Here is a 57,671-nt window from a genome sequence, read left to right on the forward strand (position 1 = left end):
ACAATTTCTCCGATGGCACCATCAGTATACCCGGCCAACTTAATAGCTTCAACATCCGAATTACTTACCCTTCCACCTTTTTGTACCAAGGACTTGGCAAAGATCAGTGCAGCCTCTACTTTAGGATCGTTATTTTTACCTTCCCTAGCCAGCTGCAAAGAATCGGTATCTATATTGGCCAATTTCTCACCAATAAAGGAGTGGGCAGATAAACAGTAGTTACAGGCATTGTCCTCAGCCACGGCCAAAGCGATCAGCTCGCCCAATTTTCCGCCCAAAGTTCCTTTGCCCAATGCATCGCCAAGATTTAAATATCCTTCCAGTACAGCGGAAGAATTGCCCATAGTTCTCATCATATTGGGAACCATTCCCAATTTGGCCTGTATGCCATCAAATAATTCTTTGGATCTTCCAGTTGCATCTTGGGGATCAAGTGCTTTTAAACGTGTCATAATTTTTAATTTGAGGTTATACGTCGCTATCGACATTACAAAGTTGCCATGATGGGACGGGTTATAAAATGGATGATGCACGCCAGTTGATGGATATTTTTCCCTACGCCCCCAAAAAAAAGGCTTCCAATCGCCAAATATATGTGTGCTTGTACAAAAGGGATGGACAATAAAAGAATAGGGGGCCGAACACCTAGGCATCTGACCCCCAACAACACTAACCAATTTCCCCATCTTGTAATAGCTATTGAGATCCCTTACAAGTTCATTGGTCGTATAGACCTTGCTCGGCACCATTTTATAATTGGTCTAGTCGCTTGCTTTCCGTACAAACCTGGTAATTTGGCCGATCCTGTGGCATGGCTAACCACTACAACCTTAAATTAAGCTTCGAAAAGATCCCTTATAGGTGAATCGAAAAAGTCCTTACCGAACAAAACTCATAAAGGAGCTCGGCAGCTTAAAATTTAAAAAAGAAGTTACCGTATTCATGGGGTTTGTTTCTATCGGTACACCATGGACAAGCTTGGTCAGACGCATAATCTATTTTCAATTATACTATAAGGTGGGGGCAATTTATACTACTTCACTAATCTGAACTTCTGGTTTTACACTAGTAAAGTTTGGAAGGTCGCCCAATATCGTTTCAGCATTGGCGCCGAATGATTGTTGAAAAGACTCCATTGATTCAAAAACCAAATTGGCAATTACTACATACGGTGAGGCTTCCTCTGGACTAATCCCAGCGAGACCGAAATTCACATCGGATGAAACAATCGCTTCACCTAATAAATCTTTTAATAATTGACCGTGCTTATTTACATAATAGTCTTTGTCGAATTTTAAATCTGAACTATTAGGGTACATTACTGTTAACTTGATCATCTTTATAGATTATTTAAAGTGACGGATTAGATTTGATATTCTTGTTTTTAACAAATATCTACCTCACGTATTATTTTAAATTTCGGATAAAATTTGGCGAATCATTTGATTTGTAAAACCCCATTCGTTATCATACCACGTCATCACCTTAAGTAAATCTCCATCTACCACTCTAGTCATGCCCAGGTCTACAGTTGATGCATGGGAATTTTTAATAATATCTGAAGACACCAATGGCTCATCTGTAGTGGACAAAATATTCTTATATCTCTTGGTATCTGCTTCCTCCTTAAAAATAGCATTAACTTCCTCGACTGTTACCTTGCGCTCCATAACAAAAGTTAAATCGGACATTGATCCAACCGGTATAGGAACTCGTAGAGCAACACCATCAAACTTATCTGTATACTCCGGTAGTGCCTTAGTAGTGGCAATCGCAGCACCTGTAGTAGTGGGAACAATGTTCTCTGCGCCTGCACGGCCCATTCTAAGGTTTTTTGCCGATGGGGCGTCGACTATACCCTGAGAGGCCGTATAGGCATGCACTGTAGTCATTATGGCTTTCTTGATACCAATTCTACGACCTAAAACCTCTACTATGGGACTAATGTTATTGGTTGTACAGCTGGCACAGGAAAATATATTTGTGGCACCATCCCCGGAATTAACGCCATGTACAACAGTTGGTAAATCCTCACTTTTCGTAGGGGCAGAAATTATAACAGATTTAGCTCCTGCCTTAATATGCTTTTTTGCATCATCACTTTTTGTGAAAAAACCGGTACTTTCAATAACTACATCAATCTTTTCCTTTGCCCATGGCAACTCTTCCGGGTTACGAAGTGAGTTGTATTTTATTTTTTTACCGTCTATTATAAGATTGGATTCATCATGTGAAACTTCCTTTTCATATATACCGTAAACTGAATCATACTTCAGTAAATAGGCTATATTCTCTATAGGGACGATATCATTGACCGCTATAAGTTCTAATTCCGGGGTATCAAGAATTACTTTTAAAGAAGCGCGACCAATACGCCCCATTCCGTTTATTGCTATTTTTTTCATTTTGTTTTTTTTAATCGTTAAATTTTAAAACGTCGCATAGTTTTATGCTTTTCGTCAATATTTATTCTAAACAGCCATTAGGCTATCTACTGCAAAACCTTGGAAAGTCTTTTTATTTATTTCCACTACTCAAGTGGAAGTATACGCGAATCATCCGCTTATAAGGAATACACAATAATTTTTGATTGCTGTGTAACAGTATTTTTTTGTTCCAATTTTTATTTTAGAATTCTTATTACTTGAGCTCAAATAAACTTGTCCCATTCCGTTTGGTACACAAAACCAACTCTCCTATGTACTGATATTGTTAAAGTACTTTTATATGGAACTTTTGCGATTTCATTTCTTTGCCTTAAGTAATCTTTAATCAGTAAACCTTCCTGAAAATCGGAAGGTTTACAACTAAGAAGCAGTAATTTTTGTGTCTATTATGAAACCACTTTTTCTTTGGACCATGCAAACTTTTTAAACGCTCCATCAACTGGTGTGTTTGCGATATGGTTAGTATAGTTGCTGATTACTTTTTGAGATAATCCCAAAATGATTTCCAACACCTGTGCCTCACCATAGCCGGCCGCATAAAATTTATCCAAATCTTCTTGAGTAACATGACCACGATTACGAACAATGGTCAATGTCAAAGTTCTTAACGCTTCTAATTTTTCATCAGCAAGTGGAGTTTCGTTACGTAATGCCTCGGTAATAGCCTCATCTACTTTCATCATTTTTGCAATACCAGTATGTGCAGGCACACAGTAGTGACAGGAGTGTTCTACATTTATAGTTTGCCAAACAACTGTTAATTCCTCTTCGTTGAACGATGAGTCCATAAATAATTGATGTAAGGTTTGATAGGCATCTAAAATTTTAGGAGCTGCAGCTAGAACACCATGTAGACCAGGTATCATACCGTATGCCTTTTGTGAATTTTCCAATAATTGCCTGCTACCTTCCGGAGCTGATTCAATGTTGTGAACTTTTAATTTAGTCATTATGTATATTATCAAAGTTAATTATATCTAAGCAAACGCTTAGTTTAAGTAAAAAAAAATATCCTTGTTTCTAAAATGTAGTATCCTATATTTTAGAAGATGTCTATAACAAAATTCAAAGGACGTTCAAAATTCAAAAATAATTTTCACTAAAAAATTGGCCAATTTCTTAATTTCTTATTCTCTATATAAGACGCCATTTTTTAGAATCCTTACAAACAAATCACTCTGTGTATTAAAAAAACATCCCCGAAACTGCAAGAATGAACGGATATAGTTATTAAATCTGCCACTCTATTGCGTTGCGCATAGGTGTGTTCGGACCGCAATATGGCATAAGGGAAGAATATTACATTTTTGGACCCAACAACCTCCACTAGTAGCTAGATGCCTCCTTAGTTCAATCAAAAAATATTACACTGCATGCTAAAAGAACATTGTCCCAAAGGGCGTAGATGTTTTGGAAATAGGTCACAGGATAAGCTTTATAAATAGCTGATCTTTAGCAGATTTATAGAAAATCCGACTGAAGATTCTCCTTGCCGGTTAAAATCAAACAACTAAAAGTAGGTAATTCAAGACTATGGGAAAAATTGCTAAGTACTCAGGAAATTCTCACTAACACCTTCTTTGTTCAATTCTCCAAATTTGCAGCGTAATATATCAACAAAAATACGCAAGTAAATATGACCACAATCAATACTCTTACAATAGGGCCGTTAATAACAGAAGAAAAAATGTCTTAGTATGAACTGGAATATCTCAATAGCGATTATCCCGGGTATTGGGATGTTTGTTTCGTCAACTGCCTTCCAAATGATGCGCATTAGTGCTGAAATAAAAATTCTGCTTAAGGAAAATAAAAATAATTTTCTGCAACATATTGCCTATTTAAAAATAATGCAACCTAACCCCCAACTAGAGTATCCACCTTGTTTTACTTAGTTTCAACTTTACTTGTATTGTCTGGTATTGGGAAGGGCATTTATGAAATGAATGAAAGTGGTGAGTGGATAATTTTCACAGCTGTAACATGTACCATTACAGCTTTGGGCATTTTAATAGAGTACAACTATAACACTGAAAAAATCAAAAGAAAATAACACTATTACAAACAAATTAACCACAATACGGGAATAAATAAAAACAATAAAAAACAATACTATTATGAATAATGAAATAACCCTTTACGGCGCAGATTGGTGTCCAGATTGTAGAAGAGCAAAAACTTTCTTAAAAGAAAATCATATTGATTACACATCTATTGATGTAGATTTGGATGAATCTGCAAGCCAAAAAGTGGAAGAAATAAATAATGGCAAAAGAATTATTCCTACGCTTATTATAAACGATAAGTCATTTACCAATCCTGATAATGCTATTCTTGCTTCAGAGTTAGGAGTAAATGATGAGGGGCGCGTACAATTATTTGGAGCGGATTGGTGCCCAGATTGTTTAAGAGCCAAACGATTCTTGCGGGACAATAGTATAAATTATCAGTATATAGATGTGGATGACCATGATTGGGCTACCAAAAAAGTAGAAAAAATTAATAATGGAAAGAGAATAATACCTACCCTACTGATTGATAATACACCATTCACCAATCCTGATAATGCTCAACTAAAGGAGACGCTAAAAATAAATGCAATCAAAGAAAATAAAGTATTCGATGTAATAATCATAGGAGGTGGTGCTGCTGGTTTAACCACTTCAATCTATGCTCAACGCGACAAGTTTGATACTTTAATCCTAGAAAAGAAGACTATAGGGGGTAATGCATTTTTAACCGAAAAAATTGAAAATTATCCCGGGTTTACCTCTATATCGGGTCCCGCTCTCGTCGATAAGATGGAAGAACAAGCCAAAACCTATGGAGCAACAATTAAAACCGGTCAAGAAGTAAGCGATATAATCAAGGAAAATGAACACTTCAAAGTTATTACTAAAACAGACATTTTTTTTGGTAAGTCAATTGTTTTATCAACGGGTTCAACCTACAAGCGGCTAGATATCCCGGGAGAGGAAGAACTCATTGGCAGCGGAGTTCATTTTTGTGCTACTTGCGATGGAGCTTTTTATCGGGATAAAGAGGTAATCGTTATTGGCGGAGGTAATTCAGCTGTTGAAGAAAGTATATTTCTTTCAGGTTTCGCTAAAAAAGTAAAAATTATAAATAGAAAAGAACAATTCTCGGCTTCGCAAACTGCCATAGAAAAGCTAAGTGATATTGATAACATTGAACAACACCACAACATAGAATCCGTTGAATTTTTACTCAATAAGAAAGGAAGGTTCAATGGACTAAAAGTAATAGACACATTAACTGGAGGGCAAAATGTTCTTAAGGCCGATGGAGTATTTATATTCATAGGACTTATTCCCAACAATCAATCTTTTAAGGGCTTGGTAGATTTAAATGACAAAGGCTATATCAAGTCGAGTGGGCTGGGAAATACTTCAGTACCCGGTATTTTTGCTGCCGGAGATAACCGGGAAGGAGCCATTGCCCAAGTTGCGGCTGCTACTGGAGAAGGTGTATTGGCTAGTTACGGAGTTCGTGAATTTTTAATGAAATAATAACCTTAACTCACTTTACTTTTCAAAAAGGACGACTTTTTAAGCCATGCGTTTTGTACTTTATGAGGAGTGGTATTTTGCCCATAAAAGAATATTGTTTGGTCACTACAAAGCCTACTAAAATGGACAAAGCCAAGTTCGCCACAACTGACAATTTTATAAAGGATAAGCCATGGTTTACATTTAATGGTGCACTGAAAAAAAACTATTTACTGTTTTCCAAACAATTACAGACTACAGTTGATTTATTTAAAAACCGCTTAATTTAAGCATATGAAGACAATAAGCATAGAAATTAGAAACAGAAAAAATCAATTTCTGGCAACAAAAATTGACTTTCCAAACAATCGGCGACCCCAAAAATTTGCCATATTTGCTCATTGTTTTACCTGTACAAGCCAACTTAACGCGGTTAGGAACATTAGTACAGCTCTAAGCGATAGAGGTATCGCAGTAGCCAGGTTTGATTTTACTGGCCTGGGCAAAAGTGAAGGAGAATTTGCCAACAGTCATTTTGAAGCCAATGTAGAAGATTTATTGGATGTCAATGCTTTTTTAAGTGACCATTTTCAAGCCCCTGAACTCATCGTTGGGCATTCACTTGGAGGCAGTGCTGCAATTGTAGCTGCAGCCAAATTAAAAAATATAAATGCCGTTGCAACTATTGGTGCACCTGCCGATGTGCAACATACCCTAAAGCACTTTTCCAGCCAGGTAAAAGACCTGAAAATGGGCGATAGTTCTGAGGTTGTCATAAGTGGTAGGAAATTTACCATTAGTTGGGATTTTGTGGAAGGGTTTAAAAGACACAAATTATCTGATACTATAAAATCATTGCGAAAGCCAATTTTGATACTACATTCCCCATTTGATGAAATAGTAGGTATTGAGAATGCCCATGAAATATATCATAATGCCATACACCCCAAGAGCTTTGTTTCATTAGACAATGCCAATCACCTTTTAACTAATAAGAAGGACAGTTTATATGCGGGGCAAGTAATAGCCTCTTGGGCAGACAGATATATTAATTTGACAACCTCGGATAACACCAGCCAACCAAAATATAAATTGATTCATAATTAAACCTTGGACCGAATATTTTGAGTTCCAGCATCTACACGATCAATAAAGCTATTATAAATACAAAATACACGGTTACAAATTTGTTCAAATTTAAACTTGTGATCCACACGATAGATCATATCAACAGTGCTTATTATTTTCCTTGGGATAGTTGAAATGCTAGAAGATAAAAACTTAATATGACAAAAAAATATACGGTCTAAACATTTTATAATCTAGCAGACGTCCATTATAAATATGGAATGAAAACGGAAAGTAAACCAGTTGAATGCCTAATACAAATAGTTGTTCAAAAATTATAGAACAATAGTTGTAAACGTTAGGGGAAAATTGCCAACAGTCGATGAATTATTGCCTAACCTATTTTAACCACCTTTATAGACCTTTGTATAATAAAACAATAATAATTTTAATATGAGAACTATTCAGAACATTAAGGAGTTTAACACATTAATCGAAAGCAATAAGCCAATTTTATTAGACTTTTACGCAGATTGGTGTGGCCCTTGTCAAGCGCTTTTACCCACCATTGAAAACCTCGCTAATGAGTATTCCGAAAAAGTGGAAATTGCCAAAATAAATGTTGACCAAAATCAAGAAATAGCGGCACATTTTAAAGTAAAAAGCATTCCGACCCTATACTTTTTAAAGGATAAGCAAGTGATAAATAAAATGCAAGGCTTACAATCAAAAAAAACATTATCCGATTACTTGGATAAATTAAGTTAATATGAACCTAAAAAATTGTGATTGCACTGGTCAATACCCAATATTTTTATATAAAAAATTAATTATTAGCACTCTGCTTTACCTTTACAGGTAAATTGGCCTATATAGATTTTATATAAATTATCTTGCAAAAAAAACAGAATGAAATTGTAGTGTCCAATTTTACTGCCTATTGGTCATTGTCTCCACTGGTTAGCCTAAGAGTTTGAAACACATTTTGCGTTCTAATAAAGCATGCATAAAACATCTAATTTGTACGGTGCGTAATTCGGTGAGTAATCGCGTTTTTTCAATTCATAAAACACTAATAATCAACATAATAAATCAAGGGTTTCAGTTCCTCTTTCTCCGCAAAAGGAAACCCATAACGAAAGTTATGGGTTTTTTGTTTCCTGCAGCCTCCGAAGTTTTCTTCGAAGAGGCGGAAGGAAACAAAAAACCTAACACGCGGAGCGGGTTATGGTTTCTATGCTTGCCCGGGATTACCTTTTTGGGGTGCACGAGTGGCAACGAGTGAATCCTGGTGAGGTACGAGCGTGACGCTCGCGCCAGCGGGGTTTACCTCAAAGTGGCGGAAGAACTGCTTGTTAATTTTATCCATTGATTGGACTATTTTAAGCAGGAATTACATTCAACTGGCAAATAGATCCCGTATTTCCAAATTCAATTGTTGGAAGCTAGTTTGCTTCCTCCAATTTTTAAACTTTTCTTTTGATTCCCACTTGATTCCTTATCCGCTACGATTGCTCCTGCCCCTATTGGCATTATGTTCCTCATGGTAACTTCGGATATCTTCTTTTTGATACCCCTTGATCCTCTCGTACTTGGTACGTCTTAGGTCCAAATGGCTATATCTAGGTGGTAAAACCTTGCGCCGTACCCAAACATTCCCTTCCAAATAGATATAAGTGCGGGCCGAAAGGTCATAGTAAAAACTATAGTTTGGAAAATAGACGTAGCGAACTACCTCTAACCGGTTTGGATAGAACCAAGGCGGGGGCGGTGGGTTTGTTCCCGCGGTGAAGACCATTGGGCCACAGCTGGTGACGGCCATGAATATTGATAATAAGGGAATTAATACCCTTGCTCTAAACAGTATTTTTGTTTTCATGTCTATAAGAACTTTGAAAACAAAATAAAGTCATATTTACTAGTCAAGAAATGATCTACATCATGCTGATATTAATTCTAAAAATAAAATTGAATAACCTTAAATAGCTAAGGCCCTTATACATTGGGAAGGCATCATAAAGCAATCGTAAATTTAAATAGGATAGGTTCACTATGACCAAAATCATTTCAAGACCTATTCACAAGAGATATCTTTGGATTTGGGTATTGATTGTTACCTAAGACGAATATGTTGGGTTTTAGGCAAATGAAACAGTTTATAAGTAATACTGGCAATGGAGAAACCAAGGAAAAAAAATCCAGACCCCGATTCGTCGGGAGATAATAGTCCAAAATCACCTTTAGGTGGATCTGGATACGTCCTGTTTTATCTTGTGTTATTGGGCCTGTTCTTGGTAATTACCTTTTTTTCCAATCCAGTGACCAATACCCAGGTTATAACATGGTCGTTTTTTCAAGATACCCTATTGGTCGAGAAACAGGTTTCTAAAATCCTTGTTGTTAACAAGGAAATCGCTGAAATATATATCAAGAAAAAACAATTGGACGGACAACAACAAGATCCGATTTCCAATCTTTTCGGAAGTGTTGAATCTCCAAATTATTATATGAATATAGGTACGGTAGATATTTTTGAACATAAATTAGAAAAGGCCCAAGAAGATTTTCCGTCCGCAGATAAAGTTGAAGTGCAGTATGAGACACGTACCGGCTGGGGAAGCATACTTTCATGGCTACTGCCGTTTGGACTGGTAATTTTGTTCTGGTTGTATATTTTGAGACGAATGGGAGGTGGAGGCCGTAGCGGAGGTGTTGGGAGTTCCCTATTTAATTTTGGAAAATCCAATGCACGACTTATGGAAAAAGGTAGCACAAGTTCGGCTACATTTTCGGATATCGCAGGTCTTAAAGAGGCCAAGACCGAAATTATGGAAGTGGTAGATTTTTTAAAGAACCCAGAGACCTATACCCAATTGGGAGCTAAAATCCCAAAGGGTGTTATGCTGGTGGGGCCTCCGGGAACAGGAAAGACGTTAATGGCCAAGGCTGTGGCAGGTGAAGCCGGAGTACCTTTCTTCTCGATGTCGGGGTCGGAATTCGTGGAAATGTTTGTAGGGGTCGGTGCCTCGCGTGTCCGAGATCTGTTCAAGAAGGCCAAGGAAAGGGCTCCTAGTATAATTTTTATTGATGAAATTGATGCCGTTGGACGTTCCAGGGGGAAAATAAATGCCTTTCAAGCCAATGATGAACGGGAAAGTACACTAAACCAATTGCTCACTGAACTGGATGGTTTTGGCCCTAATACAGGGGTAATAGTACTTGCGGCAACCAACCGTCCCGATGTGCTGGACAAGGCTCTCCTTAGGCCGGGAAGGTTTGATCGCCATATTTATCTGGAACTGCCTACCAAGGAGGAACGTATAGAGATTTTTGGAGTACATCTGCGACCTCTAAAACTTTCCAAAAGTGTTGATGTTGAGCTCCTAGCGAAATTAAGTCCAGGATTTTCAGGTGCCGACATTGCCAATATCTGTAATGAGGCCGCATTGATTGCTGCCCGTAAAAAAAAGAAGGAAGTGGAACAATCCGATTTTATGGAAGCCCGTGATCGTATCATTGGAGGTATTGAGCGGAAGAGCAAGATCATCTCGCCCAAGGAAAAGGAGATTGTTGCCTATCATGAAGCTGGCCACGCCGTAGTAAGCTGGTATCTAAAAAATGTAGACGCCTTGGTAAAGGTTTCCATTATTCCAAGGGGGAAATCTTTGGGAGCAGCCTGGTATTTGCCCCAAGAACGGCAAATTGTGACCAAAGCCCAATTTTTGGATCAGATATGTGCCTCTCTTGGAGGGCGGGCCGCGGAACAAATAATTTTTGACGAAGTCTCCTCTGGTGCGCTTGACGATTTGGAAAAAGTAACCAAACAGGCCTATACTATGGTCGCCTATTACGGATTGGATGAAGAAATAGGTCCTATCAGCTTCTATGATTCCACTGGGCAGAACGAGCGTATGTTTGGCAAACCATACAGTGAGAATATGGCCCAAAAAATAGATGTGGAAGTACAGGATCTGATAATGACAGCCTACGAGAGAACAATAGAGCTGCTGAACAACCATAAATCGGAATTGGAAAAATTGGCCCAGCTTCTATTGAAACAGGAGGTTGTGGACAAGAAAGACCTTGAAAGTATTCTTGGCAAACGGGACATGGAAAAATTGTTGAAAGACAATTAGGCACTCCGCCCATAAACTTGTTTCCAACGAACTAAAACAGGGGCACTTGTTGTTCCAAATCACTATTATTTTGAACTGTTAAATTAAACATTCAATATTGGCCGGATATTTTTTCCAACATCTATTTTAAAAAAGTAGTCTTTTCTTGAATTTTTCTGTTAATGACATATTTGGTTTCTCAGAACAATACTTTTCAGGAGTTGAAAATTTCTATGGAAATCATTACCCTGATGCACCCTTTTAGTTTTCTGGTTTAATACTCTGTCCTTGGTTGGGTTCCTTAAAAGAGACCAGGATTTATTCTTGGGGTTAATGCCATTTATTTTTGTTAAAATTATAGGACGCTGATCCACATCATTTTAGAAAGCAATTCCCATAGATATCTTTGGCAAATCATAATTAATTGGTTAACTAAAAAAGAAAATATCATGAAAACAGATGCAGAAATTAAGGACAATGTCTTGGATGAATTGGCGTGGCAACCTGATATAGATGAGACCGAGATTGGTGTTATCGTTGAAAATGGAGTGGTAACACTAAATGGAGTTGTTGACAGTCACTCAAAAAAATTGGCTGCTGAAAAAGCGGTAAAGGGCGTGTTTGGGGTAAAGGCCCTGGCAAGCGATATAGAGGTGAAGTTTGGTGATGACTACAAAAAAACGGATAAAGAGATTGCCAAGGCCATTGTAAATGCCTTTGAATGGAACGATTCGGTACCTGAAAATGACATTAAGGTGAAGGTAGAGAACGGATGGGTTTATTTATCCGGGGAAGTTAAGTGGGAGCACGAGAAAAATGCTGCTAAAAAGGCAATACAGAATTTGATCGGGATAGTCAGGGTGATTAACAGTATTGTAGTTAAGCAGGATGAAAAGCCTACCAAAATAGAGGAGATCAAGCCTTTTGAAGTAAGCGAAAAAATTAAAAAAGCGTTCGAGCGATCTGCGGAAATTGATGCCAAAAAAATTACCGTTTTAACAGAAGGCCATACGGTTACGCTCCAGGGCAAGGTGCATTCCATTAAGGAAAAGGAAGATGCAGAAGCCGCAGCTTATAAGGCACCAGGGGTATATGAGGTGAAAAACGACCTTAAGGTTCAGTATTACACTGAATATGCCTAAATTTTAAATTGCAATTCCTTGGTTTTACTGCCCATACCATATTGGAATTGAAAAACCCTGATTCTTTGGTTAGATCAGGGTTTTTATTCGTCGAAACTTTTATGGTTCATCCGTGTATTTAACGAACCTGAAGTTTCTTTGCATTTCAAACCCTCGGTTCCGTTTAGGGTATGGTCAATTAGGTTAAAATTAGATCCCACTTAGTGCTGGAAATACTTATAAAGAATGGCTTCCCGATAAGTTTCCGGCCTATTTTCAATTTAGCCATATATCAAGTTGTTTTCACATTGCCATGTAGGGTATTTAAAAAGAAGGCCGGACTAACCTTGACTCCATATAATCCAGCACACAATTCCTGTTAGTAAGTCTTCGATCCTATTTTGACGATTATAGAAGGGAACATAAAAGGAGCGATGTTAAAAAAGTTTAATACTGATGTATGTCATTTTGGAAAGTTAATTGACAACCTACTTTTAAGTAAGAAAGCCTAATTATTTACGAATTAAAATAAGCGACAATGAAAACAGACACAGAAATTAAAGAGGATGTATTGGACGAACTAGCTTGGCATCCTGATATAGATGAGACCGAAATAGGGGTCATTGTTGAAGATGGTATAGTAACCTTAACTGGTTTTGTTGATGAATATCCAAAAAAAATGGCAGCTGAAAAAGCAGCGAAAGAGGTGGCGGGTGTAAAAGCAGTAGCAAGTGATATTGAAGTCAAGTATGGCAATGAATACAAAAAAACTGATAAGGAAATCGCCAAAGCAGCCGTGAATGCCTTGGAGTGGAATGCCACAGTACCCCAAGAAAAAATATTGGTAAAAGTAGATAATGGCTTTGTTTTTCTATCCGGGGAGGTTACTTGGGGGTATCAGAAAGATGCCGCAAAGCGAACTATAGAAAACTTATTGGGAGTTAAGGGAGTCTTCAACAATATTGAAATTGTTCCAATAGTGGAACCTGGTAAGGTCACTGAAAAAATTCTTAAAGCCTTTGAACGATCAGCAGATATAGATGCGGAAAATGTAACCGTAATTGTGCATGGATCGGAGGTTACCCTTACGGGTACCGTAAGTTCTATAAAACAAAAAGAGGATGCCACCAACGCCGCGTTTCATGCCCCTGGAGTAAGCAAGGTAAAAAACCAGATAAAGGTGCAATACAATCCTACCCATGCATTTTGATCGAATCATGCAGCTGAGAAATTTTTCTTTGGTCGTAGGTTGATTTAGGGTATTTTAAGTACTATAATCTCTACAATGGACAATTCATTAGCAATGAAAGAATAGACGTTCAGTTAGCAGAAAAGGACGCTATATAGCTTGTAGGTTAGAGTATAATAGTTAATGCCGCGGTGGGTGGTGATGAGGTGCCGGCAGGCGACAAGATTTTGGTACAGGAAACCATTCGCCAAGACCTTATAATGGCTGGACGAGAGATTACTGTAAAGGAATATTTAGTAGATGATATTCCCGCCGCCAAGAGCAAGATGACCAATGTATTTTTTATCATTCATAGCCTCTCGAGCTTATTGATACTGTTGCTGATGAATCGGGCTTTCGGTAAGTTGTCCCTATAGGTTTCAAAGAAATTGGACCAGAATTTATGGTTAGTTACAGGCTATGGATTGATATATCTTTTTGGGATGACAATTATCCTTGTTATTGCCTTTTAGCTGATGATTGGTATCCCCATAGGCTGGTTCCTGTTATTGGTCTATGTGTTCGGTATTCTGTTAGGACATTTGGTGGCATCGCAATTGATAACACATTACTGGGATAAAAAAAAGGAATGGAAATTCTGGCAGATCGTTTTTATTGCGTTGGGAACAGTGGTTCTAATTCGCTTGGCGACCCTAATTCCATTTTTGGGAACTTTGGTCCCCTTGTGGATAATTGTCTTTGATTATGGCGCATTTCTATTGGTATTTTTAAAAAGGAAAAAGGAACATAAAACAATAATATGATGTATGTAAAAAAAAATGATAGATCGATTGACATACCACTTAAAAATGTGGTTTTAAAGGGAGATTTATCGGTGCCGCCCAATGCAACGGCCTTGGTATTGTTTTCCCACGGAAGTGGCAGTAGCCGTTTTAGTCCCAGGAATATGTACGTGGTAAATACGCTTAAGGAGGAAGGTCTGGGTACCCTATTGTTCGATCTCCTTACCTTAAAGGAAGACCTAGTGTACCAAACACGCTTTAATATAGATTTGTTAACACAAAGGTTGGTCGCAGTTACCAAATGGGTTAAGCGGCAACAACTTACTAAAGATATGGCGTTGGGCTATTTTGGGGCAAGTACTGGTGCGGCCGCTGCAATAAGGGCCGCGGCTCATTTTGGGAGTGATATTATGGCGGTAGTTTCCAGGGGAGGAAGACCGGACTTGGCCTATTCAGCACTGATGCGGTTAAAGGCCCCTACTCTACTAATTGTAGGTGGATGGGATCAGGAAGTGTTGGAACTTAACCAGAAGGCCTATGAAAAATTAAACTGTAAAAAGAAATTGGAGATTATTCCCCAAGCCTCCCATCTTTTTGGGGAAAAGGGTAAATTGGAGGACGTTGCGCGCTCATCCGCGAATTGGTTCAATAAATGGTTGGTGGTCAAAAAAGAAAAAAATGTTCAAGAATAGAACCGAGGCGGGTTTACAATTGGCTGAAAAATTATTGGACAATTATGACAGGGACCGGGTGTTGATTTTTGCCATACCCCGTGGCGGATTATCCTTGGGCACCATAATGGCAAAATCTTAGAATGCGCCATGGGAAGTGGCCCTGTCCAACAAAATTGGACATCCGAACCACAAGGGATATATAATGGGTGCAGTAAGTTTGGATGGGGCTGTTCTAATTAAGGTGGTGGGGGTTTCTAAAGAATATTTGGAGCAATAAAAAATCGTATTCGTGAAAAACTCAATAAAAGTTATGGGCAGTATTCCAAGGATCGCTCGCCTATAGGGTCAAGGGAGAAGGGCGAGTTTTACGAAGAATTTGAACAAGTTTCCGATGAAATGGCCATTGGATTATTGGAAGAAGTCCGAGAGCAAAAAAGGTCTATCCCTTGACTACTGCCATTGGTCTCAGTTTAGCCACCTTTTTGGCAATCCCGGAATCCTGAATGGTCTCCACCACTTCATTAACATCCTTATAGGCAATGGGAGCCTCTTCGGCTATACCCTTAAAGGAACCAGCCTGTACATATATGCCCATTTCCCTCAGTTTTTCTTTGAGTACCGGGGCATTCACTTGTTTTTTTGCAGCAGTTCTAGACAATTTTCTTCCGGCTCCATGACAACAGGATCCAAAGGAAATTTCTTCGCTTCTATTGGTACCGGCCAAGATATAGGAGCAGGTACCCATACTGCCAGGGATTATGACGGGTTGTCCAATGGATAAATACTCCTTGGGGAGGTCTTCAAACCCTGGTCCAAAGGCACGGGTAGCTCCTTTTCGGTGAACCAAAACCTTCAATTTTTCACCATCGACCTTATGTGTTTCAATTTTGGCAATATTGTGGGCCACGTCGTACATTAGTTTTAGCGGGGCTACATCGGCACCGAAAACATTTTTCCATGCCTTTCTCACCTCCCATGAGATAATCTCCCTGTTGCACCATGCAAAATTGGCCGCTGCACACATGGCTTTAAAATAATTCTCCCCTTCTTGGGAATTAAACGGCACACAGGCCAGTTCCCTGTCGGGCACCTTAATACCGTAATTGGGCATTGCGGCCATTATCCCACGAATATAATCTGTGGCCACTTGGTGCCCTAGTCCTCTGGAACCGGTGTGTATTAGTACCACAACCTGCCCTTTTGAAAGTCCATAAGCCTCGGCAGCTATGGGGTCGTAAATCTCCTCTACATAATCTACCTCTACAAAATGGTTCCCGGATCCAATGGTCCCCAACTGATCCGTGCCCCTTTTTTTAGCCATTTGCGAAACCATAGCAGGATCCGCATTATCCAACCTGCCATTACTTTCCATATAATTCAATTCCTTCTTATCCGCATAACCATTATCCACAGCCCATTCCGCGCCCTTGGTCAACACTTCGTCCATTTCTTTGGGATTAAGGTTTATTTGTCCGCCTTTACCCATCCCAGAAGGGATTTGTGCATACATTTCTTTGGATAATTCTTCCAATTTAGAATTTATTTCCTCTGCATTTTGTTGCGAAGTAAGTAGACGAACGCCACAATTTATATCATATCCGATGCCTCCTGGTGAAATGGCCCCATCGGGATATAATGTAGCTGCCACGCCACCAATGGGAAAGCCGTAACCCTCGTGTACATCGGGCATTACAAGTGAGGCACCTATTATACCGGGCAAGGAAGCCACATTGACCAATTGTACCAGTGATCTATCCACCATAATGGCATCTAATAAGGTCTCTGATGCAATAACCCTAGCAGGCACGCGCATTTGAGGCCTAAAGGTTTGAGGTATCTCCCATAGAAAATCCTCCTTCTTAATAATATCATGTTTGTTTATTTTCATGTTTTATATATCAAAAATTATGAAAGTTTCCCATGTATTTCGTCTGGTTTTAACTACTTCGGCCTCGTGATAGGTAACGGCTTTTATTTCTTCGTCAAAACCTATTGTTTTTTTTCCATAAATATCCGCAATGATATTCGTGGCCGTAAGTTTTATAAAGATCACTTTGCAATAAATCGACTTTTCCAAATAGGAGTAAGACAGCACTTCGGATAAGAAATCGATCAAAAGACAGGTCTGATCTGTGGCTTTTAGTACAATATTGGATTTTATTTCAAAAGAGTCCTCCGTATCACATATATCCTCTTTTAATATGTTGGCCATACCCAATACCCCGGCCACCATAATTTCCTTAAAACTACTGCCTTCCACTTTCATACGAATGTCGGCAGTATGGGGAAAATATTGGAACTTCACTTTTTGGTTGCCTTGACCACAACAAATGAACCTTCGCCAAAACCTGGTTTGGGTATTTGAACCTTGTTTATGGTATCCAAATCACCGAAAAGGGTCTGATTGTATTCTATATTGTTAAATCCAGTCTGGTTTAACAGTTTTGAGATATGATCAACCGAATAAAAATGGGCATCCTTATAAAAATGGCTTCGGTTCCTTTTCAGTTCGTATTCCTTGGCTACCGATCGCTCTTTATCCAAAAAGCCGATAATTACTGCACCATTGGGTTTTAGAACCCTGTGTGCCTCGCGAAAGGCTCTTTTCGGATCTTTTAAAAAACATATAGTAACGAACAGGACAAAATCGAAAGTCATATCCCCATAAGGTAATCGCTCGGCGGTACCATCCATAATCTCGATTCCTCTTTTTATAGCCAATTTAGCCATTTCCTTGGAAGGCTCAATACCTTCCTTAATGCCCAAGGGTTCCGCAAACCTTCCAGTACCAATACCTATTTCTATACCATGAAGATTTTGGGGTAATTTTTGAAATTGTTCCTTCAATGCCAAAATTTCGGATTCATATACTTCCGGATAGTCTTTATACCATTGCTCATATTCCGATACGTAGGTATCAAATGCTTCTATTGTTCCCATAAGATTACTTTTTTACTAAAGTTGGATAAAAAGAATAGCGTGCACAATGATCTAGGTCACTTGCATCTGGGTTTGGGGAAATCAATATCAAAACAAGGTAAACCATTAAAGGTTAAGGAACCATACAAGTGTATAAACTTTGGTATGGCTTCATTGCCGATTAGAATATAAGCCGCTTAATGATCCATTATGCCGTAGCAGGTCTTAGTGTTTGACGGGTTTGATAATTTAGATAGTCCTTAAAGGAAAAGTGCATGTCCTAATGTATAATCGGACTTATTTTTTTACTCGATAATCGAGATTTTAACCTGCCTACCTTAGGCAGGTACTCCGACGCTTGTTTGTCCGTTCCGTTCAGGCGGGCCTGCCCGAATCCATTCAGGCGGGCCTGCCCGTTCCATTCAGGCGGGCGTCGAAATGTTATTAGTAGTTTCCTTCTGATGCCTCAAGGGCTTGTCACTCCGTTCGTAAACTTTTCACAGGATTGGAATTTGCAGCTTTAATGGCCTGAAAACTAACTGTGATCACTGTTACGAACATTGCCCCGATGACGGCCATTGCAAAAACCCACCACTCCAATAGTACATGATATGGATAATCTTGCAACCAACCGTTCATAACATAATAGGCTATAGGCACTGCAATAAAACATGAAATAATGACCAATTTTAGGAAATCTTTCGAGAGCATCCTCCAAACACCAAAAACAGTAGCGCCCAACACCTTACGAACCCCTATTTCCTTAGTACGCTGTTCGGCCACAAATGAGGTTAGACCGAACAAACCAAGACAACTTATAAAAATGGCCAAAGCCGTGAATATTCCGGATAGTGTTCCAATTCTTTCTTCAGAAGCAAATTTTTCTCCGTATTCCGTATCCACAAAATCATACTCAAACGGAAGGTCTGGAAAATGCTCTTTAAATACGCTTTCTATGATAGTTAAATTCTGACTAGCACTTTGGTTTGGGTTCAATCTTAAATTATAGAAGCTGGAATTACCATGCTTGTCGAATACATACACCCCCTGTTTAACGGCTTCGTAAGGGGATTGGGTTATCATATCTTCGACCACCCCAATTATCTTCAATGGTGGATTAGGGTCCTCTTCGTCATCATCCTTTAAAAATTTTCCAACGGGATTCTTGATTCCCATATATTTTACGGCAGTCTGATTTAACAAAACGGCGTTTGAATCTGTAGCGAATTCCCTTGAAAAATCGCGCCCATCAACAATTTTCATACCCAAGGATTTGGCATATTCCGGAGTTACCTCAGTCCAAGCTAAATCTTCCTGGAATCCTTCCGGCTTGCCATCCCAATCAAAACCACTTCGGTTAGACCAAATTTGTGTGGTTGGGCTACTTGAGGCCGACATTTCGATAACGGCGTTCGAGTTTAAAAACTCGGTTCGCATTAAATCATATTTACCTTGGAAATCCTGGCTGAAGGTGGGTATCTGTACCAATCCTTCTTTATCATATCCAACTGGACGGTTTTTGGCATAGTTGATCTGCTGCATAACAATTACAGTACCTATAATGAAGGCTACCGAAACCGTAAATTGTAGAATTACCAATATTTTTCTGGGCAAACCAGCATATTTGCCAGCTTTAAATGATCCCTTTAAAACATCCACAGGTTTGAAAGAGGATAAATACAGAGCAGGATAGCTACCAGCCACCAAGGCTGTAAATAAAATAAATACCAGCGAGCTCAGCCAAAAGACACTATTGGTCCATGGAAAGGAGATTTCCTTTTTGGAGAGATCGTTAAATCCGTTTAAGCACAGCATTACAAATACTATGGCCACTACAAAAGCAAACAGGACCACTATAAAAGATTCACTTAAAAATTGATTTATCAACTGATTCCTTCGCGACCCGATTGATTTTCTGATTCCTACCTCTTTGGCTCTTTTTTCAGATCGCGCAGTACTAAGGTTCATAAAGTTAATACAGGCCAAAAGCAGTACAAAGGCCCCAATTATTCCAAAAAGCCATACATATTTTATCCTTCCGCCAGACTGCTTTCCGTTTTCAAAATTGCCACGCAAGTACCAATCTTTCATAGGGAAGAGAAATATTTGCGGATTGAATTCTGCCGTATCTTCGTTCAGGTTTTTCTTTACATTTAATATTGCCTCGGTAACCCTATCCATAGTGGTATTGTCCGCAATCTGGACGAACATTTGAAACGAGTTGTTTCCCCATTGATCCTCGGCATTTTTCATCCACTCCTGTGAGGCAATCATTTTGTCCCAGGACATTAAGAACTCGGTATCGTGAAAAGAATTGTTAAAAGGAATATCCTCATATACCGCGCTGACCATTACATCATACTGATTGTTCACTTTTAACGTTTTGCCTATTGGTTCTTCATTGCCAAAAAGTGCCTTGGCGACGGATGCTGAAAGCATAACGGAATTTAGCTCGCGCAGGCCGTCCTTCTCCCCCTTCAGTATCTTTAAATCCAACATTTCCGGAGCCTCCCGCTGCATGAAGTTACCTGTTTTGGAAAGGCTTTTGTCTTTGTATTTTAGATATCTTGAGATATTCCAGGAAGACATTACAAGATGTTCGAAGTTGTCATTATAACCATCCCTCAATGCCTTTTCCAAGGGTCTGGGTATGGCTGGACCCGTACCCGTATTCCCGTTAAAAGTTTGTGACTGAAATACCTGGGCTATCTTCTCCTTCTTGGAAAAATAATTGTTGTGGGACAGCTCGTCCTGTATCCAAAGTCCAATTATAAGGGTTACGGCCATACCCAATGCCAGTCCGCCAATATTAATGATGGAATACCCCTTGTTATTAGTTAGGTTTCTCCAGGCGATTTTTAGATAATTCTTAAACATGTTGTTCGATTATTGATTTGATTGATGATATAGTTTTTTATCCTTAGTTGTTGACTTTTAACCGCTCACTATTCATTATTAATTCAAATTGATTACTGCATACTGCCAACTGTTCACTGTCCACTGTATAATCTTTCACTCTGTTCGTAAACTTTTCACTGGATTCACTATGGCTGCTTTTATACTCTGATAACTTACAGTAAGTACTGCTATTGCTAGGGCCATTAGTGCTGCTAAGGCTAAAATCCACCAACCTATTTCAATGCGATACGTAAAATCTTGGAGCCATTTATTCATGATATACCAGCCCAAGGGCAAAGAAATAAGCACTGCTATACCCACTAGCTTTAGGAAATCAGTGGTCAAACGATACGTTATTTGACCCACGCTTGCACCTAGTACTTTTCTGATTCCAATCTCCTTGGTCCGTTTTTCGGCATTAAAGGCCGCTAGGCCAAATAGCCCAAGACAGGCAATCAAAATTGATAGTATGGTAAATACCACAAAAATGCGTCCCAATTTTTGCTCTGCTTGGTAAGTTGTATTGAAAGAATCTTCCATAAAACGATAGCTGAATAATTGGCCAGGCGCCACTTTGTTCCAGATAATTTCAATACGGGCTATCAAATTTGAAAAATCGCCAGCTTTTAACCTAATGGCCAAAGAACCTGTAGAATTTCCGAGAAATAAGCCCAAGGAGGCTATATCTTCCCGGAGAGATGCGTAATGAAAATTTTTAACCACCCCAATCACGGTATAGAATACTGGGCTTTCTACACCAAGATCACCAGAAACCCGTGTCCCCAAGACTTCTTCAGGCGTTAGCCCCAATTTGGCAACCGCAGACTCATTAATTATAGTAGCGGTGGAATCAGTTGGGAAGCGTTTATCAAAATTCCTTCCTGCAATAAGCTGCATGTCCATGGTCTTTAAATAGTCATGGTCTACCACCCAATTCTGCATTTGCAGGGCATTTTCCTGTTCTGTTGAACCTTCCTTGAAAAAGGAATTGTCACTGCGGAAAGAAGGTGTGGGCAAATAGCCGGTCAAGGTTGCAGTTGCCACTTCGCCCAATTGCATTACTTCCTCCTTAAAGGATTGTACCTGGTTACCCGCGGCATGGACATCCTCTATAAGCAAGACCTGATCTTTGGCAAAACCAAGGTCCTTGCTTTGAATGTATTTCAACTGCTGAAAGACCACTAGGGTGCTAATTATCAATAAAACGGAAATGGCAAATTGGAATACGACCAAGGAATTTCGGATCTTTCCCCCGCCAATGCTATTCTCCCCCCCGCCTTTGAGAACTTTGGCGGCCACAAACTTCGACATAAAAAATGCAGGGTAACTTCCGGAAAAAAGACCTAGAAAAGTTACGGCGACTATCAGGATTATCCAGAAAATAGGATTAACGAACGGTATCGAAATGGCCTTTCCAGAAAGGTCATTGAAAAAAGGAAGGGCAACCATGGCAATACCAATGGCCAATATCAATGAAATAAAGGAAATCAACCCTGCTTCGATCAAAAATTGCCGTACCAGTTCCGTCTTGTTGGAACCCAACGTTTTTCGGATGCCTACCTCCTTAGCCCTTTTTAGGGAATGGGCCGTTGACAAATTCATAAAATTGACACTGGCCAAGAGGATTAAGAACAAACCAATAAAGGAAAGAATATAGACATTTTGAATACTGCTGTTGGCACTTAGCTCTATCTCCCGGTTGGAATACAAATGGATATCGGTCAAAGCAATGGTACTATACTTCAAATAATTTCCGGATGCCTCAAAAGATTCCGCTGTGATACCCGGATAGAAATTCTGCACATATGGGAAGATATATGTTTCCAACATTGATTGTAAGGGAGCTTGAAAATCAGCAATATCCGCCCCCGGCAACAATTTTATAAAAGTGAAGTAGTTATGGCTAGTCCATAGCATTTGCTGTGCGTCATCGAACCCGGCCATGGCCATTAAAACATCATGGTCCCTAAACATAGAGTTTTTAGGGAAATCGGCGACAACTCCAGTTACGGTATAGGTGTCGGTGTTATTCAGCAACAGCTGTTGACCCAAGGCATTATTTACACCAAAGTGCTTTTCGGCCGCCGTTTTCGTTAGCACCAAGGTATTAGGTTCGGTCAAGGCAGAATTTACATCACCTACGAGCAGGTCAATGCCAAACATTTTAAAGAACGTGGAATCCGCAAAAGCAACATTGGATTCTTTGGTATTGGCTTCAGTACCTTGTTTTCTTAACAACAGACTCCCTCGATTCCTTATTCTTGTTACAGACTCTATTTGGGGAAAATCACTTTTGATGGCAGCGGCCATAGGGGCACCAACTTCAGCGGACCTCATCGTTTTGCCCCCGAACTTTATATCCGCATTTATCCTATAAATACGGTCGGCATCTTTGAACATGGTGTCAAAATTCATCTCATCGTAAATGTACAAGGAGATGAGCAGCCCTCCGGCCATACCTATGGCTAGGCCAAAAGTATTAAGGAAGGCGAAAAAAGGCTGTCTTTTTAGGCTCCTCCAAGCGATTTTGATGTGATTATTAAACATGATGCCCGATTTTTGATTTTGATGAATAAACTCTATACCTCTTATTAATCCGCAAGGTTTCCAAAACCTTGTAGGTTTCATTTCAAATCCTATGATAGGCTACATTTTGAATTCATAGCCCAGACCTACAAGGAGGTCCACCGAAATGGCGGACAACACCTTGCAGGTCTATCTCATGGCCCCCACTGCCCTATTATGGCTTTCGGTGGCAATTTGTCCATCAAATAGGTTTACCACTCTGTGTGCATAGTGCGAATCCCGATCTGAGTGGGTTACCATCACGATGGTAGTTCCTTCCTGATTTAATTCGGTCAATAAATTCATTACTTCGATTCCGTTTTTGGAATCCAGATTTCCAGTAGGCTCATCGGCTAAAATCAATTTTGGATTGGTAACAACGGCCCTTGAAATAGCGACACGCTGTTGTTGCCCCCCTGAAAGTTGCTGTGGAAAATGCTTTTCACGGTGGGCAATCTTCATCCGTTCCAATACCTCCATTACCTTTTGCTTGCGCTCGCTCTTGTTCATTTTAAGATAGATCAACGGTAATTCCACATTTTCATAGACCGTGAGTTCGTCTATCAGATTAAAACTTTGAAAGACAAAGCCCAAATTGCCCTTGCGCAATTGGGTACGCTGATTTTCCTTTAAATGTCCCACCTCATGGCCTGCAAATTGATAACTCCCGGACGTTGGGTTGTCCAGCATACCTATTATGTTCAACAAGGTAGATTTTCCGCAGCCAGAAGGCCCCATAATGGCAACAAATTCCCCATCTTGAACTTTGAGGTTAACGTTGTTCAGGGCTAAAGTTTCTACCTCTTCGGTCCTAAAGCTTTTTTTAAGATTCTGTATTTGTATCATTCTAAAAGGATTATGCGTTATATAATTGACGTCCTTAACTGCCTATTTGTGACAGTTTTGGTTAAATATTTTTTAATTTTATTTTAAAATTACATGATCGGCCTCTCCAAAAAGGTCATAATTGGAGGTAATTACTTTCTCACCATTTTCCAGTCCTTCCAATACTTCGTAGTATCTGGAGTTTTGTTTTCCTATCCTTATATTCCGCTTTAAGGCCTGATTGCCATCCGGATCCACTACAAAAATCCATTGTCCCCCGGTACTCTGAAAAAAGCTCCCCTTGGGCAGTAGTAAGGCATCACTGGATTCACCCAACTGTAACTTTATGTTATAGCTTTGACCAGCGCGAATATTTTCGGGCTTGTCCCCCGTAAAAACCAAATCTACCTTAAACTTACCATTACGCACTTCGGGATATACCTTCCGTAACCTCAGGGTATACTCTGTTCCATTCCGTTCAAAAGTGGCATTTAAGTCGCGCTTCACTCGATCTATATAATGCTCATCTATATCCGCCTCTACCTTAAAGTCCGTAAGGACATTGACCTGCCCAATACGTTCACCTTGGCCAATATTCTGCCCTATTTCGGCATCCAAAAAACCCAATTGTCCATCTGCAGGCGCCCTTACGTTTAAATGGTCCAGACGTTCGTATACCATGGTCAATGTCTTGCGCATACGTTCTAGATCCGTATCCAAGCCTGCCAAGGAGGTGCTGCGCATTTCGTCATCGTGTTCAGTCTGTAATTTGACTATGTCATATTGCTTCTTGGAAAGCTCAAAGTTTTCTTTTGAAATTAAATACGCTTCCCTCGATATTAATTCGTCATCGAACAATTCTTGGTTTTGTTCAAAATTTCGCTTCAGTTTGGTGAGTTCGTACTGCGCATTGGCCAATGACTTTCTTCCTTCCACCTGTCTGGAGTCGAAAGTTAGTTTCGTAGACCTAAGATCGTTCTGCTTTAAGGCTAAATTACTTTCACTATTCAAAATTTGCTCATAAAGGCCTATATTTTCCAACTTTAGAATGATATCCCCTTGTTTTACCATGGCTCCTTCCTCAATCAATTTTTCAGTAACCCTCCCGCCTTCGTAGGCATCCATATAAATAGTAGCAATAGGCGCCACCGTCCCATTAATGGTAATGTAATCATCGAATTTGCCCTGGATTACCTCCGAAATTGACAACTTGTCTTTTTCAGTCCTAAAGGTACTTCCCCCACTTCCGGTTATCATTTTCCAACCTACAAAGAGCAGTAATATCCCAAGAGCTATGTACCCATAGTGTTTTGGTCGAAGTCCTTTCTTTTTTTCTAATTGTATATCCATTTTAATTGATGCTTTTTATGTTAAAAATAGGCAGGCCTTGGTAAAATGACAGCGTATTATGGTTGATTTGAAGTAGTTGTTTTACCTGTAAATTTTTATTTTGTGAGGTAGCGAACATGGATTTGGCAAGGTTTAGTTCCATTATCGTGAACAAGCCTTTTTCATATTTTTTTTGCGCCACTCCAAAAGCCTGTTCTTGGGCCAGAATTTGTTTTTCGCTTTGGATGAGTTCAACCTGTAGCGCCTTCTCCTCCTGTACCAATTGTTGTATGGCCTTAAATATTTCCTGCTCTTGTATTTCCAAATTATTCTGCTCCCTTTTCAAAGCAATCTTTTGTTGTTTTATGTTGGATCGGGTAGACCAGGCGTTGAAAACGGGAACGCTAAGTGAAAAACCAACGAATCTGGAGGCGTTGTCCTTAATCTGGGTTTTGAACGGAATAGTAAGGCCAAGGGTGTCCCTTGTAGTTTCATAATATCCGGTACCGTAGCCCGTAGAAAAAGAGAGTGAAGGATAAAGCCTTCCCCTGGCAATGCCAACTTCCTTCTGGGCTGCCTCCATTCTATATCTTTGTGCTTTGAGCAGGGGGACAAAATCCTTTGCCTTTTGGTAGATACTATCAGTGTCATTTTTGGTTTCTATAATAGTATTGGTAGCTACTGGATTTAATTGAATGGTATTGGCGTTTACCAAATTCATTTCCTGTATCAGGCTAAGCTTGGCCGCCTGTAATTGGTTTTCGCTCTGGGTAACACCCAATTGATCCGAAAATAATATGGATTCTGCCTCATATAGATCCGCGCCGGCTTTCAGCCCCAGTTCAATTTGTTTCTTGGCCAATTTAAAGTTCGCTTCCGAGATGGACAATTGCTCCTTGGAGATTGCCAAGAGACCTTCGTAATACTGAATATCATGAAAAGCAGTCATGACTCTAAGTGCCAATAAAAAACGTTGTTGTTGTGCCGTTTCTTGGGTTGCCTTAAACACAAGCTTTCTTGCCTTGATCGTATTGATCTTTTGGAATCCTTGAAAAAGATCAATAGAGGCATTAAGGGCATAACCATTGGAGAAAAAATCGGTATCTACTATATCATTGGTATAGGGGTCCGTAGATCTACCATATCTAATATTATAATCGGCGAAACCGTTTACCCTTGGAAGCATATCCCTAATGGCCTGATTATAACTCTCCTTCCCAGAATTTTCTTGATATTGATAATCACGCAGTGTAAGATTATGCTCCAAAGCATAAGAGATGCAATTATCCAAGGTCCAGTTCTCTTGTGCTTGGAGATACATGCTGATTAACATCAATAGAAAAAATAATTTTCCTTTCTTAAAACCCATAATACAATTACATTTAAAGAAGTCAATCACAGGATACCTAAAAACCTTCTGACTCTTAGTTGTAGTCCAAGTTCGTGCCATTATTGTATCTTATTGATTTTCAGCTATATAAGAATTGTATGCTATATTTGAGGTATTTAAACGTAAAATATTTGTACAATAAGTGTCCAATATTTAGACACTTTGCATGTTTTAAAAAGTCTGTTTTGTAGTTTTAAATTTCCAATAATGATAGAATTATGGTAGATGCCAAGATCCTTGTAATAGACGACAATAAAAGTGTCCTGAGCGCTTTGGAAATACTTTTGCAATTTGAATATTCCAGCATTAGCACCATTTCCAATCCGAATCGGATATCGTCCTTTCCAGATTTGGATAAAATTGATGTTGTGCTCCTGGATATGAATTTTTCGGCAGGTGTTAATACGGGTAACGAGGGTTTGTTCTGGTTAAAGGAAATCAAAAAAAAAGCCCCAATGACCGCGGTTATAATGATGACTGCCTATGGCGCAGTGGAATTGGCAGTCCAGGCTTTAAAGGAAGGAGCATCGGACTTCATTTTAAAACCATGGAACAACGACAAGTTTTTGGCTACTGTAAAGGCGGCCTTTATGCTTCGCAATTCTCAAAAGGAAATAAATCAACTTAAAAAAAAGGAAAGTAATTTAAAACAGGTCATTAATCAGGACAAGAATTATATTATTGGTAATTCAAAGGCCTTGAGCACCGTTTTAAACCTCACGAATAAGGTCGCCAAAACCGATGTAAATGTGCTGATTACGGGAGAAAATGGCACTGGGAAGGAACTCATTGCCCGTCAGTTGCACAAAATGTCCCCTAGACAAAATGAGGTTTTTATTGCTGTAGATATGGGCTCAATTTCAGAAAATTTGTTTGAAAGCGAGTTGTTCGGCCACCTAAGAGGATCTTTTACCGATGCCAAGGAGGATAGAATTGGTAAATTTGAAGCAGCCAATGGAGGCACACTGTTTCTGGATGAAATAGGAAACCTTTCCTTGCAAATGCAAGCTAAATTGCTTTCGGCCATTCAGAATAAGGTTATAGTGCGAGTGGGCTCCAATGTGTCCATTCCGGTAGATATTCGCTTGGTTTGCGCTACCAATTGTAATTTGGAACAAATGGTAACAGATGGGCTGTTTCGCGAAGATCTATTATATCGAATTAACACCATACATATAGAGGTACCTCCCTTACGGGATAGAGCGAATGATATTTTGATACTGGCAGATTTCTATTTAAAGAAATTTAGTTCCAAATATGCCAAGCACGGACTTCGGATAAACGATATTGCAGAGGAAAAATTAAAGCAATATTCTTGGCCGGGCAATGTACGGGAATTGCAACATACCATGGAAAGGGCAGTGATCTTGTGTGAAGGAAATATTCTGAAACCTACTGATTTTATATTGAATACTAAGTCGTCCACGACCTTAGAGCTAGTGCCAAAGACCTTGGAGGAAATGGAAGAGATTATGATCCAAAGCGCCCTGCACAATAATGATGGAAATTACAGTGCCGCTGCCGCACAATTGGGAATATCCAGGCAAACCCTTTATAACAAAATTAAAAAGCAGGATAATAATGCTGAGTAAGAATTTTTATTTCCAGACCATAGGCAGGGTAATCTTTATTACCACTACGGCCTTATTGTTTGCTTTTCTAATGGTTGGGAATAATTATGTTTATGCGTTTTTAATGCTAATTGTCCTTGTATTCCAAGCGTACTATTTAATTAGATATGTAAATGAGACCAATAGAAAAATAGCCTATTTCTTTGATGCCATAAAAAACGAGGATTTCACCCTTAGGTTTCCTGAAAAATTGAGTATCAAGTCCCTTGAGGAGCTTAATCACAGCCTCAATATGCTCAATGAAATGATTCAAAAAATTCATTTAAAGAATAAGACTCAAGAACGTTTTTACCAGGAGATTCTTAAACAGGCCGACATAGGTATTTTGGCCATAAACAATAAGGGACATATTCTTTTTGCAAATCCGAGGATTGAGCAGATGATCAATTATACACCACTGAACCACATTAAGCAACTGTCCCAAATTGACGAAAATTTATATCTCGTTTTCAGTGAATTAAAACCCTTTGAACGCCGAATGTTCCAGTTGACCAATGAACGGGAAAAAGTAGACTTGACTATAAAGTCCTCCTCCTTTAATTTGGATGGGCAGGAATTATTATTGGTAGTCATCCAAGATATACATCAGGAATTGGATGAAAAGGAGACCGACTCTTGGACACGACTTATTAGGGTCTTGACCCATGAAATTATGAATTCCATTACTCCCATTACCTCCATTTCCGATTCCATATTGAAATATTACGCAGTGGGCGACAAAGGACTTGGGGACGTTGTCGCAAATCAGAAACGTCAGGAGAACACCATTAAGGGCTTGGAAGTCATTAAGGATCAAGGAGCCAATTTAATGAGCTTTGTACAGTCTTACAGAAGCTTTTTAAATGTTCCGGTACCGGACAAAAAAATTGTAATGGTTCAAAATTTATTGGAAACGGTCAAATTCTTGGTCGGGCAGGACAGGGAATTTTCGAATACTTCGATTGAATTAGAAATACAATCCCAAGATTTAGAACTTTTTATCGATGAAAAGCAAATCACCCAAGTACTGATCAATCTTTGTAAAAACGCCTTACAGTCACTTTCCAATCAAGAAAACAGTTGTATTAAATTGATAGCCGGAACCAATGGGGATGGGCAAAAATACATAGAAGTAAAGGATAATGGCCCAGGGATACCACCAGAGTTGATAAATGAAATATTTGTCCCATTTTTTACTACCAAGATTTCAGGAACAGGTGTAGGGCTTAGTCTTTCCAAGCAGATATTGCGCCTGCATGGCGGCAATTTAAAGTTGATTTCCATCCCCAACATAGAAACTTCTTTCGTACTTATTTTTTGAATATCATAGGATAACCATTGTTGTTTTTGCTTAATCGATGAAGTACAGTAATATCCGTTGAATTACTTTGATTTGGAAGTGAAATATAATGAGAAGCAAAAACTAGGTATAATAGCTAAGAACTAAGTTGAAAAAGGACTATTTTGCTAATACTAAGCATATAAATAAAAATGTTGCAATACATTCCCTTGAGGACGTATGCCATCAATTTCATAAGCCAAAGCGTTGGATTACTAAAAGGACTAAAATGAAAACCAGAATAATTAAAATGAGAGGCGTACAAAAGTTCATCCAATTTGTTTATAATATAAATTCGGACTCGGTTCATTTAGAAAAATATACGCTAATTATCCTATTTTACCTATTGTTATTGCAACCGGCAAATGGGCAAACAGGCAGCATAAAGGAACCAATACGTTATACAGGAGGCGTGACCATTGATCCCACTAGCCATGAAGCTGGATTGAGATATGCTATTGGTGTTCAAAACATTCAAACCATGCGGGCAAACAGAACTCATCCTGAACTGGGTGACGGTTACGGATGGACCTATAGCCATGCATCAAACCTGGCCTACTGGAATGGGCAGTTCTTTCAACAATATTTAAGTGGAGTTGCAGATGAACATATTTCTCCTGTGCAAACCCTGCTTATAACTTCAAAAAATGGCAAGGACTGGAGTTTCCCAAAAGTAATTTTCCCTCCTTACGAAGCCCCGCAAGGTGTGAAAATTCCAGAAGGATCTACGGGTTATATGATGCATCAACGAATGGGGTTTTACGTAGCGCCCAACGGACGTTTTCTTACATTGGCCTTTTATGGTCATACCGAAGACCCGTTCAGGGAAAATGGCATTGGTCGGGTAGTAAGGGAAATATACAAAGATGGTACCATGGGGCCTATTTATTTTATACGTTATGATAGTGAATCTCCTTGGAATGAAACAAATACAACCTACCCTTTTTACAAAAAATCTAAAGATAGGGGCTTTATTGCTGCATGTGATTCCTTGTTAAACGATAAATTGAAGACATTGCAATGGTTTGAAGAAGATAATGGGGCAGATGGATTTTATTCCTTTAATAAATCGGAACAGGCTTTTTCATGGTATAGGCGTAATGACGGAAAAACTGTTGGGCTTTGGAAACATTCCTATGCAGCACTTTCAGACGATGAAGGGCATACATTTTCAGATCCGGTAAAAGTAAATACCCTTGTTATGTCGGGAGGTAAAATGTGGGGGCAAACAACCGAAGATGGCAACTATGCAATATCGTATAACCCTATAGATAATTCTGAATATCGTTACCCCATGGCTATAGTAACCAGTGAGGATGGTATTATTTATGATAATTTATTGCTAGTTCAGGCCGAAGTACCTCCTAGACGGTTTTATGGGAGATGGAAAGATTTTGGTCCTTGTTATATGCGGGGTATATCACAAGGAAATGGAAATCCACCAGGTGAAGATATGTGGATGACCTATAGTATGAATAAAGAAGATATTTGGATATGCCGTATTCCTGTTCCTATTAAGTATAAAGTAACTGAGGATGTTTATGATGATTTTGAAAACTTGACTGTTGGAGGAACAATTACTAACTGGAATACCTATTCTCCAAAATGGGCGAAAATGAGTTTAATCCAGGAGAAAAATGGAAACAAATGTATAGAAATGAACGATGAAGATCTGTACGACTATAGTCGGGCGATACGTGTTTTTAAAGAAGGCACCGAACTTGAGGCAAGTTTTAAAATAAAGGTTCAAAGTATGGACACCACACAATTTGATATAGATGTAACCGATAGGTTTGGTAATAGACCAGTACAAATTACTATGGGGAAAGATGGTTTTATAAGAGCATCCAGCGGTTCTGAAATGAAGCCGTTGATGAAATTTGAGGTTGGTAAATGGTATAATTTTAAAATTGAAGTAAATACGGCTAACCTAGGGAGTTATTCCTTATTTGTTGACGATACTATGGTATTGGAAAATACACCTACAGTGATGACAGTTAAGTCTATAGAGAGGTTATCTTTTAGAACCGGTGCCTTTCGTGCTCTGCCCAATAGAGATACCCCTAATGAGGATTTCCATCCTCCGTTAACGGATGCCGATGAGAAACATAATCTTTCGAGTTATTTAATTGATGATGTTTTTATTTCATCAATTAAAAAATAATTGCACACATGATCAAAAACCTCAAGCGTCATCTTGGTATGTTTTTGAAATCCTAAACCATGTAATATTGCATTTACACAACAGAAAATGCACCGTTCACATCATTTTTATCAATTTCGGCTACCCTTTAAGTATTTTGTCTAGGATTTAACACACGAGATACACAGTATGAAATTGAGAAGTATAATTGTAGACGATTCGTCTATGCAGCGAATTGCCGTAGCCAAATTGGTGAACAATCATCCAAACTTGACATTGGTAGCCGAGTATAGCAATGCCATTGAAGCAAAAAATGGTATCAAGAATAATAACATCGACCTTATTTTCCTAGATGTAGAAATGCCCATTATCAATGGCTTTGATCTATTGGAATCCTTGGAAAACCCACCACAGGTAATTTTGATTACGGGTAATCCCAATTATGCGCTTAAGGCTTTTGACTATGACGTAACCGATTATCTTTATAAACCCGTTACTGTGGATCGCTTTCATGCCTCCGTTAAAAGAGCCTTGACCAAATATGAGCATATGCAGACGGAGCAAGAGGAGGATGAGTATATCTTCGTAAAAAGCAACCTAAAAAAACGCAAAGTTGTCCTAAATGACATCAATTGGATCGAAGCGCTGGGCGATTATATTAAATTGGTAACTCCTGAAGCCAATATCGTTGTTCTTTCTACAATGAAATCCTTTGAACAACAGTTGCCGGAGGATAAATTTCTAAGGATACACAAATCCTATATCGTGAATTTGGAAAAAGTAGAAAAGTTCAACAGTAAAAATGTTGAAGTTGCAGGAAAACAGGTACCATTGAGTCGACACAAAAAAACCGAATTGACAGAGGCGCTTTACAACGTTTAAAGATTGCCCTCGTATATAGATTAATAACATTAAGGAAAGCTATTGGCAGCCATTATGCCAATAGCTTTTTTTATTTAACTCCTCCCCTATTATATGCGATAAATAACTTCTTTTTTTTGGCAATCAGGAAATTTTTGGGGATGCTATATACTCGATTTCAATGAATAGGGAAATGGACTTATTTTTTAGGCTATAAAATTTATTATTCAAATTATGCAACCTTTTGATTGATAGGCTGTCTTTAAAATATCAATCAAAAAATAGCTAGTTAATGAAAACAAAGTCAATTTACGTTGTTCTAATAATTTTAGGGAGTATTATCTCGTCCTGTGACCATGAAATTATTAGGGCACGGGGGGAAGTTACCAGTAGAGAGATTAACTTTTCTGGATATTCAGCGTTAAATGTATCGCACGCCTTCGATACTTATGTTCGATTCTCGGATACGGAAGAAAAAATAGAAATTGAGGCCAACGGGAACCTACACGATAAGATCATTGTTGAAATGGTAAATGGCACCTTAAGCATCAGGTTCCGGGACCATATAAACATTAAGGGGAACCCTACCTTAAATGCATATATTGTTACCAAAAGCATCAATAATTTTAGTCTATCTGGTGCTTCCAAGGTTACTTTAGAATCTGAATTAGTTGCTACTGAGGTGTTCATAGAACTATTCGGGGCTTCCGAATTTACCGGAGAATTGGATTTGGACCAGTTGGACTTGGAAGCAGCTGGGGCTTCATATATCGACATTTTTGGCGAAGTTGATAATTTTGACGTTTCCCTATCTGGGGCCAGCACCCTTAAGGATTATGATTTAACAGTTGGAGCATTGGACATTGGACTGTCAGGGGCAAGCGATGCCTATCTGTCCGTAGCACAAACAATGGATATTGACGCTTCGGGTGCCAGTAAATTAAGATATAAAGGTAATCCGGAGATCAATAAACTAAAATTGTCAGGGGCTTCGGAAATTATTAGGAAATAATAGCAGTGGGATTGGTTAGCCAAAGACAGCTGTAGTTTGTTAGAATAATCATGAATTTTACTGAACTGCCCCCGAATTGGTTTCCATGTTTTTTCCTCTTCTTTTCTGTACATTGCTTTAATAGACACTTTTTTTTCAGGAAGTTTTGAAGGGATCGAACTGGAAATTATTGTTATGCCATTCTTCTTAATCTAATATGTGAGCCTGCCCTTATCCTCTTAGAGATTCACTTCAATATCCCCATTGGGCGCTTTAAAGGATTTATTATCCTTGGGCTTACTGGAATTAAGTCCAATGATAACAACTAACAGCAATTCAATTTTTTGGCAACCATACTAATTGGTTTAATCTTTTTTTATCGCGATACGCGGGGTTACTAGGTCTATTCTAGTAGAAAGGCCTGCCTCAGTCGGTCAGGCAGGCTTGCACCTAGGTAGTTTACTGCTTTGAACAATAATCTCATATTGGAAATTGTAAATTCTATTATTAAGAAGTTCAGCTACACTTAGGCCCTAAAACAGCAAATTTAGAGTCGGTACCTATCTTTTCTAATTGGGAAAAGGACCATTCCCCATACATTTTTACTGTTTTAATGGTAGCCTCCTATATATTTTAATTATTTAGTATATACATAGATTTTATGGATGTGGTGTATGACATCCAAGAAGGACAGGTAACCAAATCTTTTTTTTCGTTTTCCTAGAGCAACTTCAAACTTCAGGATCTTTTTATTTTCATTCTTTAACTCTTTTTGGTATTTGTAACACCCAATAGTTTCCGAAGGGTATCCAATAGTGCTTAGGTTTAATTAGTATAACAATAAGAATATTAACGTGTACTAAAATTTCCATAAAATTAATATTAAATCGATGTAGGCACAAAAAATACCATTAATTGAATTAATATTGGTTGTATATATTCCATTATTGATGAAATTTTGCAGTGTAATAATATTTTTTCCTTTTTACGCAAACGATTGCGTTAAGAATAACTAACCTGGCAAGTGATATGAAAAATGAAAAAAAGTATATCCAAAAGTTAAGTGAAGTCGGTATGGATGATCTACCAAGAGTTGGTGGCAAGAATGCCTCCCTTGGCGAAATGATCCAGAATCTTACGGCCCAAAACATTAAAGTACCTAATGGTTTCGCAGTTACCGTGGAGGCGTATGACGCGTTTATTAACGAAAACAATTTGAAGGAAAAAATAAGTGCGGCTTTGGAGGGATTGGACACAACCGACATTATCCAACTCCGAAAAACTGGCTCCAATATTCGGAAAATGATTTCCAACGGAAAATTTCCCGTTTCTGTGGAAAAGGCCATATTGGAATACTATTATGTGCTGTCCGAGGATTACGATCAGGATGCCACTGATGTGGCCGTACGTTCATCCGCAACGGCGGAAGATCTTCCTGATGCTTCCTTCGCAGGGCAACAATCCACCTATTTGAATATCCGGGGTGGCGAGATGTTGCTGACGGCCATCAGAAGTTGTTTTGCATCCCTGTATACAGACAGGGCCATTTCCTATAGGTCCTCCCGGGGATTTGATCACTTTGTCATTAAATTATCGGTTTGTGTGCAAAAAATGGTGCGCTCGGATCTGGGTTCTTCAGGAGTAGCCTTTTCATTGGATACGGAAAGTGGTTTTAAGGATGTAGTGCTGATCAATGGCGCTTATGGTCTGGGCGAACTAGTTGTGGGAGGCGAAATATCCCCTGACGAGTTTATAGTCTTCAAGCCCACCTTGGAAGAGGGCTTCAATGCCATTATAGATAAGAAATTGGGCAAGAAAACCCATAAGATGGTATATGGCAATAAACCCTTCGAAACGGTAAAACAGGTACCTGTGGATCAAAAAATTCAGGATTCTTTTTGTTTAAAGGATCCCCAGATCATACAACTGGCGCAATGGGTACAAAAAATTGAAAACTATTATAGTTCCGTACGAGGATCCTGGTGTCCTATGGATATTGAATGGGCCATTGACGGACTATCCCATGAACTGTTTATTGTTCAGGCCCGCCCGGAGACCATCCATTCCCAGGAACAGACAGAGAGTATAAAAGAATATGAAATTGAGGATGAGGACCAATTGGCGGACAAACTTATTCTTGAAGGGGTTGCCGTAGGCGATAAGATAGGAAATGGAAAGGTATACAGGATTTTTACCTTGGATGGCAGGGACGGCAGTGCCGATGAAATAGATTTCAAGGAGGGTGATGTCCTGGTTACCGAAATGACCGATCCGGATTGGGAACCCTTAATGAAGAAGGCCTCGGCCATCATCACCGAAAAAGGGGGAAGAACCTGTCACGCCGCTATTGTGGCCCGTGAAATTGGTGTCCCGGCCATAGTGGGTGCTGCCCATGCTACTACTCTGCTGGCAAACGGACAGGAGATTACCGTTTCCTGTGCCGAAGGGAATATAGGAAAAGTTTATAAAGGGAACATTAAATACAAACTTCATGAAACGGCTTACACCGAATTTCCAAAAACCAAGACACCCGTTCTAATGAATATCGGGTCTCCCGAACTGGCCTTTCAATATCGGAAAATACCCAATGGCGGAGTGGGTTTGGCAAGGGAGGAATTTATCATCAATAATTATATAAAAGTGCACCCTTTGGCCTTGTTAAAGCATAAGTCCTTGAATGATCCGGCCCTTTCCTCCACCATTGTGGAATTGATCAAAGGCTATGAATCCGAGGAGGCCTTTTTTATCAATAAATTGGCACAGGGAATTGCCAAGATCGGGGCGGCTTTTTATCCCAATAGGGTCATCACCCGATTGTCCGATTTCAAGACCAATGAATATTTCAATCTATTGGGAGGCAATCATTTTGAGCCCAAGGAAGAAAACCCGATGATCGGATGGCGGGGTGCTTCGCGTTATTATTCGGAGACTTTCAGAGAGGCCTTTGTGTTGGAATGCAAAGCCCTTAAAAAAGTAAGGGACGAATTTGGTCTGGAAAACATTACCATCATGATTCCCTTTTGTAGAACGCCCCAGGAACTGGTCAAAGTACTGCAGATTATGGAGGAAAATGGTCTTAAAAGAGGCGAAAGGGGGCTTGAAATTTATTTGATGGCCGAATTGCCTTCCAATGTAATTTTGGCCAACGAGTTTGCCCCTATGATAGACGGATTTTCCATTGGGTCCAATGACCTTACCCAATTGGTGCTTGGACTGGACCGCGATTCCAGTTTGGTGGCACATTTATACGACGAGCGCAATTGTGCGGTAAAGGGGATGATCAAAACATTGATTTCCGCAGCCAAAAAACACAAGACCAAAGTTGGAATATGTGGTCAGGGACCTTCGGATTTTCCGGATTTCTCCAAATTCCTGATAGAGGAAGGAATAGACACCATCTCGGTAACCCCGGACTCCATGTTAAAAACCTTAAAAGTAATTCAAGAAATAGAAAACTAGATTATGAGCAATACTATAGAAGATATCCTTTTGGATGCACACAAACGCAACAAACGTGAAGAATTATTGGCCTTATTGGAAAAAATTCGCCTAAAGAATCCGCATAAGGAACTGACAGACCTTTACCAAATAGCCTATGAAAGGATAATTAAGCCGTAACTGGATTATTGGGGTTTGGGAAATAACCTAAATTTCACTTAGGAAAATTGACGCCAAGGAGAGTAATTTTAGTTAGAAAATAGTATCGATGACAAGTAATCTAGCTCGGGGCAAGCGTTGGAGCACCTGCCTGCTGCAGGCAGGTCAAAATCTCGATGATCGAGTAAATTTTAAATCAAAGCCTAATTTCGGTACAATTTTTCTTCGTCTCACTATGAAAAACCACTCAATTTGCCAGCTTTTGATTTTTTTGTCTTAAACAGAATGCACTTTAAATAGTAAACAGGTCGGAGAGATCTTGGTAATCCCGCGGCTTTGGGTTGCGGTATTAAAAATACTTAATTCAAAGCCCTTTATGGGAACTTTATATTACCAATCAACTGTTTTTGAATGGTATTGGCCTGTAGTGCATTCAAAGTCTGGCAACCGTTTTTTCCAATATGGCCTTGACCCGATGTTTTAGGGCTTCTGGCTCTATAATCTCGGCATAATCCCCGAACATAAGGTACCATCTTGGAAACCCTTGTTCCAAATCCGCGGTCATGAATGTCATCTCTACTTTGTTGCCTTTTATCTTTTCAGAAACAAAACCATAGTGCTTTCGACCACTGTTGATATATCTGGCAATGTTTTTCTCCACCAATATTCTCACCTGTGTCTTTTTAACATCCACATTCTTGCTTAAATGCTCATCCAAACTCCCATGTTCCCTTGTATAGGGAAGGGAGGTTCTTTTTATGCCCAACATTCTGTCCGTTCTAAATTGTCTGTAATCATTTCTATAGTGACAATATCCCAGTAAATACCAAAAATTATTTTCATGAAATAAGCCTACTGGTTCAATATACCTGTCGGAAGGGTGCTTGCTTTGCAGGGAGTGATACTTTAAAAAAACCTGCTTTTTTTCGGCGATACTTTCAAAAAGAATTTCCAGGGCGTTTGGCAGGTTCTCATTGAACAACTGTTGTGATGGGTCTACGGATATCTGGGATTCCAGGGCGGAAATCCAATCCTTTTCACTTCCCCTTAAAACCGATTTAAGCTTGAACATGGCGGCCTGATGATAGCTACCAAGGGACTTGTCCACAAACTTTTGCATCAGTTTTTCCGCGGCCACAAAGCTCCCCGCTTCTTCCCTGGTAAACATTACCGGTGGCAGTCGATAGCCTTCCATTATGGAATATCCTATCCCAGCCTCACTGATTATAGGTACGCCCGAGGCTTCCAGGGTTCTAATATCCCTATAAATGGTACGCAGGCTTACCTCAAAACGGTCTGCCAACTCCTGCGCCTTCACAATACGCTTGGATTGTAATTGCACCAAGATCGCTACTATACGATCAAAACGATTAATTGTATCCATACCCATAATTGCATAACATATTTCCCAAAGATAGGACTTCAAATCAATGAACAATCCAAAATTGGGTTTTGATCTTTCCATGGTGAGACAACTTTCAAAAATATTGATCTTTTAAAACCAATACTTTAAAATCTTTATGTAAAATAAGGCTGTGTTGGTGACAACCCTTTGTCAGTAGCAATTGAAATATTGTTTTGGACAGGTCTAATACGTTGGTTAATAGATAATTATTAAAAATTTATATCTTTTTATTTGCTGCTGACATAGGGCTGTCACTGGTCGTATATAATTTTGGTTCAGAAATAAAAATCACCTAAAAATTATCATTATGGAAACAACATTGAACAAAACATCCCAAGTAATTTCACCAGAAGCCCTATTAAAGCATTGGCAAGGACACAGGGCACTGACGCGTAGAGTAATCGAAGCCTTTCCAGAGGAAGCCTTTTTTAATCATACCATAGGGGGTATGCGTCCCTTCTCGGAAATGGTTTTGGAACTTTTGGGGATTGCCGGGCCAGGGCTTAAAGAAATTGCCACTGGAAAAACAGCATCACTTGATGAGCATAGGGAACACGGAAACCAAAAATCCAAGGTTCTTGAAATGTGGGATGAGGCTACCGAGGAAATCAATACCTATTGGGACCAGTTAAAACTGGAACAATTTGAGAAATCGATTCGGATTTTTGGCCAATATGACGGCACGGCCTGGTCGTCCATATTCTATTTTATCGACAATGAAATCCATCACCGTGGACAGGCCTACGTTTATCTTCGTTCCTTGGGGATAGAACCACCTGCCTTTTATGAACGATAATCTATTTTAATTATGAAAGAAGTATTGGTATTTAAGACGTCTATTAACCATAATCGGGAAATTAGAGTCTTGAAACCCGCTTTGAATAAATTGATTACCAAATGGGGGTATTGGAATTTTGATCTGGAGGATTGTGACAACATCCTCCGGGTCGAAACCCATAGGGTAACCGCAGGGGCCATAGCAAGGCTATTGAACAATCATGGGTTTCTATGCGAGGAATTGGAGTAATCCCCTTATCGGTCGATATGTCCGACGTGGTCACTTCGACATGAGTTGCCTTTCGCAACGATTGAGAAGTCGGACAAGCTTGGACGGTATAACATTTGCATACTATAATTGTGTTTTTTGGAATCACCGATATATTTATGGAAGACAATAAAACTTTGTTGAGCTATAAGTGTGATTTAGCTCATACATATTTGTTTTACGGGTATTCGTGAACCTTCGGTTTCTCCCGATGGTTGAAGTGACCGACTCTAATCCAAAATTACTCTGGAGTAATAAACTTGGGAGCTTTACGATGTTTGGTTCCCTGTTCGTAGGCATAGGCTATTTCCAATAAGACCGGCTCACTCCAGGCCCGTCCAAAAAAAGAAATTCCAACAGGCAACGCATCAACATAGCCCATTGGCACCGTTATATTGGGATATCCTGCCCTTGCTGCAGGGGAAGAACTGCCCAACTGAAAACTATCTCCATTGATCAGGTCCGTTTTCCAAGCGGGGCTTCCCGTTGGTGCTATTATGGCATCCAGATGATGTAAATCCATAACCCGGTCTATTCCTTCTTCCCTACTACCTTTCAGCATGCTGGCCAAAGCTTGCAGGTAAGCGTCATCGGTAAGGTCCCCTTTTTCCTGGGCCATCTCCAGGTATCTCTGATTATAAAACTTTAATTCTATGGAATCCTTTTCATTAAATGCGATAAGTTCTTCCACGCTTTTGATAGCTGCCCCGGGTCCCAGGGATTGGAAATATTTATTCAAGCCGTCTTTATATTCATATAACATAACTTGGAAGGAATACCCACCAACCTCGTCAGTGGATATCTCATTGATATCAATGATTTCTGCACCTTGACGCTTCATAAAATCCACCGCTTTATACAACAAGGTATCTACTTTAAAATTTTTGCCCATAGGTGCTTGGTATAGCCCGATTCTCTTACCCTTTAATCCGTCCTTATTTAAGAATTGTGTATAATCCTTATAAAATCTCCCTTGTCCTGCCACTGTTTTTTCATCGGCCGGGTCGATCCCGGTGAGTACTCCCAAACAAATTGCAGCGTCCATTACGGTACGTGCCATAGGTCCAGGGGTATCTTGGGTAAAGGAGATGGGAATTACTCCAGAGCGGCTAACGAGGCCCACGGTTGGCTTAATGCCTACAATGCCATTGCTAGTGGAAGGGCAGACAATAGAGCCATTGGTTTCAGTGCCGATCGCCAACATGCTTAGATTTGCAGATACGGCCACCGCAGAACCAGAGCTTGAGCCACAAGGATTACGGTCTAAAACATAGGGATTTTTGGTTTGTCCACCTACCCCACTCCAACCACTGGAAGATAATTCCCCTCGGAAATTGGCCCACTCGCTTAAATTGGCTTTTCCCAGGATAATGGCTCCGCCTTCTTTCAACTGTTTGGCAACATAGCTGTCCTTTAAAGGGTGGGAATTTACCAGGGCTCTTGAGCCTGCGGTAGTCGCCATGTTATCATGGGTGTCAATATTATCCTTAAGTAAGATGGGAATACCATGCAGCGGGCCTCTGATGTTTCCCTCTGCCATCTCAAGATCCAATTGCTCAGCATTTTTAACGGCATCAGGGTTTATTTGAATAATGGAGTTTAGCATGGGGCCACTATTATCGATCTCCCCTATCCTTTTTAAATAGGCGTCCACAACCTCCTTGATGGTGTATGTGCCGTCTATAAACCCTTGTTGTAATTCAGCTATGTCCTGTTCCAGAAATCTGAAATTCTCAGTTGTAACCGCCTGCTTTTTTTCAGATGCAACCTGACAGGACATTTGAAGGAGAAAGAATATGGAAAAGAAAATTTTGAATTTATTTAAAAAGTGGTTGTTGCTCATGGTATCAATTTTTGGTTCGAACCTGATGAATTTTTTGTAGCACCGATAAAAAAACAGTATCTGGAGTATCCTTGAATTATAGCTAAGACCTTATAGCCACGAACACTTAAATTACTGCTACACCTAAGTTATTCATTGGTAGCGATATAAACAAACGCTTTAGCAAGATTCGAAGCTATACGGAGTTTTTTAGGGAAGTTATTGGTAGCTATCGGGATCGACTAGTTATATGACTCATTGTTGTCATCACTTTTTAATCAACTTTTTTTCTATGCTCCTTTATTTCAGACGCTGATAGTTCTAAGAATCTAGCGGCATTGTTATAAAAAATATCTCTTTTTTGTTTTTGGCTTAGCCAATCGAGATTGTAAATTATTTCAATATTCTTTCTAACAGTGTCAAAATAATCGGAAGCAAACATTAGCCGGTCTCCAAGCCCTTCACTATATAACTTTTTTACATTTGGCTCCCAAACTTCTTTTGGCATAAACATGCTAACAGCAGAAATCTCACAATAAATTTGTGGATAGGCCTTCATTAACTTCAATGATTGTTCTGAATATTCTCCGCCGTAATGCATCAGGTATATCCTGAGATTAGGATATTTTTCCAAAATAGGTTTTAGTAATTCCGGATTTGCGTAAGTTGGGTTGTAATTGGGGTTTTCCTCTTTATTGACCCTTGCTGCCGGTGGTCCGCTATCTGCATGAATACCAATAGGTATATTAAATTCTTCTGCTATTTTCCAATAAGGTTCTAGTCGTCTGTCTGTAGGTGGTATTCCATAATAATTAAACATAGACTCCCCTAAACTTTTAAAATTTCCCATTTTGTATAGTTCACCTAATTCGGATTCAGTATAAAATTCCTTTTCACAAGGTTGGTCTTGCTCTACTGTTTTTGAGCAAGGGAAAATCAGTCCTGCCCAGAATAGGCTATCAGCTTGAGCGTACATTTTTGCATATTTTAAGGTTCCGCCGCCTAAAACCAACACTACATTATTCTTTTTGTAATCTTCCATGACCCAATCCAGTTTAGCCTTATCGATATCAGTATTTAGATGCTGATATTTTTCATTGTCCCCATACCCTTTCGTGATATGAAAATGCATGTCGATAATGGGTTGATTCTTTAAAAAGTTTTCAATTGTTTCTTGAGCAATAGTTGAAGAAGATGCCATAATCACACCTGAGAAAATTAATTTTAAAACTTTTTTTTTCATATTTCGTCAAATTGCGTAGAACGTCCTGCATCCGAGCATTTTTTGTCTGAAATAGGACAGAAGATATGCTCCTTTGCAATGTTGTTCGGATTTTGTTGAATGAATTCCTTGTTCATTTTTGTTTTGCTAATGAAGCCTAAGGGGCCTGTATTAAAATATGTTGCCCTGACGAGCGCTCAATTTTAGTCCGCTATAATACGTATGCGTGTTGGCACAGAGGCTTTTTTTTTAATTTCTATCCTTGACGGGAATGACAAATTTTAATCCTGACCAAATGTTGTTCACAGCACATACTTTTATATCAACAAGCCCGTTTCTTAATCCTATTTCCCGTACTATATTGCCATTGAGGTCGGTTTCCACTTTAGATGCTTTTTTGGGCCAGGATATCCACAATATTCCATTTTGTTCCATTTCCCGCTTTAGGTGTTTAATATCTTCATTTAGTTGGGATTCACTTTTTACAAAATAGTGAATGAAATCCTTTTTAGTGCTGTTGTGCGTTATTTGCTTTAGGTCGGTGGGTAGGTCGGAAAATAGTTTATAATAATCTTGGGGTTCATTTACGATTCTTATTTTGAACCCATTTTTGATCCCAAGTTTCTTTCCTAAAGGAGTGCCCGAATAACCTGCCGTTTTCATATGTCCCTACTCTTTACAATTGTTTTCAGCTTTTATAAAAAGTCTTCGATTCCACTGCGAGAAATTCGGTTGAAATTCTGAGTAGGAACCGTAGTTGATTAAAGATAGGAATAATTCATTTCATTAACCACCCGAGAAATGTGTTTTGGCTTTACTCAATTAGTTTCTATTGTTTTTCATAGGTATTCATGAATCTTCAATTGCTTTGCTTGTCCAACCCTTGGGCTCCACTCAGGGTACGGTCATCGTATCAAAATATAAATACCAATTTGAGCGGATGAAGTCCGCCCAGACTACGGACTTATCGAACTCACCATAAATCTAGATCTCCAGGAATATAGGCTTGCAACCAAGGCATTGGTTGTAGCCCTCTTATGACCAATATCAGTTTAATTTTCTACTGTGCTTTGTAAATTTGGTTTAAACCGTTATTTACCATGGACAAGCAGTTAAAGGATAATTATGTGCCCATATCGACCAAAATGCCCATTTGGGATCATTTCTTTACGGTAGCCCCCTTAATTGTAGTAGGATCCAGGGAAGGCGATGGGTATGATATGGCGCCCAAGCATATGGCCACGCCCCTGGGGCCCTCCAATTATTTTGGTTTTCTGTGTACGCCAAATCATTCCACCTATCACAATGTAAAGGAGACCAAAGAGTTTTCCGTTAGTTTCCCCATCCCCGATCAAGTTTTATTGGCCTCTTTAGGAGCTTCCCCCCGAAACCCAGGCATTGAGAAATCGGAGCAAATAGTAGCCTCCTTGCCAACGGTCAGGGCCACTAGCATAGATGCGCTTTTTATTGAAAATTCCTATCTGTACCTGGAGTGCGAGTTGTTCAAGATCATTGATGGCTTTGGAGAACACAGTTTTATCACGGGGAAGATAAAGACGGCCTACGTGCATAAGGACTATCTAAGGGTTTCCGAAATGGATGAACAGCAACAAATAAATGAATATCCCTTATTGGCTTACCTGTCTCCGGGAAGGTTCGCCTCTATTGCCCAAACCTATAATTTTCCATTTCCCAAAGGCTTTAAAAAATGATAGAAGAGAAAGAAATAGCGATCCTTATTCGGGAATACTTAGAGACCCATCATGAAAAAATGATTCATTTTTTAAAAGATCTGGTGACCTTGGAATCGCCCACTAGGGAAATTGAAAAGCAACATAGAATTCTAGGTTTCTTAAGGGTCAAATTTGAAGCTATAGGCTATCATGTTATTATGGTCCCGGGGCAACTTACCGGTGGATATCTTTATGCACGGCCCATAGACCGAGATAGGAGTTTGCCCCTACAGTTGATCGTAGGACATTGTGATACCGTTTGGCCAACGAATACCATAAAGAATATGCCCATATCCTATGACAATGGCATGATGAAGGGGCCGGGTATCTATGACATGAAAGCAGGCCTTACCCAATTGTATTTTTCCTTATTGGCTTTAAAGGCCATACACGCCCCCTTAAAGGTTACGCCTATCGTGCTCATTAATTCTGACGAGGAAATAGGCAGTAGGGAATCTACCAATTCTATTAAACGGTTGGCGAAAATCTCCAATAGGGCCTATGTGCTGGAGCCGCCTCTTGGCTTGGACGGGAAACTAAAGACGGCAAGAAAAGGCTTGGGCCGGTTTACCTTGACCGTTACCGGAAAAGCGGCACATGCGGGCCTGGATCCAGAAAAGGGAATCAATGCTATAGTAGAGTTGTCCCATCAGGTACAGCAACTATATGCCATGAACGATTTTGAAAAGGGGATTACCGTAAATGTGGGTATGATAGAAGGTGGTATTTCGCCCAACGTAGTAGCCCCCGAAAGTAAAGCCGTGGTAGATGTGCGGGTTATGAACGAGGCCGATGGCAAATTGATTACCGATAAAATAAAGGCTTTGAAACCCCTTTTGCCCAATGTGCAGTTGACCATTGAAGGAAGAATAGGAAGACCTCCTATGGAAAGGACACCGCGTAATCAAGAACTGTGGAGAATAGCTAAAGAACACGGGCAACAGCTGGGTATACACTTGGAACAAGCTACTTCAGGCGGAGGCTCCGATGCCAATACCACCAGTATTTTTACGGCCACCTTGGATGGGCTGGGAACCCCGGGAGATGGGGCCCATGCCCCACACGAGTACATTTTTGGGAATAAAATCATTGAAAGAACCGCTTTATTGACACTCTTGCTCCTGACCGAGCCTTTAAACAAAAACATATGAAAAATCAATATATACATACTTCTCTGACCCGGATTTCCGATTTGGCGGAAAAGGATTATGAGGTGGCAAAACTTCCTAGGGAACAATGGCAAACTGGGGATTATGTAATCTGTAAAATTTTGGACCCTGGAAGTAGCACCTTGCTGTTGGAGCTTCCCAATGGCAGGATGCGTGGCGTAATCGGCGGTGAATTACTAGTAGGTGCTTTGGGCGAACGCTATGCCACTCTGGAGGCTACCGGTACTTGGCGCAAGGTTGGGGAGGATTTAAAAATGAGCGTACTTACGGGGGCCGGCCTCCTAGGGAAGCTGACTTCCAGATCCGCTTTTATGCCGAATATGATGGAGCTGCTGTATATGGGCCACGCCCATAGGAACGGCAAGAGTCTCAATATGAGCGATTTTGTAAAGCCTTCCGAAATAATTCCTTTTAAAACTCCTGTCATACTTTTTGTAGGTACCTCCATGTCCGCCGGAAAAACTACTTCCGCCAGGATCGTTACCCATCTCTTTAAATCGGCAGGATATAAGGTGGTGGGTGCCAAACTCACTGGAGCCGGACGCTATAAGGATATAATGGCCATCAAGGATGTGGGTGCGGACGCGGTGATGGACTTTGTGGACGTGGGGCTCCCCTCCTCCATTTATCCCAAAGATGCCTATAAGAAAAAATTGGATCAACTCCTGAGTATGATAGAACATCAATTGGCAGATGTGGCCATCATTGAAATAGGGGCCTCTCCCTTGGAACCCTATAATGGGGATTTGGCAATCAACGCTTTACGGGAGCATATTAAATGCACTATTCTTGCAGCTTCCGATCCCTATGCGGTACATGGCCTGATGAAGGCTTTTGATCTGGTACCGGATATAGTAACGGGCATTGCTTCCAATACCCTGGCCGGTAAGGATATGGTGGAGAAACTATGTAAGGTAAAGGCTTTGAATATCATAGATGCCTCAACCACGGAGGAATTAAAAAGTATTCTATCTGCCAAAACAGGCTTTACATTGTAGTTTGTCTATTCAGATTGGGTCATCTTGCACGGGACCTGTTGCAATCGGCGCATGGATATACGAAATACTGTACTAGGGAAAATATATGGTTTAATTGGCGCTTTTAATTAAGAATGACATACTGATATTCCCTTTTACTTATAATTATTTCACCATACTCCAATTTCATATAATCTATCATAATTTCTAGCTTGTCATCCGCACTTAAAGGATAAGCTTCCAAAATGTTTTTTAGATAATCCTTTGCTTGGTCCAAGAATATGAGATTTAGATCCAAAATACTCCTAGACCTTCTATGTTTGGAATTATTACGTTTATAGTATAGGCTTATACGTGCATCGGCTACTCCCAACCTGTTAGAAAAATTGCCTTCTTCGGCCAATAGTAGCACGGCTTTTTCTATGGCTAGGGTACCTTCATGGCTTTCCAATTTAACCTCTTCTCCATTTTTATCCATCAAATAAAAATAATGGGTTTCGTCTACGGGATATGTTCTAGGGTGATATTTCAAATAAAGAGTGTTTACGACACCAATGGGTAACCATCTCTTATCTGCAATGAAATCGAAATCAATTTCGTCACCCACACGATCAATATCAAAGGGACTATATTGGTTTCTTGGGGTCATTATTCCTGAAAACATATTTGCTTTTGTCCGTGTTTTTAAGGAGTAATCGCCATAGCTATAGTGCTGATTATTGCCTGTCAAAATCTTTTTTTTTGAACACTTGTCGTAGCAAACCTTCAATAGGCTAGTTTTATTTGAAAACATTATTGAATCGTTATAACTGAGGAAGTCACCTATTTTTAACAATTCGTTTTTACAATACACATCACCACTTGTAAATAACACTTTAAGCTCGTTTTGCGCATTCGCAAGAGCACAAAACACTGTTAAAAAGACAATACTTAGTTTAATGTGCATGCTTTTCTGTAAAGTAATTTCTAATGACTATGACTGACCCAATAATGAATGACGTGCCCAATATTTCTATATATTGTCCATAAAGATAGTAAAACAGTAAACTTAGACCTGAAACTAAAACTCCAATTTCTATGTAGTTCCTTAGGATTGCAATGAAAACATTGTTGAAAAGTAATGCACTGCTATTTAGGTAATTGAAAATTTTAAACTTCCTGAGTTTGTGGTTTATTTTTTGTCTGATATAAAGGTCCCAATCGAACAATATGCTCATGGAAATTAGAAAATACACCATAAACAAAAAATAGATTTGTGATTTTTGCACAAGGTGTTTGTGTTGCTTTAATGCTAGAAATGAATTGTAGTTAATGATAACTCCAGGAATGGAACCATAAATAGTTTGATGAAAATCAGCATCATCGTAATCTCCTACCAATACTATTTTTTCTGCCACCAAAGCTTGGATTTCATCAGGAGTCATGACGTCCAAAATATCTGCGCCCAATTCCGAATAGACATAATTTAAATCATTATCATACTTGTGTATGGATTTTATTGGGTGATCAATTATCAGGGAATTAAGACACAAGGTATCACCTGTAAAATAATAATTGCCTTTTTTCTCTATGGTTTCATCGTTGATAAGATGGTGCATCAACAGTGCCACACTTGGGATAGAATCGTTTTGTAAATAGGTATATTTTACAAATTTGTTTGAAAACAGGGTTTTGTCATAACTGGACAATCCAATGAGTCCTTGGAATTTGGGCTCTATTAAACTGTCATTGCGGATGATGGAGGGTATAATAATTTTTTTTGAAGCTGTGAGTTTGCTGTTTAGCAATGAATCGTGGGCAGATTCATGGGCCGGATCAAAGAAGATATCAAAGAAGGCAATTTTCTGTTTGTCCTGCATTGCCTCGATTAGTGCAATCAGCTTTTGTCTGTCGGTAATAGCTCTATTTCCTATGGGGATACCGAAGTTGTCCTTGACATTGATAAGCTCTTTATCATTGGATATATTAATAAAAACAGCCTGATCCATGACAAAGTCCTCTTCGGATTCAATTTCAAAAAAATCGTTTAGAAATATGTTTAGATTCAATACCAAATTTTCATCCTCCCCACCAATGAAGTTGTGGTTGGTCCACTTATAGCTTAACCTCAATAAATTAAGTGCAAAAATCAAACAGACCAAGACCTTTATATAGTCAATGTATTTTCTGCAATAGGTGAAAACCGAATCTAGAATCATTAAATAAATTTAATTAAATATATTTTATAAATCAGAAACGGATGCTAGAGCCCTATATATCTTAAAGGATATTCTTATATACTTGTGCTAAGTTGATTACCTCAGGGTAATCCCTTGAGGCATCGGAGCATTCAAATCTCACTTAGTGAGTAAAGATTGGGATTTTTTGAAATTAATTATGTGTTGTTTTTATATAAGGATTCCCAAGGGAAGAAGCGGAATTCTCATATTTGTGTATCAAAGAATCTCAGGGTTTTTTCCACATGTTCTTGCCAATACGGCCATTCGTGTCCCCCTTCAAACTCTTCGTAGGTATGAGCTATTTTTAGTGCCTGTAGTTCTTTGTGCAATGTCCTATTTGCCTCCAAGAGATCATCGCTTGTACCGCAATCAAAGCGCAGTGCAGGCAATTGCCCTTCTTGTTTTTTTATTAGGTCGATGACATTTTTGTCCGAATCACCTATTTCGTAGGAAGCAAGGGACTCTTCCACAAAGGCTGCCATCTGCTCAAATTTGGTAATGGAACTATGCCCGGATATTGCTTTGAATTTATTTGGAAATCGAGCTCCCAACATCAAGGCACCATATCCGCCCATGGAGAGTCCGCCAATACACAAGGGCGATCTCTCACTTGCGCCAACCAAATTCTCCACAATGGCTTTGGGAACATCGGATACGATCCATTGCGCAAAATCTTTTTCCTGATGGGATAAATAGCCTGAACCATCGCCCCAAAGTCCGTCCGAAGGCATAGCAATAATGGCTGGTTTAATGGATTTATCCTCAATCAATCGCGCTGCCGTACGGTGGGCCCCACCCTTCATGGACCATGACCAAGAGCTGCCGTAAACGCCATGTAAAAGAATATAGATCGGGAGATCCCGAAGATTTTCATCATTTTTTGGTACAAAGAGACAGATATCCCCCCTCCCCTTCAAGTTCTTGGTTTTGATGGTTAAAAACCGAAGTCCGTCATTTTCGTAGGCCATATCGGAAAGCTCAATGGTTCTAAAACTGCTCATATACTTGCTTTAATTGAAAGTTATAACCCCTTTGGCATTCCTACCCTGTAGCATATCGTCCAAAGCCTGTTGCAAATCTTCCAAAGGGTATTCGCGGGTAATCATCTCATTTAATTTTAGGTCGCCTTTTTTGTAAAGGCGCATCAATTTTGGAAAATCAATTTCAGGGCGACATTTACCATATAACGGATTGATGTATATCTTGTCCCATTCAAAGAGACGCATATCTATGGTGATTTCCTCTTCAATGCCACTTACTTGTACTGCGGTTCCCGCGTTTCTGATCATGGCCAAGGGGGCAGCTCCAAGTGCAGGAATGGCAGTACATTCAAAGGCATAATCGGCCCCTCTGCCATCAAACATTTTTTTTACTTTTTCCGCTACCTGTGAAAGTCCTGTATCGGTTTTCTCGGCCAAGATAACATCGGTGGCGCCAAATTGCTTGGCAAGCTCCAACTTTTGGGGATTGATATCGACGGCCACAATTCTTCCGGCCCCTGAAATTTCACAGGCATTGATAACATTGAGTCCAACACCACCGCAACCCAACACTACAGCTGAACTCCCAGCTTTTAGTTGGGCCGAATTCACCACAGAACCATAGCCGGTCATCACCCCGCAGCTGACAATACTGGCCGCAGGGAAATTTAGATTCTCTTCATCAACCTTTACCAAAGCCGAGGCTTTTACCAGGGCATATTCGCTAAGTGTTCCTATATTGAAGGAACGTTCTATGGGTTTACCCTGCCATTGGGTTCCCTCCAAATGGGCATGCCCAGGGGTATAGCCATTTCTTCCGGCAACAACGGGAGAATTGTTTTCACAAATGTGTTGGTTGCCTTCCTGACATTGAAAACAACTCATACAAGGGGTGGCCCAATTTAAAATAACTTGGTCACCCTGCTGAAGGTTGTTAACGCTTGTCCCTACTTTTTCAACAATACCTGCCCCCTCGTGCCCCATAAGCACAGGCTTGCCCCAAGAAAGGGAATCGTAATCGGTATGGCATAGGCCTGCTGCCTTCATTTTTATCAATACCTCGTCAACAAGGGGTTCTGCAAGGGTAACATGGTCTATGACAAATTTTCCATCGCCGGTGGCTATTGCACTCTTTGAAATTATGGACATATTTTCCTTTTTAGTTTTTAATGGATACCAATATCTTTATTTATACGGCCAATAGATGTATTGGCTTAAATTCCACTTCTAAATCCACTAGTTTTGCCTTATCTATTTTGTCACCGCTTTTGATAAATTTAGTGCCGTATACATAGGCCTTGGCATTGTTCACGGCATCAACGGCAAGGAGTCGGTCTCTTTTGAAGTACCAAGCGGAAAAACATTTTTCGTTATCGGCTTCCTTCCGTAAAATTAGTTGGTCATATCCATTTGATAAACCCACCATCTGTAGTTTTACGTCATATTGATCGGACCAGAACCAAGGAATACTATCATATTTTGTTTCTTTGCCACAGATGGCAGCGGCAGCCACTTTTGCCTGGTCCACTGCGTTTTGAACGGACTCCAATCGAACAAAGCGATTGTAATGTGGGTTAAAATTAAAGGTACAATCGCCAATGGCAAAGATGTCATCGTCCAAGGTCTTGGCCGTTTCATCCACTTTTATACCGTTTTCAATGGTTAGTCCGGCCGAGGCGGCCAATTCTGTATTGACATGTATCCCTACACCAACAATAATAATATCGGCGGCATAACTTGCCCCATCATCACATTTCACCACTTTTTCTTCGGAATTGCTCTCAATGGCGATTACATTCTTTTCAGTGAAAATAGCAACACCATTTTCAGCATGCAGATTTTGAAAGAAGGCCGACATTTCTGGTGCTGTAACCCTGGCCAGGATTCGCTCTTCGCGTTCCAGTACCGTTACCGGAGCCCCTAATTTCTTTAAAGAGGCAGCAGTTTCAAGACCAATATATCCTCCCCCAATAACAACTACCCTTTTAAGGTCACTTGCCGCCAAACAAGTTCTAATGTTGGTCACATCGGCAGCCGTTCGAAGTGGAAAAATATTATTTGAAGACATTAGACCAGGAATTGGTGGCATAATAGGGCGGGCACCGGTAGCCAAGACCAATTTGTCATAACCTTGTTCCGTGCCATCACTGAGTACAATATACTTTTTCTCTCTGTTTATAGAGCTTACCTTAATCCCCAGTTTTAGGGTTATCCCTTCCTTTTCATAGCTCTCGGCAGATTTCAACAGGTTTTTATCAATGCCGTCTTCGCTGCTAAGGTAGGCTTTGGATAGTGGTGGCCTGTGATAAGGTAATATAGGATCGGCGTCATATAAAATGATATCGCCATTCCAACCTTCGCGCCTTAGCGCAAAAGCAAAATTTACCCCTGCATGGCTTGCGCCGATAACGACGCATATTTTATTGTTTTGGTTTTCGGTCATTATTGGAGGGATAGATTACTTGGCAACCCTTAGGACTACTCCGTCCAAATGATCCCCTATTTCCAACTGACAACACAGGCGGCTAAATTCGTCGGCATTATCGTCCAGTTCCAACATATCAGCTTCTATTTCACTTGCTGTACCCGTTTTTTCCATATCCTCAGGGCGGACATGAACATGGCAAGTAGCGCAGGAGCAAACACCCCCACAATCGCCGTCTATTCCTTTTATTCCGTTATCAACGGCCAAAGCCATTACGGATCCTGAGCTTCCTTCTAAGGTAATACTTTCATTATCACTTGTAATAAATGTGATCTTTGCCATAATTGACTTTATGTTTTAGGTTAATTTATTGAACTTTACATTAATTCGGTCGTATCCCACCTTTCGTTCAAATTCATCCAGGGACTCGATGTTTTCTTTGTAATCCTGAATCTCTATCGAACCTACTTTTGTAGCCAAGGTATTTAATAAGATTTTTAGTATTTGTCGGGCATGGGTTGCTCCAAGACAGTTGTGATGGCTAAAACCAAAGCCTACATGTGGGTTTATTTTACGGTCCAGCACAATCTCGTTGGGGTTTTCAAATACTGAGGCATCCCTATTGGCAGAGGCCCAACATAAGGATACTCTAGTATCGGCTTTAATGGCATGATCACATACTGCGGTGTCTTCCGTAACCACACGGCCCATTTGGGTCAAAGGGGAAAAGTACCGTATAAATTCTTCCACAGCCTTTGCTGCAATCTCAGGCTCCTTACGGAGGCGTTCCAGTGATTCTGGATGCTCTGCCAGATAGGCTATGGAATTTGTAACGGCATTGATAACGGTATCGCGCCCACCTGCAAAGGTGAGCACCATAACCCCTTTTACCTCATCCTTACTTAGTTTTCTGCCTTGAAAATCTGAAGATAGCAATACAGAATACATATCCTCGCCTGGATTTTCTATGGCGCGGTCTATCTCTTGGTCTATATAATCATAAAGAATGTTGGCCTTATCCGCATCCAAAGCTTCCCCTTCACTTCTAAAAACGTGGGTTCCCCAGGATATCCAAGTTTCGGATTCCGAAAAAGGAGTATTGAGCAATAATGTCAAAGCCCTTGATTGTAGTGGCAGCGCAAATTGATTCACTACCTCTACCGTATCTTTATTCAAAATTTCATCTACCAAAGATGCTATTTGTGCCGTTAATTTTTCTTGATATTCAGCCTGTAAAGGACGTTTGAACCAAGGTTCCACTATAGCCCTATATTCCCCGTGAACGGGTGGGTCCACTTCAAATGGAATTTGACGGGTGTCACGAATATTCACCTCTGAAGGTACAACGATACGCCCCGGTTGGGCAGCGGATTGAAAGGTTTTGTAATTATGGGCTGTCTTTCTAACATCTTTAAGCCGCAAAAGCATGGTTACCGGATCATCCTGGTCATTCAATTCACCATAGCCTTTATCCACCCTCGCTTTTTCGAAGGGATCTGGTAGTTCACTTTTTTCCATAATACAATTCTTGATTCAACATTAATTTAAGGTATTTTCCAATAGTGATACAAAATTGGCAATAATTTGATCCCAATAAGTAACCATTTTTAACCAATAACTAAACTATTCTGTTTAATATATGACATTTATCAGTGTTTTGGGGTAAAATAAATAAATTACTAAGTTTGTACTGACTATACATATTCCAAAATTCTAAGTAATATATGAAGCCAATCCTGGAGCCCATTCCTTTAAATGAACAACAGACCATTAAAGGGTTTCACTACGTTGACAAGGATTTTGCAACCCCATGGCATTTTCACCCCCAACACGAACTTACCTACATAGAATCCAGTGTAGGAACAAAATTTATAGGGGATTATGTTGGGCCATATCAGCCTGGGGAATTGGTACTTTTACGTTCCAATGTGCCCCACTGTTGGACTAACCACAAACAGCAGGTTTCAGATTCAAGGTCTCTAGTGATCCAATGGAACAGAGGTATCTTCGCCAAAGCGCCTGAACTTACACCCGTTTTTGAAATGTTAAAAATGGCTTCCAAGGGTATTATTTTTGATGCAGCGATAATATCCGTCGTTTTACCACAGCTTAAAAATATGATGCAATTAAAGGGACAAGGCCTGTATCTTGAATTATTGTCCGTTCTTATAAAGTTGTCCACAACTACTTACAAGACGCTGTCGGCATCCAGTTTTGAGGAAGACCTGCCTACGGAATACGGTACCCGTATGACCAAAATCCACGATTTTGTAGGGGCACAGTTTCACCGAAAAATTTATTTAAAGGAATTGGCAGATTTGGTAAATATGTCCGAACAATCTTTTTCCAGATTTTTCACCAGAATGATGGGTCGTTCTTTTTTTACCTTTTTAAACGAGTATCGTATTAATGTGGCAGCTAGAATGTTGGTAGATACGGAGGATTCCGTTTCCCAAATTGGTTTTGCCTGTGGTTATGAATCCCCTCCTTTCTTTTTTAAAAAGTTTCAAAGCATATACAAGGTATCACCTGCAAAGTACAGAAAGACCTATCTGGCCCAAATTTAAAATATGGACTGTTGCAGGATAGTCACAATGCCACTACATTCAATTTTTGCGACTATCCTCTACTCTTAAAGATTTACAGGCTAGTGGTAGTTTATGGTTCATAATGTTGATTATCAATAGGTTTGTAATATATTAAAAAATCCAAAAAACCATTTGTTGCAGAATTTGGAACATACGGTATCTTAAGAATAGTACCTTAAATTGATATTTGCCAAATCAAAAACGGGGAGTATCATAAACTCCTTTTCTATAAAATTTAAAATGGTGGGTATAAGAAAACAAATTTTAATACTGGGATCGATCCTAGTGTTGATATCATGTAAAACAGAGAATAAGAAGGTGGCTGAACCGGCCCCTGAGGTAGTGAAACAATTTGAACCTAACTGGGAATCAATCAAGGCCAATTACAAGGATCCCGAATGGTTTAGCAATGATAAGTTTGGTATATTCATTCATTGGGGGGCCTATAGTGTTCCCGCCTTTGGCTCGGAATGGTATCCGAGACAAATGTATATGGATACGGCCACTTTTTCTGCCCAGCTCAAATTGGGTAAAAAAGGGCCCAATGCCACTTACCTACATCACAAAAAGACTTGGGGCGATCAAAAGGAATTTGGTTACAAGGACTTTATCCCAATGTTCAAAGCAGAAAAATTTGATGCCGCCACTTGGATAGATTTATTCAAGAAATCGGGTGCCCGTTATGTGGTTCCCGTGGCAGACCACCATGACGGATTTGCGATGTACAAATCCAACACCACGCGTTGGAATGCTTTTGATAAGGGTCCAAAAAGGGACGTATTGGGAGAACTTTTTGAAGAAGGCCGTAAACAAGGGCTTAAAATGGGAGCCTCATCCCACTACGCATTCAACTGGTCTTTTTATAATAAGAAAGATAAATTTGATACGACTGATCCTGAATATGCGGACTTGTATTCAACTAAAGGTAAAAACTTGGAGGAGCCTGTTTCTGCTGAATTCAAACAAAAATGGTGGAATAGGACTGTAGATCTTATAGATAATTATCAACCGGACATACTTTGGTTCGATTTTTATTTGGACACGCCTGATTTTGCGGATTTACGGCCTAAACTTGCTGCCTATTATTACAATAAAGGTTTGAAATGGGGCAAAGAAGTGGTTATAAATGATAAGAATTTTGATCACGAAGCTTTTCCGGAAGGAACGGTTATCTATGATTTGGAACGAGGAAAGCTCCCTGGAATACGTAAACTTCCTTGGCAAACAGATACCTCAATTGGTAAAAATTCTTGGTCCCATGTTACCAATTGGGACTCAAAGACAGCCAACCAACTCATTGACGATCTAGTAGACATTGTTTCCAAAAACGGAAACTTATTGTTGAACGTTGGCCCAAAGGCAGACGGTACCATTCCGGATGATCAAAAGGAAATATTGTTGCAGATCGGTAGCTGGTTGGAAGTAAACGGAGATGCCATATACGATACTAGATATTGGAGAACTTTTGGCGAAGGTCCTACCGAAGTTAAGAAGGGCCATCATTCCGAAGGACAGAACAAAGAATTTACCGGACAGGATATCCGTTTTACCCAAAAGGGTGATAAGCTATACGCCATAATGTTGGCCTGGCCAAGTAGTGGTAAAATTAATATCGAATCCTTGGGAAGTAACAGTGAATATGCCAAAGACCTAAACATTAAAGGGGTTCGACTTTTGGGCAGTGATGCCAAATTGACCTTGGATCAAACGGAAAAGGGGCTATTTGTGGATAATTTAGGAAAGCAATCGGGGGAATATGCCCACGTTCTGGAAATCAGCTTATAGTATTGTAAGTGAATTGTTTGAATTAGCTTATAGAGCGCACTTTTCATGGTGCGCTCTATTTAAATTTTAATACCCAGGGAAATAGGCTTGAAACTTAGAAAGGCCAATCAATACACCAAGGGGATGTAATAGTCCCTGTAACGAGCAGATAAATTAAATAGTTTTGCACATATAAAGTCATTAGCACCTAGGCAGTCAACCCTTTGTCCGATAATTGGATACTTAGTCAATATATAAATAATATAGAATGAATTATATAGTTTGTGAAAAGCCCGGAGAGTTTTTGTTGAAAGAAAAAAATCCTCCAGAAAAAGTAAAGGGAGAAGCCCTACTCCGCGTTAAAAAAGTGGGGATCTGCGGAACCGATATACACGCCTATGGGGGCAACCAGGCGTTCTTCACCTATCCCAGGATTTTAGGGCATGAACTTGCCACGGAGATCGTAGAGATAGAAGAAAACGACAAAGGACTTAAGAAGGGCGACAACGTAGTGGTTATGCCCTATATAAGTTGTGGTAAATGCGTAGCCTGTAGACAGGGCAAGACCAACTGTTGTACCAATATTGCCGTGCTGGGGATACATACAGACGGGGGTATGCAGGAAACCATATCCGTGCCTATATCACTATTAATTCCGGCCAAAAAGTTAAGCGATAACCAAATGGCGGTTGTAGAACCTCTGGCCATTGGAGCGCATGCCATCCGCAGGGCCGATATTAAGAAAGGGGAAACCATTGTGGTCGTAGGCTGTGGCCCTATCGGCATTGGCATACTAAAATTGGCCCAGATTGCAGGTGCTAAAGTGATTGCGGTTGACATGAACCAGGGAAGGCTGGATTATGCCAAAGATAAAATAGGTGTAGATCATGTGGTTATTGGTGGGAAAGAAGCCGTAATGCAGATTAAGGGTATTACCAACGGAGATATGT

The 57,671-nt window shown here is 39.8% G+C and carries 50 protein-coding genes (1 of these 50 running past the window's edge); 26 read left to right on the forward strand and 24 right to left on the reverse strand.

Features of this window, described 5'->3' with window-relative positions; translation table 11 throughout:
• From MWU84_RS02800 to MWU84_RS02815, 4 genes are all read right to left on the reverse strand, one after another.
• Window positions 1–452, reverse strand: a 452-nt coding sequence (locus MWU84_RS02800; RefSeq protein ID WP_246897992.1) for a carboxymuconolactone decarboxylase family protein, incomplete at its 3' end; no start/stop codon positions are given.
• A 576-nt stretch (window positions 453–1,028) separates the two neighbouring features.
• Complete coding sequence (locus MWU84_RS02805) at window positions 1,029–1,337, reverse strand: EthD family reductase (RefSeq protein ID WP_246897994.1); 309 nt, start codon at window positions 1,335–1,337, stop codon at window positions 1,029–1,031.
• Window positions 1,338–1,412: 75 nt separating this feature from the next.
• Complete coding sequence (gap, locus tag MWU84_RS02810) at window positions 1,413–2,405, reverse strand: type I glyceraldehyde-3-phosphate dehydrogenase (RefSeq protein WP_246897996.1); 993 nt, start codon at window positions 2,403–2,405, stop codon at window positions 1,413–1,415.
• Between the two features lie 428 nt (window positions 2,406–2,833).
• Window positions 2,834–3,397 carry a carboxymuconolactone decarboxylase family protein gene (locus tag MWU84_RS02815; protein ID WP_246897999.1) on the reverse strand — a complete coding sequence of 188 codons (564 nt, stop codon included), beginning with the start codon at window positions 3,395–3,397 and terminating at the stop codon, window positions 2,834–2,836.
• A gap of 747 nt (window positions 3,398–4,144) precedes the next feature.
• Between MWU84_RS02815 and MWU84_RS02820 the strand changes: the two genes are divergently transcribed.
• The 4 genes from MWU84_RS02820 to trxA all read left to right on the forward strand — a co-directional run bounded on the left by MWU84_RS02820 (window position 4,145) and on the right by trxA (window position 7,792).
• Entirely contained in the window at window positions 4,145–4,342 is a 198-nt protein-coding gene (locus MWU84_RS02820; protein WP_246898001.1) for a hypothetical protein, read from the forward strand.
• A gap of 222 nt (window positions 4,343–4,564) precedes the next feature.
• The gene (locus tag MWU84_RS02825) at window positions 4,565–5,977 is read left to right on the forward strand and encodes an FAD-dependent oxidoreductase (protein ID WP_246898003.1); all 1,413 of its coding nucleotides are present in this window, start codon (window positions 4,565–4,567) and stop codon (window positions 5,975–5,977) included.
• Window positions 5,978–6,250: 273 nt separating this feature from the next.
• Window positions 6,251–7,063 carry an alpha/beta hydrolase gene (locus MWU84_RS02830; RefSeq protein ID WP_246898005.1) on the forward strand — a complete coding sequence of 271 codons (813 nt, stop codon included), beginning with the start codon at window positions 6,251–6,253 and terminating at the stop codon, window positions 7,061–7,063.
• A 414-nt stretch (window positions 7,064–7,477) separates the two neighbouring features.
• Entirely contained in the window at window positions 7,478–7,792 is a 315-nt protein-coding gene (gene trxA, locus MWU84_RS02835; RefSeq protein WP_246898007.1) for a thioredoxin, read from the forward strand.
• Window positions 7,793–8,522: 730 nt separating this feature from the next.
• Here trxA and MWU84_RS02840 read toward each other — a convergent pair.
• The gene (locus tag MWU84_RS02840; RefSeq protein ID WP_246898009.1) at window positions 8,523–8,903 is read right to left on the reverse strand and encodes a hypothetical protein; all 381 of its coding nucleotides are present in this window, start codon (window positions 8,901–8,903) and stop codon (window positions 8,523–8,525) included.
• Window positions 8,904–9,198: 295 nt separating this feature from the next.
• On the opposite strand from MWU84_RS02840, the gene ftsH reads away from it, so the two are divergent.
• From ftsH to MWU84_RS24255, 7 genes are all read left to right on the forward strand, one after another.
• The gene (gene ftsH / locus MWU84_RS02845; RefSeq protein WP_246898011.1) at window positions 9,199–11,160 is read left to right on the forward strand and encodes an ATP-dependent zinc metalloprotease FtsH; all 1,962 of its coding nucleotides are present in this window, start codon (window positions 9,199–9,201) and stop codon (window positions 11,158–11,160) included.
• A gap of 428 nt (window positions 11,161–11,588) precedes the next feature.
• A complete protein-coding gene (locus MWU84_RS02850; protein ID WP_246898013.1) occupies window positions 11,589–12,281 on the forward strand; it encodes a BON domain-containing protein in 693 nt (230 codons plus the stop codon).
• 517 nt (window positions 12,282–12,798) lie between these two features.
• Entirely contained in the window at window positions 12,799–13,470 is a 672-nt protein-coding gene (locus tag MWU84_RS02855) for a BON domain-containing protein (RefSeq protein ID WP_246898016.1), read from the forward strand.
• A 170-nt stretch (window positions 13,471–13,640) separates the two neighbouring features.
• A complete protein-coding gene (locus MWU84_RS02860; RefSeq protein WP_246898019.1) occupies window positions 13,641–13,865 on the forward strand; it encodes a hypothetical protein in 225 nt (74 codons plus the stop codon).
• 99 nt (window positions 13,866–13,964) lie between these two features.
• A complete protein-coding gene (locus MWU84_RS02865) occupies window positions 13,965–14,252 on the forward strand; it encodes a hypothetical protein (protein WP_246898021.1) in 288 nt (95 codons plus the stop codon).
• Window positions 14,249–14,923 carry an alpha/beta hydrolase gene (locus MWU84_RS02870; protein ID WP_246898024.1) on the forward strand — a complete coding sequence of 225 codons (675 nt, stop codon included), beginning with the start codon at window positions 14,249–14,251 and terminating at the stop codon, window positions 14,921–14,923. The genes MWU84_RS02865 and MWU84_RS02870 overlap by 4 nt, the downstream gene beginning before the upstream one ends.
• The gene (locus MWU84_RS24255; protein WP_281502494.1) at window positions 14,910–15,044 is read left to right on the forward strand and encodes a hypothetical protein; all 135 of its coding nucleotides are present in this window, start codon (window positions 14,910–14,912) and stop codon (window positions 15,042–15,044) included. The genes MWU84_RS02870 and MWU84_RS24255 overlap by 14 nt, the downstream gene beginning before the upstream one ends.
• A gap of 300 nt (window positions 15,045–15,344) precedes the next feature.
• Here the strand turns inward: MWU84_RS24255 and MWU84_RS02875 are convergent, their stop codons facing one another.
• From MWU84_RS02875 to MWU84_RS02910, 8 genes are all read right to left on the reverse strand, one after another.
• Window positions 15,345–16,793: an RtcB family protein gene (locus tag MWU84_RS02875; protein ID WP_281502495.1), complete on the reverse strand. Its 1,449-nt coding sequence runs from the start codon at window positions 16,791–16,793 to the stop codon at window positions 15,345–15,347.
• 3 nt (window positions 16,794–16,796) lie between these two features.
• Window positions 16,797–17,210 (reverse strand): archease, encoded by a 414-nt coding sequence (locus MWU84_RS02880; RefSeq protein ID WP_246898026.1) that lies wholly within the window; start codon window positions 17,208–17,210, stop codon window positions 16,797–16,799.
• On the reverse strand, window positions 17,207–17,845 hold the full coding sequence (locus tag MWU84_RS02885) for a class I SAM-dependent methyltransferase (RefSeq protein WP_246898028.1): 639 nt from the start codon (window positions 17,843–17,845) through the stop codon (window positions 17,207–17,209). The genes MWU84_RS02880 and MWU84_RS02885 overlap by 4 nt, the downstream gene beginning before the upstream one ends.
• Window positions 17,846–18,301: 456 nt before the next feature.
• Window positions 18,302–20,701, reverse strand: coding sequence for an ABC transporter permease (locus MWU84_RS02890; RefSeq protein WP_246898030.1), 2,400 nt, complete (start codon window positions 20,699–20,701; stop codon window positions 18,302–18,304).
• A 135-nt stretch (window positions 20,702–20,836) separates the two neighbouring features.
• Window positions 20,837–23,269, reverse strand: coding sequence for an ABC transporter permease (locus tag MWU84_RS02895; protein WP_246898032.1), 2,433 nt, complete (start codon window positions 23,267–23,269; stop codon window positions 20,837–20,839).
• 168 nt (window positions 23,270–23,437) lie between these two features.
• On the reverse strand, window positions 23,438–24,133 hold the full coding sequence (locus MWU84_RS02900) for an ABC transporter ATP-binding protein (RefSeq protein WP_246898035.1): 696 nt from the start codon (window positions 24,131–24,133) through the stop codon (window positions 23,438–23,440).
• Window positions 24,134–24,211: 78 nt separating this feature from the next.
• The gene (locus tag MWU84_RS02905; protein WP_246898037.1) at window positions 24,212–25,462 is read right to left on the reverse strand and encodes an efflux RND transporter periplasmic adaptor subunit; all 1,251 of its coding nucleotides are present in this window, start codon (window positions 25,460–25,462) and stop codon (window positions 24,212–24,214) included.
• 1 nt (window position 25,463) lies between these two features.
• On the reverse strand, window positions 25,464–26,810 hold the full coding sequence (locus MWU84_RS02910) for a TolC family protein (RefSeq protein ID WP_246898040.1): 1,347 nt from the start codon (window positions 26,808–26,810) through the stop codon (window positions 25,464–25,466).
• 239 nt (window positions 26,811–27,049) lie between these two features.
• Between MWU84_RS02910 and MWU84_RS02915 the strand changes: the two genes are divergently transcribed.
• From MWU84_RS02915 to MWU84_RS02945, 7 genes are all read left to right on the forward strand, one after another.
• Window positions 27,050–28,423 (forward strand): sigma-54 dependent transcriptional regulator, encoded by a 1,374-nt coding sequence (locus MWU84_RS02915; RefSeq protein ID WP_246898042.1) that lies wholly within the window; start codon window positions 27,050–27,052, stop codon window positions 28,421–28,423.
• Complete coding sequence (locus MWU84_RS02920; RefSeq protein WP_246898044.1) at window positions 28,413–29,762, forward strand: ATP-binding protein; 1,350 nt, start codon at window positions 28,413–28,415, stop codon at window positions 29,760–29,762. The genes MWU84_RS02915 and MWU84_RS02920 overlap by 11 nt, the downstream gene beginning before the upstream one ends.
• Window positions 29,763–30,009: 247 nt before the next feature.
• Complete coding sequence (locus MWU84_RS02925) at window positions 30,010–31,944, forward strand: exo-alpha-sialidase (RefSeq protein ID WP_246898046.1); 1,935 nt, start codon at window positions 30,010–30,012, stop codon at window positions 31,942–31,944.
• A 168-nt stretch (window positions 31,945–32,112) separates the two neighbouring features.
• The gene (locus MWU84_RS02930; RefSeq protein WP_246898049.1) at window positions 32,113–32,805 is read left to right on the forward strand and encodes a LytTR family DNA-binding domain-containing protein; all 693 of its coding nucleotides are present in this window, start codon (window positions 32,113–32,115) and stop codon (window positions 32,803–32,805) included.
• 271 nt (window positions 32,806–33,076) lie between these two features.
• Complete coding sequence (locus MWU84_RS02935) at window positions 33,077–33,796, forward strand: head GIN domain-containing protein (protein WP_246898052.1); 720 nt, start codon at window positions 33,077–33,079, stop codon at window positions 33,794–33,796.
• 1,008 nt (window positions 33,797–34,804) lie between these two features.
• Window positions 34,805–37,234 (forward strand): phosphoenolpyruvate synthase, encoded by a 2,430-nt coding sequence (ppsA, locus tag MWU84_RS02940; RefSeq protein ID WP_246898055.1) that lies wholly within the window; start codon window positions 34,805–34,807, stop codon window positions 37,232–37,234.
• A gap of 3 nt (window positions 37,235–37,237) precedes the next feature.
• Complete coding sequence (locus MWU84_RS02945; RefSeq protein ID WP_246898057.1) at window positions 37,238–37,393, forward strand: hypothetical protein; 156 nt, start codon at window positions 37,238–37,240, stop codon at window positions 37,391–37,393.
• Between the two features lie 412 nt (window positions 37,394–37,805).
• Here MWU84_RS02945 and MWU84_RS02950 read toward each other — a convergent pair whose 3' ends face one another.
• Entirely contained in the window at window positions 37,806–38,762 is a 957-nt protein-coding gene (locus tag MWU84_RS02950; RefSeq protein ID WP_246898478.1) for a YafY family protein, read from the reverse strand.
• 322 nt (window positions 38,763–39,084) lie between these two features.
• Between MWU84_RS02950 and MWU84_RS02955 the strand changes: the two genes are divergently transcribed.
• Both MWU84_RS02955 and MWU84_RS02960 read left to right on the forward strand, forming a co-directional pair.
• Window positions 39,085–39,573, forward strand: coding sequence for a DinB family protein (locus MWU84_RS02955; protein ID WP_246898059.1), 489 nt, complete (start codon window positions 39,085–39,087; stop codon window positions 39,571–39,573).
• Window positions 39,574–39,585: 12 nt separating this feature from the next.
• Complete coding sequence (locus MWU84_RS02960) at window positions 39,586–39,804, forward strand: hypothetical protein (protein ID WP_246898061.1); 219 nt, start codon at window positions 39,586–39,588, stop codon at window positions 39,802–39,804.
• Window positions 39,805–40,063: 259 nt separating this feature from the next.
• Here the strand turns inward: MWU84_RS02960 and MWU84_RS02965 are convergent, their stop codons facing one another.
• The 3 genes from MWU84_RS02965 to MWU84_RS02975 form a co-directional block, all read right to left on the reverse strand.
• A complete protein-coding gene (locus tag MWU84_RS02965; protein WP_246898063.1) occupies window positions 40,064–41,665 on the reverse strand; it encodes an amidase in 1,602 nt (533 codons plus the stop codon).
• Between the two features lie 253 nt (window positions 41,666–41,918).
• A complete protein-coding gene (locus MWU84_RS02970) occupies window positions 41,919–42,887 on the reverse strand; it encodes an amidohydrolase family protein (RefSeq protein WP_246898065.1) in 969 nt (322 codons plus the stop codon).
• 228 nt (window positions 42,888–43,115) lie between these two features.
• A complete protein-coding gene (locus tag MWU84_RS02975) occupies window positions 43,116–43,529 on the reverse strand; it encodes a DUF3052 domain-containing protein (protein WP_246898067.1) in 414 nt (137 codons plus the stop codon).
• 437 nt (window positions 43,530–43,966) lie between these two features.
• Between MWU84_RS02975 and MWU84_RS02980 the strand changes: the two genes are divergently transcribed.
• The 3 genes from MWU84_RS02980 to MWU84_RS02990 are packed head-to-tail and all read left to right on the forward strand — an operon-like array spanning window position 43,967 to window position 46,766.
• Window positions 43,967–44,578: a flavin reductase gene (locus tag MWU84_RS02980; protein WP_246898069.1), complete on the forward strand. Its 612-nt coding sequence runs from the start codon at window positions 43,967–43,969 to the stop codon at window positions 44,576–44,578.
• Window positions 44,575–45,750, forward strand: a complete 1,176-nt coding sequence (locus tag MWU84_RS02985) for a M20 family metallopeptidase (protein WP_246898071.1) — start codon at window positions 44,575–44,577, stop codon at window positions 45,748–45,750. The genes MWU84_RS02980 and MWU84_RS02985 overlap by 4 nt, the downstream gene beginning before the upstream one ends.
• Complete coding sequence (locus MWU84_RS02990) at window positions 45,747–46,766, forward strand: NAD-dependent epimerase/dehydratase family protein (protein ID WP_246898073.1); 1,020 nt, start codon at window positions 45,747–45,749, stop codon at window positions 46,764–46,766. Before MWU84_RS02985 ends, MWU84_RS02990 begins: the two co-directional genes overlap by 4 nt.
• Before the next feature lie 103 nt (window positions 46,767–46,869).
• Here MWU84_RS02990 and MWU84_RS02995 read toward each other — a convergent pair whose 3' ends face one another.
• The 7 genes from MWU84_RS02995 to MWU84_RS03025 form a co-directional block, all read right to left on the reverse strand.
• The gene (locus MWU84_RS02995) at window positions 46,870–47,475 is read right to left on the reverse strand and encodes a hypothetical protein (RefSeq protein ID WP_246898076.1); all 606 of its coding nucleotides are present in this window, start codon (window positions 47,473–47,475) and stop codon (window positions 46,870–46,872) included.
• Between the two features lie 205 nt (window positions 47,476–47,680).
• On the reverse strand, window positions 47,681–48,943 hold the full coding sequence (locus MWU84_RS03000) for a CHASE2 domain-containing protein (protein ID WP_246898080.1): 1,263 nt from the start codon (window positions 48,941–48,943) through the stop codon (window positions 47,681–47,683).
• A gap of 224 nt (window positions 48,944–49,167) precedes the next feature.
• The gene (locus MWU84_RS03005) at window positions 49,168–49,965 is read right to left on the reverse strand and encodes an alpha/beta hydrolase-fold protein (RefSeq protein WP_246898084.1); all 798 of its coding nucleotides are present in this window, start codon (window positions 49,963–49,965) and stop codon (window positions 49,168–49,170) included.
• A 9-nt stretch (window positions 49,966–49,974) separates the two neighbouring features.
• Window positions 49,975–51,093 carry a Zn-dependent alcohol dehydrogenase gene (locus MWU84_RS03010; RefSeq protein WP_246898086.1) on the reverse strand — a complete coding sequence of 373 codons (1,119 nt, stop codon included), beginning with the start codon at window positions 51,091–51,093 and terminating at the stop codon, window positions 49,975–49,977.
• 40 nt (window positions 51,094–51,133) lie between these two features.
• A complete protein-coding gene (locus MWU84_RS03015; RefSeq protein WP_246898087.1) occupies window positions 51,134–52,387 on the reverse strand; it encodes an FAD-dependent oxidoreductase in 1,254 nt (417 codons plus the stop codon).
• Window positions 52,388–52,402: 15 nt separating this feature from the next.
• The gene (locus tag MWU84_RS03020; protein ID WP_246898089.1) at window positions 52,403–52,711 is read right to left on the reverse strand and encodes a 2Fe-2S iron-sulfur cluster-binding protein; all 309 of its coding nucleotides are present in this window, start codon (window positions 52,709–52,711) and stop codon (window positions 52,403–52,405) included.
• 15 nt (window positions 52,712–52,726) lie between these two features.
• Window positions 52,727–53,887 carry a cytochrome P450 gene (locus tag MWU84_RS03025; RefSeq protein WP_246898091.1) on the reverse strand — a complete coding sequence of 387 codons (1,161 nt, stop codon included), beginning with the start codon at window positions 53,885–53,887 and terminating at the stop codon, window positions 52,727–52,729.
• A gap of 206 nt (window positions 53,888–54,093) precedes the next feature.
• Here MWU84_RS03025 and MWU84_RS03030 point away from each other — a divergent pair, with 206 nt between their 5' ends.
• The 3 genes from MWU84_RS03030 to MWU84_RS03040 all read left to right on the forward strand — a co-directional run.
• On the forward strand, window positions 54,094–54,936 hold the full coding sequence (locus MWU84_RS03030) for an AraC family transcriptional regulator (RefSeq protein ID WP_246898094.1): 843 nt from the start codon (window positions 54,094–54,096) through the stop codon (window positions 54,934–54,936).
• Between the two features lie 261 nt (window positions 54,937–55,197).
• On the forward strand, window positions 55,198–56,742 hold the full coding sequence (locus tag MWU84_RS03035; RefSeq protein ID WP_246898097.1) for an alpha-L-fucosidase: 1,545 nt from the start codon (window positions 55,198–55,200) through the stop codon (window positions 56,740–56,742).
• A 247-nt stretch (window positions 56,743–56,989) separates the two neighbouring features.
• Window positions 56,990–57,671: the 5' portion of a zinc-binding alcohol dehydrogenase family protein gene (locus MWU84_RS03040; RefSeq protein WP_246898099.1), read on the forward strand. Its footprint extends 332 nt past the window's final position; 682 of the gene's 1,014 nt are visible here — the first part of the coding sequence; the start codon lies at window positions 56,990–56,992; its stop codon lies beyond the right edge, outside the window.

This window comes from Arenibacter sp. F20364, assembly GCF_023015905.1.
Lineage (GTDB): Bacteria > Bacteroidota > Bacteroidia > Flavobacteriales > Flavobacteriaceae > Arenibacter.

What these genes read in the sequence shown, in the direction of transcription:
- MWU84_RS02855 (WP_246898016.1), top strand. Translation starts at nt 12,799, where the DNA reads ATGAAAACAGACACAGAAATTAAAGAGGATGTATTGGACGAACTAGCT.
- MWU84_RS02950 (WP_246898478.1), bottom strand. Translation starts at nt 38,762, where the DNA reads ATGGGTATGGATACAATTAATCGTTTTGATCGTATAGTAGCGATCTTG.
- MWU84_RS02955 (WP_246898059.1), top strand. Translation starts at nt 39,085, where the DNA reads ATGGAAACAACATTGAACAAAACATCCCAAGTAATTTCACCAGAAGCC.
- MWU84_RS02805 (WP_246897994.1), bottom strand. Translation starts at nt 1,337, where the DNA reads ATGATCAAGTTAACAGTAATGTACCCTAATAGTTCAGATTTAAAATTC.
- MWU84_RS02910 (WP_246898040.1), bottom strand. Translation starts at nt 26,810, where the DNA reads ATGGGTTTTAAGAAAGGAAAATTATTTTTTCTATTGATGTTAATCAGC.
- MWU84_RS02830 (WP_246898005.1), top strand. Translation starts at nt 6,251, where the DNA reads ATGAAGACAATAAGCATAGAAATTAGAAACAGAAAAAATCAATTTCTG.
- MWU84_RS03035 (WP_246898097.1), top strand. Translation starts at nt 55,198, where the DNA reads ATGGTGGGTATAAGAAAACAAATTTTAATACTGGGATCGATCCTAGTG.
- MWU84_RS02895 (WP_246898032.1), bottom strand. Translation starts at nt 23,269, where the DNA reads ATGTTTAATAATCACATCAAAATCGCTTGGAGGAGCCTAAAAAGACAG.
- MWU84_RS03015 (WP_246898087.1), bottom strand. Translation starts at nt 52,387, where the DNA reads ATGACCGAAAACCAAAACAATAAAATATGCGTCGTTATCGGCGCAAGC.
- MWU84_RS02990 (WP_246898073.1), top strand. Translation starts at nt 45,747, where the DNA reads ATGAAAAATCAATATATACATACTTCTCTGACCCGGATTTCCGATTTG.
- MWU84_RS03000 (WP_246898080.1), bottom strand. Translation starts at nt 48,943, where the DNA reads ATGATTCTAGATTCGGTTTTCACCTATTGCAGAAAATACATTGACTAT.
- MWU84_RS02970 (WP_246898065.1), bottom strand. Translation starts at nt 42,887, where the DNA reads ATGAAAAAAAAAGTTTTAAAATTAATTTTCTCAGGTGTGATTATGGCA.
- MWU84_RS02935 (WP_246898052.1), top strand. Translation starts at nt 33,077, where the DNA reads ATGAAAACAAAGTCAATTTACGTTGTTCTAATAATTTTAGGGAGTATT.
- MWU84_RS03010 (WP_246898086.1), bottom strand. Translation starts at nt 51,093, where the DNA reads ATGTCCATAATTTCAAAGAGTGCAATAGCCACCGGCGATGGAAAATTT.
- MWU84_RS02850 (WP_246898013.1), top strand. Translation starts at nt 11,589, where the DNA reads ATGAAAACAGATGCAGAAATTAAGGACAATGTCTTGGATGAATTGGCG.
- MWU84_RS03020 (WP_246898089.1), bottom strand. Translation starts at nt 52,711, where the DNA reads ATGGCAAAGATCACATTTATTACAAGTGATAATGAAAGTATTACCTTA.
- MWU84_RS02930 (WP_246898049.1), top strand. Translation starts at nt 32,113, where the DNA reads ATGAAATTGAGAAGTATAATTGTAGACGATTCGTCTATGCAGCGAATT.
- MWU84_RS02865 (WP_246898021.1), top strand. Translation starts at nt 13,965, where the DNA reads ATGATTGGTATCCCCATAGGCTGGTTCCTGTTATTGGTCTATGTGTTC.
- MWU84_RS03005 (WP_246898084.1), bottom strand. Translation starts at nt 49,965, where the DNA reads ATGAGCAGTTTTAGAACCATTGAGCTTTCCGATATGGCCTACGAAAAT.
- MWU84_RS02925 (WP_246898046.1), top strand. Translation starts at nt 30,010, where the DNA reads ATGAAAACCAGAATAATTAAAATGAGAGGCGTACAAAAGTTCATCCAA.
- MWU84_RS24255 (WP_281502494.1), top strand. Translation starts at nt 14,910, where the DNA reads ATGTTCAAGAATAGAACCGAGGCGGGTTTACAATTGGCTGAAAAATTA.
- MWU84_RS02905 (WP_246898037.1), bottom strand. Translation starts at nt 25,462, where the DNA reads ATGGATATACAATTAGAAAAAAAGAAAGGACTTCGACCAAAACACTAT.
- MWU84_RS02890 (WP_246898030.1), bottom strand. Translation starts at nt 20,701, where the DNA reads ATGTTTAAGAATTATCTAAAAATCGCCTGGAGAAACCTAACTAATAAC.
- MWU84_RS02870 (WP_246898024.1), top strand. Translation starts at nt 14,249, where the DNA reads ATGATGTATGTAAAAAAAAATGATAGATCGATTGACATACCACTTAAA.
- MWU84_RS02840 (WP_246898009.1), bottom strand. Translation starts at nt 8,903, where the DNA reads ATGAAAACAAAAATACTGTTTAGAGCAAGGGTATTAATTCCCTTATTA.
- MWU84_RS02920 (WP_246898044.1), top strand. Translation starts at nt 28,413, where the DNA reads ATGCTGAGTAAGAATTTTTATTTCCAGACCATAGGCAGGGTAATCTTT.
- MWU84_RS02875 (WP_281502495.1), bottom strand. Translation starts at nt 16,793, where the DNA reads ATGAAAATAAACAAACATGATATTATTAAGAAGGAGGATTTTCTATGG.
- MWU84_RS02965 (WP_246898063.1), bottom strand. Translation starts at nt 41,665, where the DNA reads ATGAGCAACAACCACTTTTTAAATAAATTCAAAATTTTCTTTTCCATA.
- MWU84_RS02915 (WP_246898042.1), top strand. Translation starts at nt 27,050, where the DNA reads ATGGTAGATGCCAAGATCCTTGTAATAGACGACAATAAAAGTGTCCTG.
- MWU84_RS02985 (WP_246898071.1), top strand. Translation starts at nt 44,575, where the DNA reads ATGATAGAAGAGAAAGAAATAGCGATCCTTATTCGGGAATACTTAGAG.
- MWU84_RS02885 (WP_246898028.1), bottom strand. Translation starts at nt 17,845, where the DNA reads ATGGGAACAATAGAAGCATTTGATACCTACGTATCGGAATATGAGCAA.
- MWU84_RS02960 (WP_246898061.1), top strand. Translation starts at nt 39,586, where the DNA reads ATGAAAGAAGTATTGGTATTTAAGACGTCTATTAACCATAATCGGGAA.
- ppsA (WP_246898055.1), top strand. Translation starts at nt 34,805, where the DNA reads ATGAAAAATGAAAAAAAGTATATCCAAAAGTTAAGTGAAGTCGGTATG.
- MWU84_RS02825 (WP_246898003.1), top strand. Translation starts at nt 4,565, where the DNA reads ATGAATAATGAAATAACCCTTTACGGCGCAGATTGGTGTCCAGATTGT.
- ftsH (WP_246898011.1), top strand. Translation starts at nt 9,199, where the DNA reads ATGGAGAAACCAAGGAAAAAAAATCCAGACCCCGATTCGTCGGGAGAT.
- MWU84_RS02975 (WP_246898067.1), bottom strand. Translation starts at nt 43,529, where the DNA reads ATGAAAACGGCAGGTTATTCGGGCACTCCTTTAGGAAAGAAACTTGGG.
- MWU84_RS02980 (WP_246898069.1), top strand. Translation starts at nt 43,967, where the DNA reads ATGGACAAGCAGTTAAAGGATAATTATGTGCCCATATCGACCAAAATG.
- MWU84_RS02900 (WP_246898035.1), bottom strand. Translation starts at nt 24,133, where the DNA reads ATGATACAAATACAGAATCTTAAAAAAAGCTTTAGGACCGAAGAGGTA.
- trxA (WP_246898007.1), top strand. Translation starts at nt 7,478, where the DNA reads ATGAGAACTATTCAGAACATTAAGGAGTTTAACACATTAATCGAAAGC.
- MWU84_RS02815 (WP_246897999.1), bottom strand. Translation starts at nt 3,397, where the DNA reads ATGACTAAATTAAAAGTTCACAACATTGAATCAGCTCCGGAAGGTAGC.
- MWU84_RS03030 (WP_246898094.1), top strand. Translation starts at nt 54,094, where the DNA reads ATGAAGCCAATCCTGGAGCCCATTCCTTTAAATGAACAACAGACCATT.
- MWU84_RS02945 (WP_246898057.1), top strand. Translation starts at nt 37,238, where the DNA reads ATGAGCAATACTATAGAAGATATCCTTTTGGATGCACACAAACGCAAC.
- gap (WP_246897996.1), bottom strand. Translation starts at nt 2,405, where the DNA reads ATGAAAAAAATAGCAATAAACGGAATGGGGCGTATTGGTCGCGCTTCT.
- MWU84_RS02820 (WP_246898001.1), top strand. Translation starts at nt 4,145, where the DNA reads ATGAACTGGAATATCTCAATAGCGATTATCCCGGGTATTGGGATGTTT.
- MWU84_RS03025 (WP_246898091.1), bottom strand. Translation starts at nt 53,887, where the DNA reads ATGGAAAAAAGTGAACTACCAGATCCCTTCGAAAAAGCGAGGGTGGAT.